The organism is Clostridioides sp. GD02367 (assembly GCF_045900275.1).
GTDB lineage: Bacteria > Bacillota > Clostridia > Peptostreptococcales > Peptostreptococcaceae > Clostridioides > Clostridioides difficile_A.
Genome location: NZ_JBJODK010000005.1, coordinates 288,357 through 336,165 on the forward strand (window position 1 = coordinate 288,357; position 47,809 = coordinate 336,165).

A 47,809-nucleotide genomic window follows, 5' to 3' on the forward strand; every position below is an offset into this window, starting at 1 on the left:
TAAACTGTAATAGCTTTTGATATTAGATTTTTAAACTATGATTAAAAATTTCTCAATTAGAATAAAAAATATTAAAAAGTAAGGTGTCTTTATAAAAGAAAATAAATTATTTTCTTTATGAGACATCTTTTTTATTTTTTGATAAAACTTTAAACTGTCAAAATAAATAATAGGTTTATTTTTTTAAAATTAACAAATAATACTTTAGAGAGGTGTTTAGTATGGATAAAAATTATAAAAAATATGTAGACCAAATAAGCCCAAAACCTACATATTTAAAAAACTATACACTTGCATTTATTGTAGGTGGAATTATTTGTATGATAGGGCAAGCAATAAATGATTTATACATGAAAGTTGGAGGTCTTGATAAATTAGGTGCTAGTTCTGCAACATCAATAACACTAATATTTATAGGGGCATTTTTAACTGGACTAGGAGTTTACGACTTAATCGGAAAAAGAGCTGGAGCTGGTTCTATAATTCCAATAACAGGTTTTGCAAACTCAATAGTATCTCCAGCTATGGAGTATAAAAGAGAAGGTTATGTATTAGGTGTAGGTGCAAACTTATTTAAAATTGCAGGACCCGTTTTAGTTTATGGAATAGGTTCTTCTATTTTATGTGGGATTATTTATTATATTTTTAAGATGTTTTAGATGGTTTTTATTTAATTTAAACTCTATTAATTGCAAAATAGCTATGAAAGTTGAAAATTAACTATGAAGCTTGTTAGTTAGAAAATAGTTATGAAGATTTCAATTGATATTAAAAAATTAAATATTAAAATGTAAAATTAAAAAGGTGTGAAAATATGAAAAATAAAAGAATTGGAAAAAGAACAGTAAAGTTAGAAAATAAACCAACAATAATATCAACTGGAACTATAGTAGGCTCTAAAGAAGGTGAAGGGCCATTAAAGGACTATTTTGATATGATTATGACTGATGATTTATATGGTGAAAAAACTTGGGAATTAGCTGAAAGTAAGATGGTAGAGACTGCATCTCAAAAAGCTATACAAAAAGCAGGAAAAAAACTAACAGATGTAAATTACATGTTAGGTGGAGATTTAATAAATCAAATAGTACCAGCATCATTTGCAGCAAGGGAATTGGCAATTCCATTTTTAGGTATATATGGAGCCTGTTCTACAATGGCAGAAGGTCTTTGTATAGGCTCTATGCTTATAGATGGTGGTTTTGCAGATTTAGTATTATCAGGTACATCAAGTCATTATTGTACAGCAGAAAGACAGTTTAGATTTCCTCTAGAACTTGGAAATCAAAAACCAATGACAGCACAATGGACGGTTACAGGAGCAGGAAGTGTATTATTAGCTCCTAATGGAGATGGTCCTAAGATAAAATATGTTACAGTTGGTAAAGTAATAGATGAAGGTATTGATGATGGTAATAATATGGGACCAGCTATGGCTCCAGCAGCAATAGATACAATATATTCTTATTTTGAAGATACTAATGATGACCCAAATAGCTTTGATATAATTGCTACTGGAGATTTGGGTACTCTTGGAAAACAGATAACAGAGGACTTTTTGAAAGAAAAAGGTCTAGACATATCAAAATGTTATACTGACTGTGGTATAGAGATGTTTAATCTTAAAGAGCAAGATGTCCACTGTGGTGGAAGTGGATGTGGATGCTCAGCTACAGTGTTTGCAGGATATATATATGATAAGTTGAGAAAAAAAGAATTTAATAAAGTAATGCTTGTATCAACTGGAGCATTACTGTCACCAACAAGTACACTACAAAAGCAGACAATACCATGTGTTGCACATGCAGTAGTAATAGTAAATGAGTAGGAAGTGATATATATGTTAATGGACTATGTAAGAGTGTTTATTGTAGGTGGAATTATATGTTTAATAGCCCAAGTAATGATGGATTACTTTAAAATGCAAACTCCATATGTTATGGTAACATATGTAACAACTGGTGTAGTTTTAACTTTTCTAGGTCTTTACGAACCATTAGTTAAGTTTGCAGCAGCAGGTGCAACAGTTCCTATAATAGGATTTGGATATTCACTTGCTACAGGAGTAATAAAGTCAATTCAAAGTGATGGCTTTTTAGGTATTTTCTTAGGTGGTACAACTGCTACAGCTGGTGGGATAGCAGCGGCTATATTCTTTGGATATATTATGTCAGTAGTATTTACACCGAAAGCAAAGCCATAAATATTACTTAAAAGAATAATAAAATTTAAAATAGTAGCTTTTTATAAAATAGGTAGATATCTTTCAGATTCTGCCTATTTTTCATATAAAGAAACGTTTACATAATTGAAGTTGACAATTATTTACAACATAGTGTAGTATTATATTATCAAAATAAAATGAAGTGAAGTAGGGGATAAAGATGGTAACTATTAAAGATATTGCAAGGAATCTAGGTATCAGTTATTCAACCGTTTCTAGGTGCTTAAATAATAATCCTAATGTATCTGAAAAAACAAAAAAGAAGGTAGTAGAAGAAGCTAATAGACTAGGGTTCCATTTTAATGTAAATGCAAGAAATCTGGCAAAAAAAGAAACAAACAGAATTGGGGTAATCTTTTCAAATAATTTTAATCACCAAGATACTAGAAAGTTTTTTAGTGATATAATGGACAGTTCTATAAATTCTATTGAGACTAATAAATACGATTTTATAATACAACCTAATAATAACATTAGTGGTGACAGTAATGTATATAAAATGGTTAATGGACAAATGGTAGACGGATTAGTAATTGTATCTCAATCAATAAAAAAAGAAGAGTATGAATTTTTAAAAGATAATAATTTTCCACATGTATTTATATATTTTAAACCATCTTTTGTAGGAGAAGTAGACAATTTCTTTTGGGATGATAATGTATATGGTGGTTATATAGCCACTAAGCATTTAATTGACCATGGTCATAAGGATATAATAACAGTAACTTCAGATGATAAAAGCTCAAAAATGCATGAAGATAGAACAAAGGGATATTTGAATGCTATGGAAGAGGCAAATTTAAAGACTGAGGTTATTGAATCTAAAATGGACTTTGAATCTCAAGTTGAGCTATTAGAAAAGCATATTGATAAAATAAAAAAAGCATCAGCTATATTTGTACAACAAGATGTACCAGCAATTTCTATAATACAAGAATTAAAAAATACTTATGGTATAAATGTACCAGAAGATATTTCCATAATAGGATATAATAATATTGAATTAATATCATATTTTAGGTCTCATTTATCAACGATAGATGACCCAAGAGAACAAGTTATAAAAAATGGAGTAGATAGTTTAGTAAATATAATAAATAAAAAAGGAACAGAACATATTCCAAGAAAACTATATCCAAGGTTAATAATACGAAACAGTGTTAAAAGAATAAAATAGTAAATTTTTAAATATCATAAATGTACTAGAAGTATTATAGTTTGTATAAATTAATCTAAAAAATAATATGAATTGAAATTAAAAGGAGTAAGTGTATATCAGTACATTGTACTCCTTTATTTATTTAGAACGTTTTCATAAAATCAGTAAATAATTTTATTAGATTAGTTAATAATTTACTATTTAGATAATATAGTTCAATAAATTATTTGTGTTTTATATCATGAATCTTCAATGTCTTATTTTGATTCATAACTAAAAGTATATAAAAATGATGAATAATATATATTATACATTATCAATGATAGGTTATATAATAAAATCACTAACAATTATATTATAAGAAAATTATAAAAATTACAAGGAGGTATAGAAATGAAAGAAAAAGCAGGGATTAGAAATGCCATAATAGCAGCCTTTATAATCACAATATTGGCGGAATTAATCGGTCCTATTTCATTTAAAGTTATGGGTATTAATATAACTTTACTTAGTATACTATGGGCTATCTTTATAGGGATGGCTGTTTCGCCTCATTTATTAGGACGAGTTATACCAGCTCTAAAAAAATTTATAGGTGATAATGAAATAAATGTATCTCCATATTTGTTGTCTTTAACACTATATCCATTAGGAATAATGTTTGGAATCAATGCAGGTCCTAAAGTAGGTATATTACTTCAAGCAGGACCAGCACTTTTATTACAAGAATTTGGTCATATGGGTACAATGTTGATTGCATTACCTGTTGGAGTTGCATTAGGTCTTGGGAGAAGTGCATTAGGAGGTACTTTTTCATTATGTCGTGACACAGCACTAGGAATTATTGGAGATAAGTATGGGTTAAATTCACCAGAAGGTATAGGAACATTAGGAACTTACATAAGTGGTAGTATATTTGGGACATTATTATTCTCATTTTTGGCACCAGTAGGTGTACTTTTAGGATTTCATCCATATGCTTTAGCAATGGCATCAGGAATGGGAAGTGGTTCGATGATGGGAGCTGCAACAGCATCATTAATGAATACGGTTCCACAGATGTCAGAACAGATTTTAGCATATTCAGCAACTAGTGGTTTGATTACAGCTGTTACTGGAATATATATAGAGTTATTTTTATCTTTACCAGTAGCCAATTATTATTATAGTAAAGTAGCTCCAATTATTGAAAGATTCAGAGGAAGAAAAACAAAAACAAGTAATGACTTATAAAGGAGGGTGTATGTATGGAAAAGACTTTTAAGACTATTATAGAACAGGTAAAAATAGTACTGTTTATATATATTATTATTTGCTTTGGACAAATGATAGCACTTAAGACTCAGGCTAAGGATTTATTAATTGGAAGTGTATTTGGTTTTTTGTTAGTTATAGTTGCTATTATAATTAAGAACTTCGTTAAAAAACCTAATTTACCAGGTTTTGCATGGGCTACTTTAGTTGCATTCGTTTTATCACTTCCAATATCACCAGTGGGAGATATTATAGCAACTAATGTAGGTAAAATCAATTTTATGTCTACAGTAACACCATTGTTAGCCTTTGCAGGAATTTCTGTAGGTAACCAATTGGATATATTAAAGACTTTGAGCTGGAAGTTAGTAGTTATATCATTTATAGTTATGACATCTACTTACTTTGGTTCTGCCTTTATATCTCAAACAGTTTTAAGATTAAATGGAATGCTTTAAGGAGGTAGGTAAACATGAATGAATTAAAATTAAAAATCAAAGAAGAAATAAAAGTGTTATCTGAAGAAAAGAAGACATCATTTGAAAATGTATCTGATTATTTATTTGCAAATCCAGAATTGGCATTTGAAGAACATAAGTCACAAAAAGCATTATGTGATTTATTAGAAGAGAATGGATTTGATGTAACTAAAGGTGTAGGAGGATTAGAGACCTCTTTTGAGGCTGTTTATTCAAATGGTAATGGAAAAACAGTAGCTTTTTTAGCTGAGTATGATGCACTTCCAGGGATGGGACATGCATGTGGGCATAATATTATAGGTACAAGTTCTGTTGGTGCTGGCATCATATTAAAAGAAATAATGAAAAAACACAATATAGAAGGAACTGTAAAAGTGTTTGGAACACCTGCAGAAGAAAGAGTGGGTGGAAAAATAACTATGATTAAAGAAGGTGTATTCAAAGACGTAGATGCTGCATTAATTTTACACCCAAGTGATGCTTCAATGCCTGATGATATATCATTTGCTCAAGTTAATTTAAAATTTGATTTTAGTGGAAAGGCATCTCATGCTGCTGCTTATCCTTGGGAAGGAAAAAGTGCTTTAAGTGGAGTAATCGCATTGTTTAACAGTGTAAATAGCATGAGATTACATCTTAAAGATTATGCAAGAGTACATGGTATTATAACTGATGGAGGTAGCATACATAATATAATTCCTGAAAAATCTACAGCTATATTTAATGTAAGAGCTTTAAGTATAGAGTACTTAAATGAGATTTGTGATATGCTTAAAAATTGTGCCAAAGGAGCAGCAATTTCTACAGGAACTAATGTAGATATAGTTCAATTAGATGAAGTATACAAAGAAATTAAAAATGATTCAGAATTAGTGAATATAGTTAGAAGTAATTTCGAAGTGTTAGGTGAGGATTATGTTGAAAGAGATTTAAGTCAAGGTATTGGTTCAACTGATACTGGAAATTTAACTCATGAGATACCTGCAATACAAGCATATATTAAATTAAAGGAAGATACTGCAACTCATACAGATGAATTTGCTGTTGCAGCTGGTGGTGAGGAAGGCAGAGTAGCGCTTATAAAAGCAATTAAGGTGTTAGCAATGTGTGGAGTAGATGTTTTATATAAGTAAATAATATATAATTTTAAAATATATATAAGAAAGGAAATTAGATTAGACATGATATTAAAACAAGTGATAGAGGTTTATGACATTTTAGATAAAGCAACCGCTAATGGAGAAGAAGTTAAGTCTTATCTACAATCTTATGGTGAAGTAGATGTAACAGTCAAAGAATTGTCTTCAAGTAAAGGTTCAACAGATTTAGTCAAACTTACAATACCTGGTAAGAATGGCAAATCAAATGGTGGAGATGCACCTACTCTTGGAATTTTAGGTAGATTAGGTGGGATTGGAGCAAGGCCAGAGGTAACAGGCTTTGTATCAGATGGTGATGGAGCATTAGTAGCGATTGCAGTTGCTGCAAGACTTTTGGATATGCAACGAAAGGGAGATATGTTAGATGGAGATGTTATAATCTCAACTCATATTTGCCCAGATGCACCAACTAGAGAACATCATCCTACACCTTTTATGGATTCACCAATAGATATGATGACTATGAATGAAAATGAAGTTGATAATAGTTGCGATGCAATACTTTCAATAGATACTACTAAAGGAAATAGAATAATCAATAATAGAGGATTTGCAATATCACCAACTGTTAAAGAAGGTTACATATTGAAAACTAGTGACAATCTTTTGGATATCATGCAGACTGTGACTGGGAAAGCTCCATTTGTGTTTCCACTATCAATTCAAGATATAACACCATATGGAAACAATCTATATCATTTAAATAGTATTTTACAACCAGCTGTAGCTATAGACGCACCCGTAGTAGGAGTAGCGATTACTACAGAGGTGCCTGTTGCTGGATGTGCTACAGGTGCAACTAATTTTAGTGATTTAGATTCAGCAGGCAGATTTGCAATAGAAGTTGCTAAGCTATTTGGTAGAAATAAGTGTGATTTCTATGATAAAGAAGAATGGGAAATGCTTATTAAAAGATACGGTAAATTAAATAGATTTCAGACATTTGGTATACAGTAATTAAAATCAGGTCTATAAATTTGTGATAAACTGTATGGAATATTTTAACAAATAGGAATAAATTATATGATGTAATCATAAAAAAGGAGTGTCTTATAGATAATTTAAAAAATTATCTATAAGACACTCCTTATATTTTTATTTAAATCTTAGTTTTTGTTAACTTAAGTTGCAGGGGTACCACCACTATCAGGTGTATTGGTAGAGCCACCACCATTATTATTCCCGCCATTATCAGGAGGGGTAGAGCCACCACCATTATTATTTCCACCATTATCAGGAGTAGTAGAGCCACCACCATTATTATTTCCACCATTATCAGGAGTAGTAGAGCCACCACCATTATTGTTTCCGCCATTATCAGGAGGAGTAGAGCCACCACCATTATTACCTGAATTATTGTTGTTGTTATTATCTTCTTCTTGTTGATTGTTATCTGGTTTCTTTGTATCTTCAGATGATGGTTGAGAACTTACTCTAGTAGGAGCAGTACCTTCAATAAATGCTGCTTTAGAGCCAGAAGACTGCTTTCCTCCATCATCTAAATTAATTTTTGTAAAATATACATTTTTAGGAACTTCAAATTCAGTTACTGTTAAGTTAGCATGTATCTTTGACATAATTTTTTCCCATAATTTCGCAGTACTAGTACTTCCACGAGGAACTTCTCTACGTTTTATGGTGTTACCAGAATCATCTTTTCTTCCAGCATCATCTCCGATATAAGTTGCTCCAACATAATAAGGTGTATAACCAACAAACCAAGCATCATATGCACTATTTGTAGTACCTGTTTTACCTGCTACAGGCATTCCATTTGGAAGTGCTGCTATACCACCAGTACCTTCAGTAATTACGCTTTCTAACATATCTGTAACAACATAAGCTACTTCGGGTTCTACAACTTTATGTTCTTCAGGAGCATTTTTAACTAATAATTGACCATCAAAAGTAGTTATAGTAGTGAAAATTGATGGTTCTACATAAACTCCTTGATTTGCTAATGTACCATAAGCAGCAGCCATCTGAAGTGGAGTAATACCATTTGCCATACCACCTAGTGTTAATGATGGGAATTGCCTATCAGTTGCTCCTGATTGACTATTCTTCACAGTTGTTATACCAAAGTTCTTTAAGTAGTCCATCATTATATCTATACATTCATCATAAGAATCTCCAAGCATCTCAGCAGTTTTTACAGCTATTGTATTTGAAGATTTAGCAAGAGCTCTACGTAAACTCATAGAACCATGACCAGCAGTAGTAGTTCTTGGGTTCCATTTAGTATTCTCTTCAAACTTATATCCTCCTCTAGCATCACTTAGAGAGGTTGCTTGTGTAATTTTTAAAGTATCAATAGCTGGTGTATAAATTGCCAGAGGTTTTATAGCAGAACCTGGTTGATGAGGGTTAGTAGCACGGTTTAAAGTTTTTCTACCACTTATATTTCTTCCTCCAGCTAGTGCTCTTATTTCACCATTTTTATAATCTAAGATTACCATTGCAGATTGCGGTTGACTAACTCCATCAGGACCGACCATATGTCCTGGGAAATTGCTATTTTTATCATATTCTTCTTCTAAAGCATCTTGCATTTTAGGGTCTATAGTTGTATTTACAATTAGACCTCCATTGTAGAATAGGTTTTGAGCTTCATCATTTGTATGTCCTTGTTCCATTAGAGCATTTATAACTTCACTTTCAATAAGGTCTTCTACAGATGAAGAAACTTTGTCAGATGATTTAGGTAATTTTATTTCTATTTTAGCTTTGATTGCTTCATCATATTCGCTTTGCTTTATATATCCTAATTCTAACATTTTCTTTAGAACAACTTCTTGTCTTTTCTTAGCTTCTGGATTACTTACAGCTTTTCTTACAACTAATGTACCTGCTTTTAATTGTCTATAAGTATCATTAGATATAAGTTCCCAAGAATTTATTTTCTCAATCATATCAAAGTCTACTTTTGTAGGGTCATCTAAATCATCATCAGTTGTATTAACAAAAAATAATAATTTATTTTCTAAATCACCCTTAGTTTCACTTCCATCTAATTTAGAAGTTTTATAAGCTGAAAATTTTGATGGATTTTTAGTTGAACCAGCAAGAAGTGCTGACTCAGCTATAGTAAGGTCAGATGCAGACTTATCAAAATAACCACGTGCACCAGCCTCAGCACCTGCTAGACCTCTACCAACGAAAAAGTTATTTAAATAAGTTTCTAGTATTTTATCTTTACTTACTGTTTTACTCATCTCATATGCATAGTAGATATCCTTTATTTTACGAGGTAGAGTTTGTTGTTCAGTTGTTAACAACATTTTGGATACCTGCATAGGAATAGTACTACCACCTTGTTTAGTACCTGTAAGAGTCTTTAATACTGACCTAAATAAACCTTTAATGTCGACACCTTTATGTTCATAAAAACGTTCATCTTCTATTGCAATTACAGCATGTTGAAGATGCTTTGAAATCTTATCTAATGGAACAGGTGTCTTTTTATTTACACTTGGAGCTGTAGATAATGTTTTTCCATTAGCGTATTTAATTGTAGTTGTTTGGTTTGTCTGTTTATCCAAGACAGCCTCTGTAACTGGAGAGACATCTCTCAGTGATGCAAATACTAAACCAGCAGTACCAGCAGTACCAACAACTAGTAAAACTAAAAATACTATACCAAATACTCTCAGTTTTCTAAATTTATCGCTTTTTTTAGATTTTTTCTTGTTTTTTGTTGAACGAGTTTTGTTAGCTGAACTTCTATTAATTGGTTTGTTTGTATTACTAGAGGAGCTAACTTTTTTTCTTCTAATTTTATTTCCATTTTTATCATTATCGTTATTCATAAGATTTTAACCTCCTTACTTAATGCAATATTATAACACAAATAGGAGTAGTTTTGTAATTAATAGAAAAAATGAATTTGCTATAATATTCTGTACATTGTAAATATGTATAAACATAATGTATTAAAAAGTCTATATTTTTATTTTATTTATTTTTGACAAATATTATAAAAATTATGCTAAAGCTACATATAAATAAATAGGAGGGGATAATTTTGAATAGAATAGTAGATAGAAAAAAGAAAAATGAATTTAGAAAAATTGTAGCTATTTTTTTGTTAATTCTTTTCTTGTCTGTATTTATAGGCAGTTTTATATATATAGATAAAACTTTAAGACCAACAATAACAGTGTTGGCAGAAACTAAAGCTCTTGAATTAGCAAATAGGTCCATAAATAAAGCTGTTGCTGAAATGGTAGAAGGAAAAATAAACTATGAAGATTTAATGGATATACAGCTTGATAACAATGGCAAAATAACTATGATACAAGCAAATACTATAATGATGAATGAGATTGCCTCTGCAATAGCTTTAGAAATACAGGATGAATTAAAAAAAGCTAAGACAGCAAGTTCTTACATACCTATAGGAACAGCATTAGGAAGTCCTATATTAGCCAAATACGGTCCTAGGCTTGAAGTTTCCATTGAACCTATAGGAACGGTATCAGTAAACTTTAAAACGGAATTTGAATCGTCAGGTATCAATCAAACAAGACATAGAATATATTTAGAAGCCCAGACACAAGTTAAAGTAGTAATACCACTTATAACTTCAACAAAACAAATCAAAGCACAAATACCTATTTGTGAAACTATAATAGTAGGTGATGTTCCAGAAAGTTATGTAAATATACCAGAAAAAAATCTAGGTAATGTTTTACCTAACACTGGAAAGAATGCTAATAAGTAATATAAATTTCCATATTTTTAAATAAATTTGAAAAAGTAGTTTATAAATAAAAATTTTGTAAATAATATTAATATAATTTCAATAAAAAATTATATTTTATACTATGTAAAATATTTAATATATTTGGTCTATGGTGTAAATAGATTACATTTAGACCAAATATATTATTAATCATATATTTAATATTTAAATTACTCTTTATCTATATTATTTACAACATCCACTTAATAAATACACCGTAACCTACAGCTGGGTCATTTTCAATTGCATGAGAGACTGCTCCGATTATTTTATCACCCTGAATTATTGGAGTACCACTCATCCCTTGTACAATACCACCAGTCTGAGATAAAAGTTTTTTATCTGTGATTTTAATTTTAAAACTTTTACTTTCTGGATGTTTTTGGTTTTCTATATCTATAATTTCAATATTATATTTTTTACATTCATTAAAATTATCTTGTAAAATTATTTGAGCTTTTCCTGTTTTAACTTCATCTAAAGAAGCTACTTTATATTTTGTTAAATTAGCAATATCAAAGTTGTTAATTTGACCTCTTATTCCAAAATCAGTATTTTCTGTAAAACTACCAATAATATTTTCTCTTTTTGCATTTATACATCCAACACTACCTTTATAAGATTTTTCTATATTAAGATGTTTAGTTGTAGAAATTGAACCAGATTTAATAGGTATCTTTCTTGCACTACCAACACTTATTGGATGACCTACAGCACCAAATTCTGATGTTTCTGGATTAATATATGTTAAAGTAGCAAACCCAGAAAGTAAATTATTAAAACTAATTTTTTCTAATATGTGCTTAGTCGTTTTCATCGTTATAAGTTGACCACCTCTATTTAATAAAATAGATACTGGTTTTTCTTCTGGTAAAGCATTTAGGGTATTTACAAAGTCACTATATCCATCAATCTCAGCATTATTTACTTTTACTATTGCATCACCTAATCTAAGTGGAGATGCTTCACCAGGATTTCTAACAATAATATTTTTTAGTTCTGCATCGATTTGAAGTACATTTCCAATTGGTATTAAATATTCAGGTTCACTTTTTTGTAAATTTTGTGCATAAATTAAATTATTTGAGAAAAAATATAATAAAAATAAAAAAGTTAAAACAATTGTAAATTTAGACTTAGCTAAGTTAGTTCTTTTATTTAAAGCTTTATCTTTAAAATAAAAATTTTTAAGTTGCATAAAACACCTCTTTCTTATTAAATTATTTTAATAATAGAATTGAAGTTTTCTTGCTGCTTCTGTATTATGTTGTGCAAGAATTAGTTTTTAATGCTTGGAAAACTGACTCAATAACACCTTAGTTTTCATAAAAATAAATAAAATAAAGAGTGTATATGATAAAATAGATACATATTCATATAAATTAAAATAAATAATAACTGTCTATCATTAGAAAGGAGCAAAACATGAAAAAATATAGATTGTTAGTTACTTGTATAATTGCCATGGGAATTATAATTATAGGAACATCAAATCCTGTTAGTAATTTTTACAAGACTACAAATTTAATTAGTTCAGGAACTACTACAAATGAAAAAGCAGATAAAGATAAAAACTCAAATGAAAATACAAAAGATAAAGACAAATCAAATTCAAAAAGCAATAAGGAAAAGTCATCAGAAAATAAATCATCAGATAATAAAAATGAAACTCAAAAAAATAAAAAGTTTTTAATTTGTATAGACCCAGGACATCAGGGAAAAGGCGATGGCAATTTAGAACCAGTAGCTCCAGGTTCTTCCTCTCAAAAAGCGAGAGTATCTTCAGGAACAGAGGGTATTGCTACAAAAAAACCAGAATATGTTTTAAACTTAGAAGCATCTCTTGTTTTAAAAAATATATTAGAATCTAAAGGTTATAATGTAATAATGACTAGAGAGACTCATGATATAAATATAAGTAATTCAGAAAGAGCGATACTTGCTAATGATAAAAAAGCAGATATGGTTGTAAGAATACATGCAGATAGTTTAAATAATTCTTCAAAAACTGGTGCATCCATATTAATTCCTGAAAAGGATGGAAAATATACAGCACCTATATATGAAGATAGTAATAAATGTGCTGAATTTATTAAACAAAATATGGAACAAGCTGGAATACAAATTAATGGAATCGTTCAAAGAGGAGATTTGACTGGATTCAACTGGTCAAAAGTTCCAGCTGTATTAGTAGAAATGGGATTTATGAGTAACTACAATGAAGACCAAATGATGTCAAATCCAGAATATCAAAGAAAAATGATGCAATGTGTTGCAGATGGATTAGATGAGTATTTTAAATAGAGTATAAATAGAGAAAAAGTTGGGTTGGTATTATTTTCCTAATTTTTATCTCTATTTTTTATTGTACATAATATAAAGATAAAGATTATTCTAGGTTAAATTGTTGTAAATATAACTAAAAATATTGGTAATACTTGATTTAAGTTTAAAAAGAATATATTATAGTATAGAATGTGTAAAATTTTTTTGAGAGGTGTTAGAATGCTAGTAGTAGAAAACGTGAGTCATGGATTTGGTGCTAGAACAATATTAGAAAATGTATCTTTTAGACTTAGAAAAGGTGAACATATTGCACTAGTTGGCGCTAATGGAGAAGGAAAATCAAGTTTTTTAAATATAATAACAAAAAAGCTTATGCCAGATGCTGGAAATATAAAATGGTCTTCAAGAGCCACAGTAGGTTACTTAGACCAACATACAGTTCTAAGTAAAGGTAAAACAATAAGAGAAGTGCTTAGAGAAGCTTTTAAGCATATGTTTGATTTAGAGCAAGAAATGATTGCTATGTATGACAAAATGGGAGAAGCTAATGATGATGAGATGAGTAAGCTTCTTGAAGAAACGGCAGAAATACAAACTATACTTGAAAATAGTGGTTTTTATATGATAGATGCTAAGATACAAGAGGTTGCAAATGGTCTTGGTCTTGGAGAGATTGGTCTTGACAAAGATGTAACTGACCTAAGTGGAGGACAGAGAACGAAAGTACTTCTTACTAAACTTCTACTTGAAAATCCTACTATTCTTATATTAGATGAGCCTACAAACTATTTAGATGAAGAACATATAACATGGCTTACTAGATATCTTCAAGAGTATGAAAATAGTTTTGTCCTAGTTTCTCATGATATTGAATTTATAAATAATACTTGTAACGTAATATACCATATGGAAAATGGAGAACTAAATAGATATAAAGGAAACTATGATGAATTTGTAAGACTTAATGACATAAAGAAACGTCAAGAAGAACAAGCTTACGATAAACAAGTTGAAGAAAGAAAAAGATTAGAGGACTTTGTAGCTAGAAATAAGGCTAGAGTAGCAACTAGAGGAATGGCTAACAGTAGACAAAAGCAACTTGATAAGATGGAAATATTGGAAAGACCAAAAGAAAAGATAAAGCCTACTTTTTCTTTCAAAGATGCTAGAGCAGCAAGTAAGATAATTTTTGAAACAGAAAGTTTAATTTTAGGATATGATGAAGCATTGACAAAGCCACTTAATTTCCATTTAGAAAGAGGAAAGAAGATAGCTTTAAAAGGAATGAATGGTATTGGAAAATCTACTTTATTAAAGACTTTACTTGGAATAATAAAACCATTTGAAGGAAGTGTTAAGTTAGGTGATTATCTAGAAGTTGGATATTTTGAACAAGAGAGTTCAAAAGAAAATAGTAATACACCTATGGATGAAATTTGGAGTGAATTCCCAGGACTTACAAACTTTGAAGTTAGACAAGCTCTTGCAAAATGTGGACTTACAAATGAGCATATAACTAGTCAAATGAGAGTACTAAGTGGAGGAGAAGCTGCAAAGGTTAGACTTTGTAAAGTAATGCTAAAAAATATAAATTTCTTAGTACTAGATGAGCCTACAAATCACTTAGATGTTGAAGCGAAAGATGAATTGAAGAAAGCCATAAAAGAATTTAAGGGAACAGTTCTTTTGGTATGTCATGAACCAGAATTTTATTCAGACATTGTTGATGATGTATGGAATATAGAAGATTTTACAACTAAAATAGTGTAGTGCTTTAATTTATTACTGGGGGGATTTCATGAAAAAATTTCTAAATATACTTTTTTCAATATGTATAAGTATAGTTATAATAGTAGGAGTTATTAATTTTACTGTTGGGTTTAAACAACTATATTATTTTGATGTTGATTATCTAAATATATCAGAGTTATCTGGTCTATCTAAGGATGATATAAAATTAAACTACGATTATCTGATTGATTATAATCTAAATAAGAATGTGTCTGAGTTTAAGTTACCCACATTAAAATCTTCTCCACAGGGAAAGATACATTTTGAAGAAGTGAGAAATATATTTCAAAACATCAATAAACTAGCTAAAGTACTAATGATAGTATCTTTAATAGGAATTATATTTAATGCAAAAAATAAAAATATAAAAATTTTAAAAACTACATCAATAACGCTTATAATTATGCCATTATTATTGGCAGTTCCAGTTTTATTGAATTTTGAAAAATCATTTATTATTTTTCATAAATTATTATTTAGAAATGATTACTGGATATTTAGTCCAGATTTAGACCCAGTTATAAATATATTGCCAGAAGAATTCTTTTTTCATGCTGGTGTGATGATTTTAATGTTGATTTTATTAGTAAGTATATTACTTTTTGTAATATATAAGTTATGCAAATCAACTAAATTAAAAATGAGATAGACTAAAGTTATACAATAAAAATAGCTATGTAATAATATTTAGACTAAGAGTAGTTAATAAATATTTGTGCATAGCTATTTCTAATGAGAAATTATTTTTTACTAGTAATTTTAACTAAATCTTGAAATTTCCCCATAATATAATTATAATTATCTTTTTTATGAGGGAGCATGCAACTACTGCAATCTTTGATACCTTTATCTGTATACTTGAAGTTTCCACCACAATTTTCTCCTAAAGCATACAAAGGACAATAGCAAAATAAACAATTAAATTCTTCTGGTTTATTAGTTTTATGACAAGGGAAAAATTCACAATCTTTGTGATTAAAAAACTTATAATTTTCGCCCATATTTTCCTCCTAAATTAAATAAAATTTAAATCTTTTATAACTATATAAGATTTTGGTGATAATATAATTATACTAAATATTTTTATTAATAGTTGATAATATAGTACTATTAATCATAGTATTAATGGTATAATTAGTCAACAGAAAAATAATGTAAATATATTTTGCAATTATAATATGTTTTATAACAAAAAATGAGGTGATTAAGTGAAAGAAATTCAAGAGAGAGCACTTCTTGTAGGTCTTAATTTGACGACAATAGTGAAAAAAAGTGATGATATAGACACTAGTGAATCCATGGAAGAATTAAAGGAATTAACAAAAGCTGCTGGTGCAGAAGTTGTAGGTAGCTTAATTCAAAACAAGCACTCCATAGATGCAGCTTATTATATAGGAAAAGGTAAGGTAGAAGAAATAAGAGCATATAGTGATTCACTAGATGCTACTTTAGTAATTTTCAATGATGAATTATCTGGTGCTCAAATCAGAAATATAGAGAATGTTGTTGGAAGAAAAGTAATAGATAGAACTACCTTGATTCTGGATATATTTGCTCAAAGGGCGCTTAGTAAAGAGGGTAAATTGCAGGTTGAATTAGCTCAACTAAAATACAGATTACCACGACTTTATGGAATGGGTGGTGAGATGAGTAGGACAGGTGCAGGGATTGGAACTAGAGGTCCTGGAGAACAAAAACTAGAAATAGATAAAAGACATATACTTAATAAAGCAGCAGATATAAGACGTGAACTTAGAGAAGTAAAGAAGAATAGAGAGACACAGAGAGTTAAACGTTTAAAATCAAATATACCAATTGTAGCACTTGTTGGGTATACAAATGCAGGAAAATCTACCCTATTAAACGAATTAATAAAGACACACAAGGATTATGAACAAGAAAAAGAAGTTTTTGTAAAAGATATGCTTTTTGCAACTCTAGATGTAACTTTAAGAAAGGCACTTTTACCAAATAAGAAAGAATTTTTAGTAGTAGATACTGTTGGATTTGTGAGTAAGCTTCCCCATGATTTAGTAGAGGCATTTAAAGCAACACTGGAAGAAGTACAGTATGCAGATTTAATTCTGCATGTAATTGATGCAACAAATACTAGTTATGAATTGCAAAAAAGTACAACTGAAGGTGTATTAAAAGAACTTGGTGTAAATGATAAAAAACATATACTTGTATATAATAAGGTCGATAAGCTAGAATTGGATATATATCCTAAAAGTCAAGAAGATATTGTGTATATTTCTGCTAAACAAGGCATAAATATGGATAAGCTATTAAATCTGATAGAAAGTGCTTTAATGGAAAATACTTATTCAGTAAGCTTAATGTTACCTTATGAGAGAGGTGATATATTTAGTAGAATAAAAGATAAATATAATGTGGAGAATTTTGAGTATGGGGAAAATGGTATAGCATTAGATGTAAACTTGGATGAAGAAGATTTTAATATCTATAGAGAGTACATATTAGAAAAATAGGTTGAATATGGATATTAATTGGGAAAACATAGATAATCTCGAAGATTATTTTATAACCTATCTTCTTTATAAAGAATCTAAAACAGTATCTCAAATTAGTAAGATTAGAAATATTTCAAATACTGAAGCAAGCGAGCAACTTATACAAGCAAAATTGAAAATAAAAGAATTGCAAAAAGAGGATTTTGAGGCATCTAAAGATATTTTGGATAAATTTTTAGAATTAGATAAAATCAAGAGACTTGATTTTATGGATAGCTTAGATGACGAAAAAATGGTATACTTTAAGAGAAAGGTTTTCAAAAGAATCCTTGTGGAAAAAAATGCTGAAGATTTAATTGTTTTAATCTGGGCGACAGGTGAGCTAAAAGATGATAGATTCTTAAAATTACTTCATCAGCTCACAAACCACAGACACTCAGATATTAGAAGGATAACTTATTCAGCCATCAGAAAGATTGAATCACCAATTAGTAGAGAAGTATTACAAAAAGGTCTCTATGATAAAAATGCACAAACTAGGCAGTATTGTGCAAAAGCTCTTTCAAAATTAGGAGATGAAAACAGTCTAAAGATTTTACAGCAGTTGAAAGACAAGAATAAGAATTTTGAAAAAGAGTATGTGCTTAGAGCTTATGACGAAGCCATTAAAGCATTGGAAGATGCGAAAAATTTGAAAAAGTAATTTTTTATTAAAGCAATTTGTTTACTTAACGATGTATTTCTAGAGTTTAACAAGGTAATAAATAAATTAATGGGAGGGGTTTCAAATGATAGTAAGACGTTGTGCAGGTGGAGTAGTTTTTTATGCTAATAAAGTACTTATTGTAAAAAATGATAGAGGTGAATGGACACTTCCAAAAGGAAAAATACTTGGAGGAGGACTTCCATATGAGAGTGCTGTTCAAAGAGTTAAAGTAGAAACTGGCATAGATGCTAAAATGATAGATGTAGCTGGCGATACTATGTATGAATTTTTCTCAAGAAGTAGACAACAAGAAGTTTGTAATGCAATAATGTGGTATGTTATGGAAGCTTGTAACACTGATTGTGTACTTGCTCCTGAATTCCAAGAAGGTGGATTTTATAAAGTAAAAGATGCTTTAGAAATGTTGTCACATCACAAAGAGCAAGCTTTAGTAGAAGTATCTTATAAAAAGTTTAAAGAATTAAAAAAATTAGTTTCAGAGGGCGATGATGTTCCAGCAAATTAATAGTGAATTTAGAGAATTCTGAGGAAGGGTTAGCCCCTTCCTTTTTTAATTGAAAATATTTTAAACATAAATTAGATAGTTGGCTTAGATTATAATTTAGAAATCTAAATTTTTAGTAATTTATATCTAAAATTAGTGACCTATATTTGAAATAAAAATTAAAAAGTATACAATTTTATTATATAATTGTTTTATAACATTGATTAAAGAAGTGATAAAAATCTATCTATTTTTTAGTAGAATAATTTTATATATAAATACATATTTGATGTATATCTTAGAAAATGATTAAAATAGGAGGAATTATAATGAGCAATTACAGGACATTACATGAATTTGGAACTGATGAAATAACAATTGAAAAGTCTGTTTTTATTGGATATGCTAAGCCTATAAAGAGTGAAGATGAAGCACTAGAATTTATAAATGAAATAAAGAAAAAGCATAAAGATGCAACTCATAATGTATGGGCTTATACAGTTGGGCAAAATATGAATATACAAAGATACAGTGATGATGGAGAGCCACAAGGAACAGCAGGTATACCTACATTAGAAGTTATAAAAAAAGAAGATTTAAGAGATGTAGCAGTTGTTGTTACTAGGTATTTTGGTGGAACAAAATTAGGTGCAGGTGGTCTAGTTAGAGCTTATACAAAAGGTGCTAAGTTGGGGTTAGAAGCAGGAAAGATAATTTATAAGGTAATGTATCAAGAAGTTAAGATTAAAATAGATTATACTCAACTTGGAAAAGTACAAAATGAATTAATGAATTTGGGGTATTTTATAAAAGATACAATATATGAAGATAATGTTGAGATAATAGTATATTCGAAATTAGAAGATGTGGAAAATTTATCAGAAAAAATGGTTGATATAACAAATGGAACAGGAAAAATAGTTTTAGGAGAAGAATTTTATTTATCTGAACAAAATGGAGAAATATTATTGTAATCTAAAAATATTAAAAGAATTAATTATATTAAACATTCAATTTTTATCTTAAAATGAAATCTTAAAATGAAAAGCCATTAAATTGTTTTAATCTAAATCAATTTAATGGCTTTTTATTAGATTTTGCACAGAATCCTTTTTTTACTTCAAATAAGCCAACTAGAAGCAGAAATATACCAAATATTCTCTTTAGTATATCTGAAGATAGATAATTAGCTAATAGTGAACCAAATATAGCACCTAAGACCCCAAATACAGCTATGGGTATAACCAATTTAAAAACTACATTTTTATTTTTTATATGTATAGCCAATGCTATAAGTGTCATAGGGATAGATGAAAGTAAATTTACACTTTGAGCTATTTTAGTATCTATACCAGCAAGTAAAACTAGTGCAGGTATAAGTATGGTTCCTCCACCCATTCCCATTCCTCCGATAATCCCTGCAAAAAATCCAATTAAAGCAAATAACATTAGAACACCATCCTTAATGCTGCAATTATCATGATTATTCCAAAAGAAATCCTAAGAAACTTTCCAGTAACTTTATTTAGTAGTTTTGCTCCTATGATACCACCAAGAATACTTCCAACAGCAACCTTTATTGTCAAATTAACGTCGTAAGTACCCTTAGATACATATAAAACAGAACTTGCTGTCGTTAAGAAAATTATTATAGAAAGAGCAGTTGCATGAGATTTATGTTCTTCTACCTTAACGATGTCATTTAATATTGGAACTAAAAGAGTACCTCCTCCAGACCCAAAAACTCCATTTATAAACCCTGTAAAAACTCCAATTATCGTATTTTTCAAATTAAAATCAAGATATTTTTTCTTTAAATCATCAGTTTTTTTCATAAAAATCACCTTCTGAAATAGTTTTACCAAAATAGGCAAATTATATTTATATAAAAGTAAGATTAAATATAATATTTCATATTTACGTAATTTTGCATAAAAAAAAACATATTAAAACAACATATTAATATATGGTATAATATATTAAAACAAAGTAGCAAATTTGAGAGGAGATAACAATGTCAAATATAAAAATACAAATAGACAAAACTGTAGAATGGCTTATAAATAAGGTTAATGAGGCAAATGCAAAAGGATTAATTGTCGGTGTATCTGGGGGAATTGATTCAGCAGTAGTTGCTAATTTAATTAAAAAGGCATTTCCAGAAAACTCTATGGGAGTTATAATGAGCATAAAAAGTAATCCTCAAGATAGAGAAGATGCACTTAAGGTTATAGAAGGTTGTGATATAGAATACCTTGATTTAGACCTTATAGAACCACAAAGTGCTATATTAGACATGGTAGTAGGAAATTTAAAAGAGAAACATTTATATAGAGAAGAATATTTAAAAATGACAGATGCAAATCTAAGAGCAAGAGTAAGAATGAGTACTATTTATACAATTGCTAACAATCTAGGATATCTAGTTGTTGGTACAGATAATGCTGCAGAAATACACACAGGATATTTTACTAAATTTGGTGATGGTGGAGTTGATATTTTACCAATTGCAAATTTAACTAAAGGCGAAGTGTATGAATGGGCAAAAGAACTTGGTGTTCATGAAGATTTAATAAATAAAGCTCCTTCTGCAGGTCTTTGGGAAGGTCAAACAGATGAAAATGAAATGGGAACTACTTACAATATGATAGATGCTGTGTTGCAAGGTAGATTAGATGAAGTTCCTCAAAGAGACCAAGAGATAATTGAAAGACTTCATAGAATAAGTGAACATAAGAGAAAAACGCCTGCACAACCTCCTAAGTTCTAATTTACTATTTTAAAGATTTGTGATAAAATTTACAGGTGATAAAAATTAGAATAACTAATTGTACGTATTAAGGAGTGGAAATATGGGACGTATAGGTAATATAATTAATAGAAAAGGTAAACAAGATGCTCAAAGAGCAAAAATATTTACTAAACATGCTAGAGCAATAGCAGTTGCTGCTAAAGAAGGTGGAGCAGACCCAGAGTATAATGCAGCTTTAAAGACAGCTATAGAAAAAGCTAAGGCAGATAATATGCCAAATGATAATATAGATAGAGCTATCGCTAAAGGTGCCGGAGCAGGTGCTGGTGATGACTATGAAACTATAGTTTATGAAGGTTATGGTCCTGGTGGAGTTGCAGTTATAGTAGAAACTTTAACTGACAACAAAAACAGAACTGCTGGTAATGTTAGATATTACTTCGATAAAAATGGAGGAAACTTAGGAACTAGTGGATGTGTGTCTTTTATGTTTGATAAAAAAGGACAGATATTAGTTGGTTCAGGAGATGGAATTTCAGAAGAAGAATTGATGGATATTGCATTAGAAGCAGGAGCTGAGGATTTTATAACAGAAGAAGACGGTTATGAAATAATAACTACACCAGAAGATTTTTCTGTTGTACGCGATGAGTTAAAAGCTAAAGGGTATGAGTTTATATCTGCTGATGTAAAGATGATACCTCAAACTACAACTGTATTAACTGAAGAAGCTCATTTAAAAATGATGAATAAATTAGTTGATATGCTTGAAGAAGATGATGATGTTCAAGATATATATCATAACTGGGAAATAGAAGAATAAATGTTCTAATATCTTAGAAATGTATACACCTCTAAACCATGTTTGCATAATAATATGTAAATATGGTTCAGAGGTGTTTTTATATTTATAAAAATTGTTCTATAAAGATATATTTTATAAAACAATAATATTATAACAACGTTAAGAAATCTATACTATTGAGACAAATACGTAGTAAAGTATCAAAAATGAGACTATATTCTCAAAAGTGAGACTGGATTTTTTTAGTATTTTCTCGAAAATGAGACAAAAATATGATTTTATGGATTTTATTGCAGAAAAATTCTTTAATAAATTATGATTTAATCAGTTTTAAAGCCAAAACCTATTAAAAATTTAGTGAAATTTATGTATATTTTGTTTATTTCATTAAAAAAAACAATTTTTTAACAAAAATAATGGAATTTAATAGAAGTTGGCGTAGAACTTGCTAATATATATCAACAAGAAATGTAGAAAAAATAACAATGTATAATGGGGGGAATATGATGGGATTTGAAATGGAAAATTTGAAAAATCTTAAGGTAGAACTTAAGGATAAAGTCTGTGTTATTACTATAAATAGACCTAAGGCTTTAAATGCTCTTAATAATGACACTCTTAGAGAGTTATCTCAAGTTATTGATGTAATATCAGAAAACGAGGAAATATTAGGAGTTATTATTACTGGAGAAGGTAAAGTTTTTGTAGCTGGAGCTGACATACGTCAGATGCAAAACTATAAAAGTGAAGAAGGCAGAAGATATGCAGGTTATGCACAAGGGATTTTTGACAAAATTGAAGCTCTTGAGAAAACGGTAATAGCAGCAGTTAATGGATATGCACTAGGTGGTGGATGTGAACTTGCTATGAGTTGTGACATTAGAATTGCATCAGAAAAGGCTATATTTGGACAGCCTGAAGTTAATTTAGGAGTAATTCCGTGTTTTGGTGGAACTCAAAGATTATCAAGACTTGTTGGAACTGGGATAGCCAAAGAATTAATTTTTACAGGAAGGCAAGTAAATGCAGAAGAAGCTAAATCTATTGGTCTTATTAATAAAGTAGTTCCAAGTGATGTGCTTTTAGAAGAGGCAATGAAGATGATGAATCAAATAGTTGAAAAAGCACCAATAGCAATAAGATATGCAAAAGTAGTTATTAATAAAGGAATAGATATGGATTTAAAAAATGCTCTTGAACTAGAGAAAGATATTGCAGGTTTAACTTTTGCTACAAGAGATAAACAAGAGGGTATGGATGCATTTATAGAGAAGAGAAAGCCAGTTTTTGAGAATAAGTAGCTATTATAACCAAATTGGAATAAATGTAGAAAATATTCAAAATCTAAATTTCGTGAAGAAACACACAGAGTTTAATTTTAAAAGGAGTTAATTTATGAATGCGGGAGTAATTATAAGTTTAGTAGGGATTATTATAGCCCTATCCCTTCTAGTTGTAATGGTTATGAAGGGAGTAAATATTTTTATAATAGCAATTGTATGTTCACTACTAGTTGCTATAACAGGAAATCTAAATGTATATAATGCACTCAAGGTGGATTATATGGCAGGTTTTGTTGGATTTCTCCAGGCGAATTTCTTTATTTTCCTAACAGGTACTTTAATGGGAAAAATAATGGAGATTACTGGTGGAGCGAAATCTATTGCTAAGATGATTGTAAGATGGATTGGTAAGGATAAAGCATTACTTTCTATTCCAATAGCTTGTGGAATATTAGCCTATGGAGGAGTAAGTGTTTTCGTTGTAAGTTTTGCAGTGTTTCCGATAGCTTTGGAAATCTTTAAAGAAGCTGATTTGCCACGTCGATTTATACCAGCAGCCTTGACTTTTGGATGTTCAACTTTTGCAATGGTTGCACCAGGAGCACCACAGATTCATAATATTGTCCCAGCTTCAACATTAGGGACAGACATTATGGCTGGTGCAGTAAATGGATTTATATCATGTGCAGTAATGTTTGTTGTTGGAAGCATCATTTTATATAGAATGGTTTCAAAAGAAAAAGCCAATGGTGGGCATTTTATAGCACATGAATCAGATATATTTGATGAAGTAGCAGCAACTAATTCGAAGAGAGGAAATGGTCCTAATGGTCTAATTGCGTTAATTCCATTAATAGTATCAATATTAATAATTAATGTAAAAATTAATGGACAAGCAATAGTACCAATTGAGGTAGGAGTGTTTATTGGAGCGTTATTAGTGTATTTATTGTTAAATAAATATCAAGATAATTCCAAAATAGTTGGACATGTTGGTGATGCATGTAAAACTACAGTAGTAGCAATATGTAATACTTGTGCTGTAGTTGCATTTGGCTCAGTTGTAAAATCAGCAGTTGGTTTTGACTTTATAGTTAATGCTATGACTAATATTCCTGGACCTCCTATTGCAGGAGCTGCTGTTGGAACTACAGTTATTGCAGGTATATGTGGGTCAGCTTCAGGTGGACTTGGAATCGCAGCTCCACTTCTTGGACCAGTATTTTTAGCTAAGGGTGTTTCTGCAGCGGCATTAACTAGAACTATGGCAATTTCATCAGCAGCATTGGATTCACTTCCTCATAACGGATATATCGTTACTGTAACAAATGGTCTATGTAAAGAATCACATAAAGATGCTTATATGCCAATATTCTGGGTGACTGTTTTGACCCCAATTATTGGAACCGTAGTAGCAGTTCTTATGTTTACGATGTTCCCAGGATTACCATAAAAGAAAAGATGAAAAATATACATTATATTTTGATATTGTAAAACTAATTTTCAAAATATGTACAATAAATTTTATGATTTAATACTATAAATAAAATATTTAAAATACCAAATCTACAGTATAAGGAGGAATTGAAAGTGTTAAATAAACCATTAGAAGGTGTTAAGGTAATTGACTTAACATATTTTGTAGCAGGTCCAGGAACTTCTAAAATATTAGCTGACTGGGGTGCTGATGTAATTAAAGTAGAGCCAAGCTTTGGAGACCCCGGAAGAAAGACAGGGGCAACAATGACAATGCCAATAGATGATTATAATAATCCTTTTTACAGTACATATAATTCAAATAAAAGAGGTTTGTCTATAAATCTTAAGAGTGAAGCTGGAATTGAAATTATGGATAAGCTTTTAAGTGAAGCAAACGTGTTTGTTTCAAGCTATAGAACAGGAGCATTAAAAAGGCTAGGTCTTGACTATGAATCATTAAGTAAAAAACACCCACATCTTATCTGGGGACAAATAAATGGTTTTGGTGATTTTGGACCTGCTAAGGACAATGCAGGATTTGATACAGTTGCCTTTTGGGCAAGAAGTGGAGCTATGCTTGATATAGCAGAGAAGGATACAAGTCCAATAAACCCACCTATAGCCTTTGGAGATGCAACAACTTCTTGTAGCTTATCTGGAGGTATATGTGCAGCTTTATACCAACAAGCTAAGACTGGAAAAGGTCAAAAGGTAATGGCATCTTTGTTTGGACAAGCAATATGGAATGCATCATCTTTATTGGCATCTACACAGTTTAGTGATGAGTATCCAAAAACTAGAAAGAATGCCATTTCTCCAGTAATAAATTCTTATCGTTGTAAGGATGGAAAGTGGATATTCTTAAGTATCCTAGAACATGAAAGATATTTTGAGGCACTTTGCAGATTATTTGGAAGAGAAGATTTGATAAAAGAAGAGAGATTTGCATCTTCAGTAGAAAGTAAGAAAAATGCTACAGAGCTTATTAATATTTTAGATGGTGAGTTTGCAAAATTTACTCAAAATGAGATGGTTGAAAAGCTTACTACTGCGGATATAGCCCATGAAAGAATTCAGCATGTTAATGATGTAGTAACTGATGAACAGGCTATTGCTAATAACTATATATATGAACATACAAGTAAAAATGGAAATAAGACAATGCTTGCATCCACTCCAGTTAAGTTTGGAAATATTGAAGTTAATATGACTTGTGATGCTCCACTTATAGGAGAACATTCAGATGAGATATTGAGAGAACTTGGATACAGTGATTCTGATATAGAAGCTCTAATTGAATCTGGAATTGTAGCAATGAATAAAGAAACATGTGAACTATGTTAATAAATAGGAGGAAATTTTATGGATTTTAGATTAACAGAAGCCCAAGTAATGCTTCAAAGAGTAGCAAGAGAATTTGCAGAGAATGAAATAGCACCAATAGCTGCAGAAACAGATAAAACTGGTATTTTCCCAAGAGAACTTTTTAGCAAAATGGCTAAGATAGGATTTAATGGTATTGGGACACCTGTTGAATATGGAGGCTCTGGTGGAGCAGATATAGAAAAGGTAATTGTTGTTAATGAGGTTGCCAAAAAATGTGCAGCATCTGCAGCAATACTATCAATACACACAATATATGCTCAAGCTATTTTGAAATTTGGTACTGAGGAACAAAAGAAGAAATATCTTCCAATGATGGCTGAAGGTGGGTGTGTAGGAGCTTTTGCTTTAACTGAGCCTAATGCTGGTTCAGATGCTGCAAGAGCTACAACAACTGCAATTATTGATGAAACAACTGATGAATATGTTTTAAATGGAACTAAGTGTTTTATTTCTGGTGGAGGTCAAGCAGAATCATTAATAATATTTGCATTGACAGAACCATCAAAGGGAATAAAGGGAATGTCTGCTATTATAGTTGACAAAGGTACTCCAGGTTTCTCAATAGGAAAAATTGAAGAAAAAATGGGTATACATGGTTCAGAAACTGCAGAATTAATATTTGATAACTGTAGAGTTCCAAAGTGTAACCTATTAGGAAAAGAAGGAAAAGGCTTCAACATAGCTATGACTTGTCTAGATGGTGCAAGAATTGGAGTTGGAGCTCAAGCTGTAGGAATTGCTGAAGGGGCTTTAGAAGAAAGTATCAAATATTCTAAAGAAAGAGTTCAATTTGGCAAGCCAATTTCAGCTTTGCAAGGCATTCAATGGTATATTGCAGATATGGCTACTATGGTGGAATCAGCAAAATTGTTAGTATATTATGCTGCGGACTTGAAAGCTAGAGGCGAAAAACACACTAAAGAAGCTGCCATGGCAAAATACAATGCATCACGTACTGCAAGAGAAGTTACAAATCTAGCTCTCCAAATCCATGGAGGATATGGATATATGAAAGATTATCCATTAGAGAGAATGTACAGAGATGCTAAGATAACAGAAATTTATGAAGGTACTTCAGAAATACACAAGGTTGTTATTTCAAGAGCAGTACTAGGATAGGAGGAAGATTATGAATATAGTTGTTTGCTTAAAGCAAGTTCCAGACACTAACGAAGTTAAAATAAATAAAGAGACAGGTACCCTAATAAGAGATGGTGTACCAAGTATAATCAATCCAGATGATAGAAATGCTTTAGAAGAAGCTTTAAAAATAAAAGATGAACTGGGAGCAGTGATTAAGGTTATAAGCATGGGACCTCCTCAAGCTAAAAACGCTTTAAAAGAAGCTTTGGCGATGGGTGCTGATGAGGCATATTTAATTTCAGATAGAGCTTTTGGTGGCTCAGATACTTGGGCTACATCTACAATTATTGCTGCTGCTATAGAGAAGGTCGGAAAGTATGATGTAATATTCTGTGGAAGACAAGCTATAGATGGAGATACAGCTCAGGTTGGACCAGAGGTTGCAGAATTTTTGGGAGTTCCACAGGTTACCTATGCAAAAGAAGTAAAGGTTCAAGGTGATAAACTACTAGTAACTCGTTATACAGAAACTGGAGATTACTTAATAGAAGCAAAGATGCCAGTTTTATTAACTGCTATAAAAGAGTTAAATAATCCAAGATATCCAAGTGTTAAAGGAATCTTAGAAGCTTACAATAATGGAGATGCAAAAATTACTGTGTTAACACTTTCAGACTTAGATGTTGATACAACTCAAATTGGATTAAAGGGTTCACCTACAAATGTTTACAAGTCGTTTGTACCAGTTAAAGACAAACATAATGAAATAATCGAAGGTATAAATAAGAAAGAAAAAGCTGAAAAGTTAATAGAAATACTATTCGATTTGAAACTAGTATAGGAGTGTTAAGATGATGAGAGCAAAAGTTAATCAAAGTATAAATTTAAATGACTATAATGGAGTTTGGGTAATAGGAGAGCAAAGGGAAGGAAAAATTAATCCAGTTACTATAGAACTTATTGGTGAGGGAAGAAAGCTTGCTGACCAATTAGGAAAAGAGCTTTCAGTTGTAATAGCTGGATATGAAGTAGATAAAGAAGTGAAGGAATTACTTTACTATAGTGTCGATAAAGTATATTATATCAATGACCCTCTTCTTAAAGATTTCACAACTGATGGATATGCAATTTCAATTGCAGATTTAATTGAAGTGAAAAAGCCAGAGGTGGTATTAGTTGGAGCTACTTCTATAGGAAGAGATATTGCACCTAGAATTGCAGGTAAAATTGGAACAGGTCTAACTGCTGACTGTACAAAACTTGAAATAGATTTAACAGACAATAAATTATTACAAACGAGACCAGCCTTTGGTGGAAATTTAATGGCTACTATCGTTTGTCCTAAAAATAGACCACAGATGTCAACTGTTCGTCCAGGAGTTATGGCAAAAGCTATAAGAACTGAATCAGAGAATGGAGTTTTAGAGGTTGTTAATCCAGGACTTACTGAAAAAATGATTAGAACTAGATTAGTAGAAATGCTTCCACAAGAAAAGAAATCTATAAATCTAACTGATGCTAGAATAATAGTTTCTGCAGGAAGAGGATTAAAGAGGGCAGAAGGATTTGAATTAATAAAGGAATTGGCTGATAAATTAGGGGCAGAGATTGGTGCTTCAAGAGCCGCAGTAGATTCAGGGTGGATAGAGCATTCCCATCAAGTTGGACAAACAGGAACTACTGTTAGACCAGAGTTATATATTGCATGTGGTATATCTGGAGCAATACAGCATTTAGCAGGTATGAGTGATTCTAAGTATATAGTTGCTATAAATAAAGATTCAAAAGCACCTATTTTCAATATATGTGACTATGGAATTGTAGGGGATTTATATGAAATCCTACCTGAAATGATAGAGTCATTAAACAGGTAACTTTTAGAAAACATTGAATATATAGAATGGTAAGTCTTATAATATTGTATTGTAAGACTTATTATTTTTGCTGAAGGTTATAGTGGAGGGATGAAACAATGAAAGAGCACTGGTATAAGGATATATTTGCAAGAGTATTATCCATGACTGATGATGGTTTTATTGTTGTAGATAAAGATGGAGTAATCATAGATATTAATGATAAATATTGTGATTTCTTAGGGAAAGCAAAAGAAGATATAATAGGACATAATATACAAATTATTATACCAAATACAAAAATGTTAGATGTTATGAGAGATAAATATTGTGAAGAAGGAGCTATACACCATTACTCAGGTGGAGAAACAAAAGAAAAAAGTGTAATAGTAAGTAGATCTTATGTGGAAAATGACAGTGGAGAAGTGGTTGCAGGTGTAGCTCAAGTTAAGTTTAGATTACAATCATTTGATGTAGCTAAAAAGTTAATGTCAGAATATATGGAACTCCAATATTATAAAGAACAGTTTAAGGATAAATGTAGTTTTGATAAGCTCATAGGTGAAAATAAAGATTTCATAGAGCTTAAGAAAACAGGTATGAAAGCTTCTAAAACGAACTTCTCAGTACTTTTGACAGGGGAAACAGGTACAGGTAAAGAAGTATTTGCTAGAGCAATTCATAATAATAGCAGTAGAGCAGACAAACCTATGGTTAGTATAAACTGTGCTGCAATACCAGAAGAACTATTAGAATCGGAGCTATTTGGATATGACGAAGGAGCTTTTACAGGAGCAAAAAAGGGAGGCAAAAAAGGGAAGTTTTTAGTTGCAAACAATGGCACCATCTTCTTAGATGAAATAGGTGATATGCCTTTAACGATGCAAGCAAAACTTTTAAGAGTTCTTCAGGAAAATGAGATAGAACCAGTTGGAGGTCTTAAAACGATAAAGATAGATGTAAGAGTAATCTCCGCTACAAGAAAGAATTTAAGTAAAATGGTTGAAGAGGGATTATTTAGAGAAGATTTATACTATAGGTTAAATGTAATAAATATTCATATGCTGGAATTAAAGGACAGACAAGATGATATTTTGTTGTTAGCAAATTATATATTAAACAAATTAAATTCTGAATATAAGGAATTGAAGGTTTTAAGTGATAAGGTTAAAAATTGTTTTATTAACTATATTTGGCCAGGAAATATAAGAGAACTACAGAATGTAATAAAAAGTGCTTATGCTGTAAGTGATGATATGGTCATTATGATGTGTGACCTTCCATCTAAAATGGATAATATCAGTAGAGTGGCTCAATGTAATGTGGACAGTAATTGCTCAATTCATGAAATGGTGGAAAATTATGAGAAGAGTTTAATTATTGATGTGTTAACGAAGTATAATTGGAAATGTTCCAAGGCAGCAGAAGTTATGGGAATACATAAAAGTCTTTTATATAAGAAAATAAAAAAGTACGAAATTGAATTAAAGTAATTTCAGCATTTAAATATGATTTAATTGTTTTGGGCATAACAAAACCCTCCTAGTTTTAGACAGATTTACATATTTTAACTGTCTTCTAAGAGGGTTATAGTCCAAATTCAAAGTGAATTTTATCTAGTCTTTACAAAAGCTGTTTTGAATAGGTTGTTATTTAATCATAATTTTCTACTTCTTTATCAAGTTCTTTTCCACAAGAATCACATTTATATATAGCATTATATCCGTAATCATATTCATCAACTATTTTCTTTTGTCTAAATACACCGCCACACTCACATAAGAAACCGATTTTTATAAGTGTAACAATAAATTGTGACTTTATAAATTTTATATCATTACATTTGTCATTAGTATAAAATGTATAAATGTAAGAGTTATCACATTCATCTCTTAATTCAAATTTTTCAATATATGTGCTGTTTTTTAATTCCTCAAATTCTTCTTTAGTCAAGTATGATTTTTGTTGCAATTCCTGTAAGCGTTTAATTTGGTCCATCATTTATATCCTCCCAATAATTTTAGTGTTTTAAGCTTAGACAAGGATTCTAAGTTTTATTAAATTTATCTCAAGGAATTATTTAAATCATATTTAGTTTTATTAATGATAAGATATATAAATTAGATAAAATAAAACTAATTGTAAAAATAATATCCTATGAAAACCTAAATTACTAACCCCTTACTAACCCGAAAACTAAAAAAGAAAAAAGAAAAATATATCCAAACATAAGTGATATATAAATAAAAATATTCTATATAAATTTAACTTTAAATATTCTGACAATAATATATAAAAATATATTATAGTTAAAATATACCACATATTTTGGGTATTGTATACTGGAATTAAGGTAATTAATTTATTTTTTAACATACAAATGATTGTGTAAAAAAAAACAAGACTCAAAAATTTTTATATTCTTTGATAGAATAAAAATAAGAGTAAATTTATTGAATTTTATAAAATTTATAAGGGGTGAGTTTGGGATATGCAAGAAAATAAAAATGATATATTTGAATCAATAGATAATGATGATTTTGATAATAAGACAGAAGATGAATATTTAGAAATAGTAAGAAAAAATGGATTGAATTTAATATACATAAAAAATCAAACAGAAGAGATATGTTTAGAGGCTGTTAGACAAAATTGTAATGCAATAAAATGTGTTCAGAATCAAACAGAAAAAATATGTTTAGAAGCAGTTAAACAAGATTGGAGAATGTTAGAATTTGTGGAAGAACCAACAGAAGAAATTTGTATGTTAGCCATCAATCAAGATGGAACAGCATTAAAATACATAGAAAACCAAACAGAGGAATTGTGCTTAAGGGCTGTTGAAAAAAATGGTGCTGCATTGGAATATGTAAAAGAACAAACAGAAGAAATATGTATAGAAGCAGTAAGAAATAGTGAATTTGGGTTAGCTAGGGTAAAAAAACAAACAGAAAAAATATGTATGGAAGCAGTTAAGCATTGCAGTTACAATCTAAAATGGGTAGAAAATCAAACAGAAGAAATATGTATGGAAGCAGTGAGACAGAATGGGCTTGATTTGAAATTTGTAAAAGAGCAAACAGAAACAATCTGTTTAAGAGCAGTAAGACAAAATGGAATGGCGCTAGAATTTGTAAAGGAACAAACTATTGGTATATGTTTAAAGGCAGTGAGACAATACGGAATGGCATTAAAATTTGTAAAAGAGCAAACGGAAGAAATTTGTACAGAAGCTATAAAACAAGATAAAAGAGCACTTAGTTTTGTAAAAGAAAATAAAGAAAAATATAAAGTTTTATGTGATAATAATGAGCCATTTGCAAAACGCTATGTTAGAAATGTAATAGAAAAAGAAAACAGAGCATTGATTAAAAAGGGAGAAGAAAATGCAAAAATCAAAATTGCAGGAAAACTTTACGATAGAGGAATGTCATTTCAAGATATATCAGACATAGTAGAGATTGAAATAAGCAAGTTAAAAGTGAGTTTAGGTATCTTTTAAAGCAATAAATTTAGGTATTTTTTTAATTGAATAGTTAATAAAAAAATAATCAACTAGTTCTTTGTAGTATAGTAAAATTAGTGCTATAATTTGACATATAATAAATTATTTTTATTGAATAAGGGGGAATTAAAGTTGAAGATTACCATATTATATCAAACAAGAAGTGGAAACACAGAAAAGGTAGCTAAGATGATAGAAGATGGAGCTAAAAAAGTAGATGGTGTAGAAGTTAAACTCATGAGATTTGACAATATTGACTCAGATTATTTAAGTGAAAGTAAGGCAGTGATATTTGGAACACCAACTTATTTAGCAAATACAACTTGGGAAGTAAAAAAATGGTTTGATGAAGATTCAAGAAAAGTCAACTTAGCTGGAAAATTGGGGGCAGTTTTTGCTACATGTGACTATGTATGTGGAGGTCCAGATGTTGCGATACTTACTATAGTAGGTCACTTGATGGTAAAAGGTATGCTTGTGTACTCTGGAGGAGGCTCTTTAGGGAAACCATTCATACATTTGGGACATGTACATTCAGTTGAAGGACCAGAAGTACAAAATGAGAAGGCCATAATATTTGGCGAAAGAATTGCTACTAAAGCAAAAGAACTATTTGCTTAATTTCTATATGCATAGTAAGAATTATAATAAATTTAAATTTTTAGTGGGGATTTGGTGTAAAAGTTATAAAATAAAAATTTTTCCATAAAATTACTCAAGATAAATTATGATATAATTATAAATCAATTATATTATTAAAATAATTAAAATTAAACATTAATAGTGAGGGAAGTTTATGGTATGGCATATAGAATATGAAATTTTTTCTGCAATTATAGTTATTTTTTTAATGATATATTTTTTTAGAAGTAAATTTATACCTACGTTACAAAACAAAATATATTGTGCACTTTTAGTATTCTCATTTTTATTTATAATTTCAAATATTTTAGGCTCATTTTGCCTAAATAATGTAGATGAAATTCCAATTTTTATTACTGTTTTATTGAATCAAGTATATTTATTATTATTGCCAATACCAGCAGCGCTTGTATCGTTTTATGTTATGGCTATTATTTATCAAGATATAAGGTATATGAAAAAAAGATTATTATTTTTATCTATACCACTCATAATTTGTATAATCTTATCTATCACAAATCCTTTTACACATATTCTATTTGGATTGTCAAAAGAAACAGGTTATATACGAGGTTATGGATATGTTGCAACTTTTGCATCGTTTTTCTTTTATGCAATATATTCAGCATTTTTGTCTTTTAAATATAGAAAAGCGATGCATGAATCAAAAATATGGGCTATTAGAGGTTTTCTTATAGTTTCAGTTGTAGCAATTATATTACAGGCAATATTTTTACAGTATCTTCTTACAGGAGCTGCATGTGCATGTAGTTTACTTTTGACATATCTTTCTATGCAGAATCGAGGTCTTATTATTGATGACCTTACTGGTGTACTCAATAGACAATCTTTTATTCAAGAGTTAGATTTAAATATCAATACTGAACAATCAGGATTTATTATTACAATTGCACTTGATGACTTTAAATTTATGAATGAAACTTTTGGGACTAAAAATGGAGATATTGCATTAAAAGAAGTCGGAAAATATTTGATTCACATACATGATGTAAATCATGTATACCGAATAGGTGGAGATATATTTTCTATTGTTGTAAATAGTCAACTAGGTATACAGCCAGAGGAGATTATTAAAAAAATAGAAGAAAGATTCAAAAAACCTTGGTTAGTAGAAGAGATAAATTTTAATTTGGCAACTAGTATTGCTGTTGTTTATTATCCCGAAAATGCTGAAACAACAGAAGATGTCATAGTTGCTATAGATTTTTCTATACATGAGGCAAAGCGTTCTGAGTCAAAGCATGTTATTTATGCAGATGCATCTATAAGTGAGAAGATAAAGAAGAAACATGTGATTAAAAATTGTTTAAAAGAGGCATTAGAAAATGATGGATTTGAAGTGTACTATCAACCAATATTCTCTAATAGTAAAGGTAGGTTTACTTCAGCTGAAGCATTACTTAGGATGGAGCATAAAGACTTGGGATTTATACCTCCAGATGAATTTATAACAATTGCAGAACAAACAGGGTTGATTAACTCAATTGGGTTAGTGGTTTTTGAGAAAGTATGTAAATTTATAGCTAGTGATGATTTTAAAGATTTGAAATTAGATAATATAGCTGTTAATCTTTCTGTAGTGCAGTGCATGCAAAAAAACTTGGCTGATGATTTACTTTATCTTATGGATAAATACAATGTATCACCAACTAAGTTTAAACTTGAAATTACAGAAACTGTGGCATTAGGTTCTTTTAATATAATTAAAGAAACGATGGAAAGATTGATTGATTTAGGAGCTAAGTTTTCACTTGATGACTTTGGAATTGCTTATTCTGGAGTTACTAATATGCTTTCTTTGCCATTCTCAATAATTAAGTTAGATAAGAGTTTGATTTGGTCTATGAATGAAGATGACAGGCACAAACTTACAGTTGAAACTATTATAGCTCTTATAAATAAATTGAACATGAAAGCTGTAGCAGAGGGTGTTGAGACTGCTGAATGTGCTGAAGACTTGGCAACTATGGAGTGTGAATATTTACAAGGTTATTATTTTTCTAAGCCAGTTCCAGAAGATATTTTGAAAAATCTATTGAGAGGAAACGCACTTGTAGACTAATATCCTTTATTTTTTTAATTACAATTTTGTTCATTGACACTGTCAGTTATATATTATAAAATTAACACAATAACAAATATTAAAATTATTATACATATTATTAATATTAATTCCTAAAGTAAAGATTTATTATATATTTTTATAACTTAGAATATATATTTTACTTAATTATTCTAAAGTAAGAAAGGAAGATGTGACATGAATAAAAAGAAAATATTAGTACCAATTGATGGGACAGAGAGAAGTATGCATTCTTTGGAATTTATACAAGGAATATTCAAAAAAGATGAAGTCGAAGTAGAAATAATGAATGTAAAAGAACTAGTATTTATTGATGGCATATCCCTGGCTGAAGAAATAAAGAATTCTGAGAACTTAGGAAGAAGAATCCTGGATAAAGCAGCAGAGATAATGGGTGAGTATGATGTTAAAGTACACTTTACTTTTGGATATCCAGGAGATGAAATAATTAGAAAAGCAAAAGAAGATAATGTAGATTTTATAGTTATGACAAAATCTACTAAAAAAGGTCTTACAAGAATTATAGGTTCAGTAACAGCGAGTGTAGTTAAACAAGCAAAGTGCATAGTAATGATTGTACCGGAGTAGAATTAGTGAGGTATTTGAAATATGAATAAAAAGATAGTAGCAGTTTGTGAAAGTGAAAGAAGTTTAAATTCTCTTAAGGAAGCTGCAAATGATTTAGGATTTGATTTAGTTTATGAAATTCAAGAGAATGATAATATAAAAAATGAACTTTCAATTTATGATATAGAAGATGCATCTATTGTATTATTTGTTACAAGCGATTCTATAGAAAGTATAGATAAGATTGACAGATTCATAGATAGAGAATTTTATGAAGTTGATCCAAAATATATAATAGAAGATGCAAAATCTATAGTAAGTGAAATTTTAATAGACTTAAATTAATCGTGGGTGTCGCACTAAAAATAGGGCGACGCCTTTTTATGTATTTTATAAGAAAATCCCAATTTACTTAAAATTGAGATTTTCTATAAAATAGATTTAAAATAAAGTATAAGCTTAATCATGTTGAAATAACTGAATAACATCTTCCAAATGATTGTACATTGATGTGTAACCTAAGTCAGAATCTTTATTGTCGAAGGCTATTATTATATTATTATGATGGCTAATCATATCCTGTAAAGAGTTTCTATATTTAAACCCAAAGTATTGGTTAGAAGACACTGTTTTAGGTATTAACTCATAATATTTTATAAAAATTGGATTATGAGAGGCCAATATTATTTCCTTATGAAATTGTAAGTCAGCATCATAACATTCTTCTATAAAACCTTGAGAAACTTTATCTAGTTCTTCTACTGACTTCAAATAGGCATGTCTTATTTTTTGAAGTTCTTTAGTAGTAGCATTTAAAATTGCCAATCTTGTAGCTTCACTTTCTATAAGTTGTCTTGACCTTAAAGATTCAACATAAAATTCTTGTATGTTGTGATTTTTATATACTTCATTATCATCAAACAGGTCAATTTTTTTGAATCCTTCAACTATAGGGCTTGAGTAAGGTATAGCCCTAAGTATTCCTTCTTTACAGAGTATGTCTATGGCGTTTCTTACAGGGATTCTACTTATATTAAACAAGTCAGCAATCTTTCTCTCACTTGGTAATTTACTATTAATTTTAAAAGTTCCATTTAAAATATTTAATTTAATATAATCAATAATTTTTTCAGTGGCATTTAAGTTTTTCATAAGAACTCCTAAACATATAATTTTTTTATGATTGTATTATATCATAGTTAAGAGTTAAATCTAGTTTTTTATAATATGTATAAGATAAGATAGAAGCCATTATAGCTATAATAGCTAAGGTAAAATAACCATATTGCATTGAAATATAATCTGATATTTTACCAACTAACATTGGAAATATAGACATTCCTATAGCATAAATTGCTTGAAAGAATCCCATTGCAGTAGATTTCTGATGTTTTGGTACATTTTTCATAGATTCACTAGTAAGGTAAGAAAGGAGTATACCTGTAGACATACCTGGGAGTAATTGTAATATAAAAATTATAGTAATATTTTTTACTGTTGGAACTAGAAAACAATAAACTGAAATAAAAAGAAATACTAGAGGAATCCAAAACTTAGGCCCATACTTGGTACAAAATTTAGTAGATGCAAATCCAGAAAAGGCAACAGCACACAACATATAAAATATAGAGGATAGACCTATAAGGGTAGAGCTAGAACCTAAGTCTTTAAGAATTTGAGTAGTAAATGACATCGTTGTAGACATTTGAATACCTTGTTGAATCAATGCCATAAAAGAAAAAAATATAAGTCTTTTATCCATACATATATATAGAGAGTCTTTAATAGATATTTTTTTTAGTATATTATTTGAGTTGTGTTCTTTTATATTTAAAGCTAGGATTGTTCCAATAGCTGAAGATGATACACTCATAATACATAGAGTTGTCATTCCAAATTTTTCATAAAATAAAGTACTCATAACAAATCCAATTAACATCCCTAGATTGTTTACTAATATTATTATGCTTGTAGATTTTTGTTGATGTTTTACAGAAAAAAAGTTGGTGTAGTGGACCATGTAAGAAATCCAAGTTGATGATGATATTCCAGATAGAATATTAGCTATAAGAAAACCACTACCTCCAGGAGAAAAGATTCTTATAAGAGAGGCTAAACCAGCAAAGAAAATTCCTGACAGTATAAATATTTTATGTTTATTTATTGAGTCAGCAAAGACTCCAACAGGAAGTCTTAGTAAACATTGTGAGATTCCATAGGCACCTATTATTATACCTATCATGTTTGTAGACACATTACAGGCATTCAAATATGGATTTTGAAATGGTATGTATACATATTGCGAAAACCAGAAAAATGCAACAATAATAAGTAAAAGTAGTTTTTGATTAGATATTTTTTTCATATTATCCTCCAAATGGTATTTTTATAATGCAAATAATATACCATTTAGAATTTTTAATCAAGTATTTTATGATTAAAAAATAAATTAAATATATAATTATTATTTACTAAAAAATTATATTTTATAGTTGAATTAAGAAAACGCTTGTGTTAATATTAAGTTAACAAATTTGAATATTATAACAGTAGACGTGTTACTGGTAATGCAGGCAAGATCGAATCAATTTTTATAGATTATCTATAGGGTACTATGGGTATAATCTATTTATTTGGTTCGATTTTTTTGTTTAAATGGCCATAAAACAAAAAGCCTATAATTTAAAATGGAGGATTTTTTATGGATTATAAAAATATAGCTCAAGAAATTCTACTAAATGTAGGAGGAAAAGAGAATATAAATGAAGTGACTCACTGTATGACAAGGCTTCGATTTAAGGTCAGGAATTCTTCTAAAGTGGATAAAGAGAAGTTATCCAAGACAGAAGGAGTAATAACTGTTGTTGAGAGTATGGGTCAAATACAAGTTGTAATTGGTAATAAAGTAAAAAAAGTATACGACGAGGTCATAAAAATGGTGCCTCAAACAAATGAAGTAAGTAAAAGAAATGAAAATCAGGAAAAACAAGGTATAATGAATTCGATATTATCTGCAGTAGCTGGTATATTCACACCAACAATACCTGCTATAGCAGGAGTTGGTATGATTAAAGGTATTTTATCAGTCCTTGCAATGTATTATATGAATAAAAATGGAGTGGATATAAAAGAAACTCAAAGTTATATCATTTTAAATGCTATGGCTGATTCCATATTTTACTTTATGCCAATTATACTAGGATATACTGCGGCTAAGGTATTTAATGCAAATAAAATAATATCAATGGTACTAGGGGCTACACTTTGTTATCCTGCTTTTACAACTTTGATGGCAGGTGAAGAGACAGTTAGATTTTTAGGGCTGGTAGTAACTAAAGCTACATATACATCATCTGTTATTCCAATAATTATTGCTATATGGGCTCTTTCATATGTTGAAAAAGTATTAGAAAGGTATATCCCTGAAGTAATCAAAATAATAATGGTTCCCACACTATCATTAGTTATAATGCTACCTGCAACATTATTTCTATTTGGACCAATTGGGATATATATAGGAAATGTAATAAACTTTTCTTATAAGTATATTTATGAACTAAGCCCTGCATTGTGTGGAGCTTTTGTAGGTGGTTTATGGTGTGTGTTGGTTATATTTGGTGCACATAGAGCGCTGTTGCCAATAGGTATAAGTGATGTTGCTCAGACAGGAAGACAAAATTTATTGGCATTTGCAGGAGCTGCTAACTTTTCACAAGCAGGAGCTGCTCTAGGAGTATTCTTCAAAACCAAAAATCAAGGTCTAAAAACAATTTCTATGTCTGCAACTATAACAGCTCTATTTGGTATAACTGAACCTGCAATATACGGTGCTAATCTTAGGCTGAAAAAACCTATGGTATGTGCTGTAATATGTGGTGCAATTGGAGGTGCCATAATGGGAATGGGTGGAGCTTATGGTAACGCATTTGCAAACCAAGGTGTTTTAACTATACCTGTATATGCTGAAGCAGGTACATTAGGATTTTTAAGTTATTTAGGAGGTTGTGCTATAGCATTTTTTGGGTCAGCTATTTCAACTTATATAGTTGGATTTGAAGATTTAGAAGAAGTTTCAAAAGAAGAGAGTTCAGTTATAAAAATAGAAACACAAGATGGTGTTATTGATATAACTTCTCCTGTTGAGGGCGAATGTATAGAGTTATCAGAAGTAAAGGATGATGTATTTGCATCAAAAGCTATGGGAGAAGGTATAGCTGTATTACCTACAAAAGGAGTAATAACAGCACCTACTGACTGTGAAGTAGCTTCCTTATTTCCAACATTACATGCAATAGGATTAAAGCTAGATAATGGAGCAGAAATGTTAATACATGTTGGAATTAATACAGTAGAGTTAAATGGTAAATACTTTACAAAACATGTCAATCAAGGAGATTTAGTGAAGAGAGGCGATAAACTTATATCCTTTGATATAGATAAAATAAAAAAGGCTGGTTATGATGTAACTACACCAGTTATAGTAAATAATACATTTGATTTTGGACAAGTAGTTTCTTGTAAGCCTAGTTATGTATCTACTAATGATAATATTATTTCATTAGTACTAGCTAATAACTAAGTTAATTTAACTAGAAATAAGTAAAAAATGAATAATCAAGTATATTAAAAAAATGAGCTTACTGCAATGAATTAATAAAGAAAATAATTAATGTAAAAGGAGAAATATTTATGAGTACAGGATTTCCAAAAAATTTTTTATGGGGAGCATCATCTTCTGCATTTCAAGTAGAAGGAGCTTGGGATGAAGATAATAAAGGCAAAACCGTAGCTGACTACAATTCTTTTAAAAAATCTCATTTACAAGCAGATACTAAGATAGCATCAGATTTTTATCATAACTATGAAGAAGATATTGAATTAATGAAAGATTTAGGGATGAAGACCTATCGTTTTTCAATTTCATGGGCTAGAATAATTCCAGATGGTGAAGGAGAGATAAATCAAAAGGGTATAGATTTTTATAACAAGATAATAGATAAACTAATAGAGTGTGATATTGAACCATTTGTAACTTTATACCATTTTGACCTTCCATTTGCACTAGTAGAGAAATACAATGGATGGGAAAGTAGAAAAACTGTTTATGCTTTTGAAAAGTTTGCTAAAATATGTTTTAAGTATTTTGGAGATAGAGTAAAGCATTGGCAACCTCATAATGAACAGAATCTAATTGTTAGAGTAGAGGAGCGAATTAATATATATGATGAAACAGACCCATGGAAGATAGATAAGATGCGTGCTCAGATGGATTACAACCTTTGTCTAGCACATGCATTAGCAGTTAATGCATGCCATGAAATGATAGAAGGAAGTAAAATTGGAGCAGCTGTATCATCATCTGTAACATATCCTCTTACATCCAAGCCAGAAGATGTGTATGCTGCTAGAATGAATGATAACTTTAAAGTGTACTATATGCTTGATATGCATCATTATGGAGAATATCCAGGATATTATATGAATTACCTTGAAAAAAGAAATATAATTCCTCATATGGAAGAAGGGGACAAAGAAATACTTAGAAAATCTAAAATGGATTTTATAGCTGTAAATTACTATAGAACAAATTGTGCAGAAGCCTTACCTGAGGATTCGCAACATCCATTTGGCTTAAGAGAAGGAACTGTTGATTTTAGTATGTATGGATTATTTAAAATGTCGATGAATCCTAATCTGAAAGCTTCAGAATATGGAGCATCAATAGACCCATCAGGTCTTAGGGTAGCTTTAAATGAATATTGGCAAAAATACCACTTACCTGTTATAATAACTGAAAATGGACTTGGAGCTAAAGATGTATTAGAAAAAGGAAAAATTCACGATGACTATCGTATAGATTATTTAAGAAGTCACATAAATGCATGTAAATTAGCTATTGAAGATGGTGTAGAGATGATTGGATATTGTCCATGGTCATTTACAGACCTTTTAAGTTCTTCACAAGGTTTTAATAAGCGTTATGGACTTGTTTATATAAATAGAACAGACCATGAAGTTTTAGACTTACAAAGAATAAAGAAAGATAGTTTTTACTGGTATAAAGAAGTTATAGAGAACAATGGAATAACAAAATAAACATAAATATATATTGAGGGTTTTAGTATGTATATTACAAAGGTATTAAACAATTCATTGCTACTTGCAAAGGATGATAATGGCGAAGAAATAATATTGATGGGGAAAGGTATTGGTCACAATTATAAGGTTGGGTCTGAGTTGAATAAAGAAGATATAGAAAAGACCTTTGTTCTTCATGATGAAAATACAAAAAAGAGTATTATACAACTTGCATCAGAAATAGATGCAGAATACTTTGGTATAGCTCAAATGATAATCGCATATGGAATAGAAAAATATAACTTAAAACTTATGAACCATATATATTTGGCTTTAACTGACCACATTGCCTTTGCAGTGAGACGCTTTAAAGAAGGTATAATGATTGAAAATAACTATTTGTTTGAAATAAAAGAGTTTAACCCAAAAGAATATGATATAGGAAGATATGCAATTACTGTTTTTAAAGAGGTTCTTGGCTTAGAGTTACCAGAAGAGGAAATTGGTAATATAGCAGGTCATTTTATAAATGCACAACAGGATAATCCCTATAGTGATAGAAGTAAGAGAAGTGCTAAGATTGTAAATGCTATTTTGCAGATAGTTCATTATCACTTTTCTATTGTATATAATAAAGAGTCATTTTATTATAGGAGATTTGTAATGCATCTAAAGGCATTTTCAAAAAGATTTCTAGCCAATGAACCATCAAAAGAAAAGATAGATTTTATTTATGAGCAAGTTCAAAAAAATTGTAAGGAAGAGTATGAATGTGTAAAAAAGATAGGAGCTTATATATACAAGGAGTATTCTAGAGAATTGCCTAAACAAGAGGAATTATATTTAATGATTCATGTTCATAAGATTTTAGGAGAATTAGATGAAAATTGTTAGAATATCTTAGTATATTAGTAATCTGATAACAAAAACAAGAATTAATTAAATTTTAATAAGGAAATTACTTAAAGAGATAGTGAATATTCACTATCTCTTTGTTTTTATATAAAAGTAGGCAAGGTGAGTAGTTCGTCAAATATATATAACATAATTTTCAAAAGTATTTACATCAGAAAAGAAATAAAAATTGTAGCTAAAAAATATTTCATGGACTGAGAATAAATCTAAAATATATTTTTTTAATAATATGTTAGAAAATGAGAATATTTAAATAAAAAAAAGAATATTATATATAGTTGACAAAATGTGGAAATTAATATATTATATAAATATAGAAATAGTAATCATTACTATTATTGAAAAGGGAGGAATTAATTATGAATTTAAAAGGAACTAAAACAGAAAAAAATTTAATGGCAGGATTTGCAGGAGAATCAGAAGCAAGAAACAAATATACATACTATGCTTCAAAAGCTAAAAAAGAAGGTTATAATCAAATAGCTGCTATATTTGAAGAAACTGCTAACAATGAAAAAGAACATGCTAAGTTATGGTTTAAGCTTTTACATGATGGCATGCCTTCAACAGAAGAAAATTTAAAAGATGCAGCAGCAGGTGAAAACTATGAGTGGACTGATATGTATGCAAAATTTGCTAAAGAAGCTAAAGAAGAAGGATTTGACAAAATAGCTTATTTATTTGAGGCTGTTGGAAAAATAGAGAAAGAGCATGAAGAAAGATACTTAAAGCTTTTAGAAAACTTAAATGAAGGAAAAATATTTAAAAGAGATGAAGAGGTTGTTTGGCAATGTCAAAACTGTGGTCATGTTTATGTAGGTACTGAAGCACCAGAAAAATGCCCAGTATGTGACCATCCAAAGGCTTACTTCAATATAAAAGCTGAAAACTATTAAAAATTATTATAATTAAAAAGGAATGTTAACTATGAAATTTTCTAAACAAAGAGAACTGATTTTAAATGAAATATTAAATAATCCGGTTCACCCTACTGCGGATTACCTATATGAAAATTTAAAAAAAGATAATCCAAATTTAAGCTTAGGAACTGTGTATAGAAATTTAGCCCAGCTGACAGAACATGGCTTTATAAGAAAGGTTAGTATTCCAGGAAATCCAGATAGATTTGATGGTAGAATAGATAATCACTATCATATCATATGTGAAGTATGTGGAGAGGTGTACGATTTAGAATCTGATGTTCTTAATAATTTAAAAGAATCAATAGCAGAGGAAACAGACATAAAAATAACATCTTATAACATAAGTTTTAAAGGGATTTGTAATAATTGTGAAAAGTGTAGCCAAGTAGGTTAACTTTCAAATTCTAAAAAATAATTAATGAGGTGAGTTTATGTGTAGTGAACAAAAATTTTTTATATGTGAGACTTGTGGAAATATTGTAGGAATGATACAAAATAGTGGCGTACCTGTTTTCTGTTGTGGAAAGCCTATGAAAGAGCTTGTTCCTAATACAACAGATGCAGCAGTTGAAAAACATGTACCTGTGATTGAAGTAGAAGGAAATAATGTTACTGTAAAAATAAGTAGTGTTGCTCATCCAATGACTAAAGAACATCATATAGCATGGGTATATCTTATGACTGAGCAAGGTGGTCAACGTAAATGTCTAACAGTAGATGGAGAACCTATAGTTAAATTTGCTTTGAATGATGATGATAAAGTGATTTCTGCATATGCTTACTGTAATTTACATGGATTATGGAAGGCTGAACTGTAATATTTAAATAAATTGAATTTAAAGGGGAGGCTATAAATGTATTTTATACAAATGGCCTCCTATAAATTTATATAAATTCAATTTTTAGTTTTATTTAATGTCAATATAACATAAGGAGAAAATAATATGTCAATTTATAAATGTAGTGTTTGTGGATATATTTATGATGAATCTAAGAATGATAAAACTTGGGATGAATTGAGTGAAGACTGGGAATGCCCTGTATGTACAAAAGGTCGTAGTTATTTTGGTAAGATAAGTACTGTTTACTATGAAGAAGATGAAAAGGGAGCAGAAGATATTGCTGAAAATGAGACTGAGGTAACTAGTGAAAAAACAGGTGATTTAAACTACATAAATACATATTTAAGAAGAGATGATGAAGTTGAGAAACATATGGACATAATCCATGAAATGGCTGTTACAGGGAAGTCTATAATAGAACCTATGAGAACTAAACTACCAGTAATTTCTTGGGATGATATTTTAATTATGGGTGCTCAATTAAATCCATTACCTTTAAATGAGCATGATGAAGTAAATACAACAACAATAATAGGAAAAAAAGCAAAAAAACCTATGATTATAGAAAATCCAGTTTATATTTCCCATATGTCATTTGGAGCTTTGTCTAAAGAACTAAAAATAGCTTTAGCAAAGGGAGCAGCTAAAAGTAAGACAGCTATGTGTAGTGGAGAAGGTGGTATATTGCCAGAAGAAAAAGAAGCTTCATACAAGTATATCTTTGAATATGTACCAAATAAGTACAGTGTCACTGAAGAAAATCTTAAAAATTCTGATGCTATAGAGATAAAAATTGGTCAAGGAACAAAACCTGGTATGGGAGGTCATCTTCCTGGCGAAAAGGTTACTGAAGAAATAGCAAAGGTGAGAAATAAGCCTGTAGGTCAAGATGTAATAAGTCCATCTTGTTTTGAGGAAATACAGTCTAAAGAAGACTTAAAGAAACTTGTAGATGAGCTTAGAGAAGTTTCAGAAGGGCGTCCAATTGGTGTTAAAATTTCAGCAGGACATATTGAAAAGGACATGGAATTTATAGCTTATGCGAAACCTGACTTTGTAACTATTGATGGTCGTGGTGGAGCTACTGGCGCAAGTCCAAAATTGCTTAAAGATGCAACTTCAATTCCAACAATATTTGCTCTTCATCGTGCTAGAAAATATATAGATACACATGAATTAGATATAGATTTAGTTATAACAGGTGGACTTCGTGTATCTACTGATTTTGTTAAGGCATTAGCTATGGGTGCTGATGCAATTGCTATTGCAAGTTCTGCTCTTATGGCAGCTGCATGTCAACAGTATCGTATATGTGGTTCTGGTAAGTGTCCTGTAGGAGTAGCTACTCAAGATGAAGAATTAAGAAAAAGATTACATATAGAAAATAGTGCTAATAGAGTGGCAAACTTCTTAAATGTAAGTTTAGAAGAACTTAAGACTTTTGCTAGGGTTTCTGGGCATAAGGATATACATGATTTAAGTGTTGATGATTTGTATACAGTTAACTCTGAAATATCAAATTATACAAATATACAACATGTATAGGTTTTAAGTTTAGAACTATTAATAGATATATATATTTATAAAAATAAGAGTGAATATAGTTTATGTAAGGAGAATTTTACTTTGTAAAGTTCTCTTTATTATTGTGAAAATTAAAAATATTAAATTGTAAAATATTCTGTGATATCGTACTATTAAACTAAATAATATTTTAAGGAGTGATTATCATGGAAAGGTTAAAGATACAAGTTCTTGTTGATAATAATACATACATTGATAGATATTTTGTTGGAGAACCAGCAGTAAGCTATTATATTGAAATTGATGGTAATAAAGTTTTATTTGATTCAGGATATTCAGATGTATTTATATCAAATGCTGAAAAGCTAGATATAGATTTAGGCGACTTAACTCATGTTGTTTTTTCTCATGGGCATAATGACCATACAAGAGGTATTAAGTTTCTGAAAGATAAGTATGATTTATCTAAAGTTGAGCTTGTCGCACATCCCAATTGTTTTATACCTAAAAAAGAAGGCAATGAGAATATAGGTGCTCCATTTTCTGTTGATGAAATTAAACAAATTTTTATATATAATCCTCAAGAAAAACCTTTTAATATAAGTGAGAATTGCATATTTTTAGGTGAAATACCTACTGTACATAATTTTGAAAAAAGAGCTAAAATGGGCAAATATAAAGTAGGAGATTTGTGGGAAGATGATTGTGTTTTAGATGATTCTGCTATAGTCTGTAAAACTGATAAAGGTCTTTTTATTATTACAGGATGTTCTCATAGTGGAATTTGTAATATAGTAGAGTATGCTAAAAAGGTATGCAGAGATGACAGAATCATTGGTATATTAGGAGGTTTTCATCTTTTTGAATTGGATGATAGGTTAGATAGTACAATTCAATATTTAGAAAAAGAAGGAATAAAAATGTTGTACCCTTGTCATTGTGTTTCTTTTAAAGTAAAAGCTAAGATGAATGAAACTTTAAGTGTGAATGAAGTGGGAGTAGGGTTGACTTTAAACATATAAAATTTAAGTTGCTATTTAAAAGGAGTTGAACTTAAAATTTGATTAGAAAAAATCATTTTTAAGATAGCTCCTTTTATTATATTTATTTTTAAAAAAATTAATATAGTATTATATGAAATATTGTAAAAAAATTATTTTTAATGAGATTATATTTTCATTAATAAACAATTTTATCATGTATTAATAATGAGAAAATAAGTAGTAAATAAAGTGAATTTATTTACATCTATGAATTATTTTAGAAATTATATTGATTATTCTTAT

The 47,809-nt window shown here is 29.7% G+C and carries 46 protein-coding genes; 38 read left to right on the forward strand and 8 right to left on the reverse strand.

Going from position 1 to position 47,809, the window contains the following annotated elements:
* The first annotated feature begins 221 nt into the window (after nucleotides 1–221).
* From spoVAC to Q3223_RS09490, 8 genes are all read left to right on the forward strand, one after another.
* Nucleotides 222–659 (forward strand): stage V sporulation protein AC, encoded by a 438-nt coding sequence (spoVAC, locus tag Q3223_RS09455; protein WP_003418420.1) that lies wholly within the window; start codon nucleotides 222–224, stop codon nucleotides 657–659.
* A gap of 155 nt (nucleotides 660–814) precedes the next feature.
* Nucleotides 815–1,828 carry a stage V sporulation protein AD gene (spoVAD, locus tag Q3223_RS09460; protein WP_054269415.1) on the forward strand — a complete coding sequence of 338 codons (1,014 nt, stop codon included), beginning with the start codon at nucleotides 815–817 and terminating at the stop codon, nucleotides 1,826–1,828.
* A gap of 12 nt (nucleotides 1,829–1,840) precedes the next feature.
* Nucleotides 1,841–2,203 carry a stage V sporulation protein AE gene (gene spoVAE, locus Q3223_RS09465; protein WP_003418423.1) on the forward strand — a complete coding sequence of 121 codons (363 nt, stop codon included), beginning with the start codon at nucleotides 1,841–1,843 and terminating at the stop codon, nucleotides 2,201–2,203.
* Nucleotides 2,204–2,384: 181 nt separating this feature from the next.
* Nucleotides 2,385–3,401: a LacI family DNA-binding transcriptional regulator gene (locus tag Q3223_RS09470; protein ID WP_054269416.1), complete on the forward strand. Its 1,017-nt coding sequence runs from the start codon at nucleotides 2,385–2,387 to the stop codon at nucleotides 3,399–3,401.
* A gap of 375 nt (nucleotides 3,402–3,776) precedes the next feature.
* The gene (locus Q3223_RS09475; protein ID WP_021383560.1) at nucleotides 3,777–4,616 is read left to right on the forward strand and encodes a DUF3100 domain-containing protein; all 840 of its coding nucleotides are present in this window, start codon (nucleotides 3,777–3,779) and stop codon (nucleotides 4,614–4,616) included.
* Between the two features lie 14 nt (nucleotides 4,617–4,630).
* Nucleotides 4,631–5,095, forward strand: coding sequence for a hypothetical protein (locus Q3223_RS09480; RefSeq protein WP_054269418.1), 465 nt, complete (start codon nucleotides 4,631–4,633; stop codon nucleotides 5,093–5,095).
* A gap of 14 nt (nucleotides 5,096–5,109) precedes the next feature.
* Nucleotides 5,110–6,249, forward strand: a complete 1,140-nt coding sequence (locus Q3223_RS09485) for a M20 family metallopeptidase (protein ID WP_054269419.1) — start codon at nucleotides 5,110–5,112, stop codon at nucleotides 6,247–6,249.
* A 48-nt stretch (nucleotides 6,250–6,297) separates the two neighbouring features.
* Entirely contained in the window at nucleotides 6,298–7,233 is a 936-nt protein-coding gene (locus Q3223_RS09490) for a DUF1177 domain-containing protein (protein ID WP_054269420.1), read from the forward strand.
* Between the two features lie 164 nt (nucleotides 7,234–7,397).
* Here the strand turns inward: Q3223_RS09490 and Q3223_RS09495 are convergent, their stop codons facing one another.
* A complete protein-coding gene (locus Q3223_RS09495; RefSeq protein WP_231301011.1) occupies nucleotides 7,398–10,085 on the reverse strand; it encodes a transglycosylase domain-containing protein in 2,688 nt (895 codons plus the stop codon).
* Nucleotides 10,086–10,300: 215 nt separating this feature from the next.
* On the opposite strand from Q3223_RS09495, the gene yunB reads away from it, so the two are divergent.
* On the forward strand, nucleotides 10,301–10,999 hold the full coding sequence (gene yunB, locus Q3223_RS09500) for a sporulation protein YunB (RefSeq protein ID WP_054269422.1): 699 nt from the start codon (nucleotides 10,301–10,303) through the stop codon (nucleotides 10,997–10,999).
* Nucleotides 11,000–11,210: 211 nt separating this feature from the next.
* Here yunB and Q3223_RS09505 read toward each other — a convergent pair whose 3' ends face one another.
* Nucleotides 11,211–12,218, reverse strand: a complete 1,008-nt coding sequence (locus tag Q3223_RS09505) for a SpoIVB peptidase S55 domain-containing protein (protein ID WP_054276077.1) — start codon at nucleotides 12,216–12,218, stop codon at nucleotides 11,211–11,213.
* Nucleotides 12,219–12,445: 227 nt separating this feature from the next.
* On the opposite strand from Q3223_RS09505, the gene Q3223_RS09510 reads away from it, so the two are divergent.
* The 3 genes from Q3223_RS09510 (at nucleotide 12,446) to Q3223_RS09520 (ending at nucleotide 15,746) form a co-directional block, all read left to right on the forward strand.
* Nucleotides 12,446–13,324, forward strand: a complete 879-nt coding sequence (locus Q3223_RS09510) for an N-acetylmuramoyl-L-alanine amidase (protein ID WP_054269424.1) — start codon at nucleotides 12,446–12,448, stop codon at nucleotides 13,322–13,324.
* A gap of 201 nt (nucleotides 13,325–13,525) precedes the next feature.
* Complete coding sequence (locus Q3223_RS09515; RefSeq protein WP_054269425.1) at nucleotides 13,526–15,076, forward strand: ABC-F family ATP-binding cassette domain-containing protein; 1,551 nt, start codon at nucleotides 13,526–13,528, stop codon at nucleotides 15,074–15,076.
* 28 nt (nucleotides 15,077–15,104) lie between these two features.
* A complete protein-coding gene (locus tag Q3223_RS09520) occupies nucleotides 15,105–15,746 on the forward strand; it encodes a TIGR01906 family membrane protein (protein WP_054269426.1) in 642 nt (213 codons plus the stop codon).
* Nucleotides 15,747–15,837: 91 nt separating this feature from the next.
* Here Q3223_RS09520 and Q3223_RS09525 read toward each other — a convergent pair whose 3' ends face one another.
* A complete protein-coding gene (locus Q3223_RS09525; protein WP_003418451.1) occupies nucleotides 15,838–16,098 on the reverse strand; it encodes a cysteine-rich small domain-containing protein in 261 nt (86 codons plus the stop codon).
* Between the two features lie 207 nt (nucleotides 16,099–16,305).
* Here Q3223_RS09525 and hflX point away from each other — a divergent pair, with 207 nt between their 5' ends.
* The 4 genes from hflX (at nucleotide 16,306) to Q3223_RS09545 (ending at nucleotide 19,756) form a co-directional block, all read left to right on the forward strand.
* Nucleotides 16,306–17,589 carry a GTPase HflX gene (gene hflX, locus Q3223_RS09530; protein ID WP_054276078.1) on the forward strand — a complete coding sequence of 428 codons (1,284 nt, stop codon included), beginning with the start codon at nucleotides 16,306–16,308 and terminating at the stop codon, nucleotides 17,587–17,589.
* 7 nt (nucleotides 17,590–17,596) lie between these two features.
* Complete coding sequence (locus Q3223_RS09535) at nucleotides 17,597–18,274, forward strand: HEAT repeat domain-containing protein (protein WP_054276079.1); 678 nt, start codon at nucleotides 17,597–17,599, stop codon at nucleotides 18,272–18,274.
* 85 nt (nucleotides 18,275–18,359) lie between these two features.
* Nucleotides 18,360–18,803 carry an NUDIX domain-containing protein gene (locus Q3223_RS09540; RefSeq protein WP_003437525.1) on the forward strand — a complete coding sequence of 148 codons (444 nt, stop codon included), beginning with the start codon at nucleotides 18,360–18,362 and terminating at the stop codon, nucleotides 18,801–18,803.
* A 308-nt stretch (nucleotides 18,804–19,111) separates the two neighbouring features.
* Nucleotides 19,112–19,756 (forward strand): YigZ family protein, encoded by a 645-nt coding sequence (locus Q3223_RS09545; protein ID WP_074179197.1) that lies wholly within the window; start codon nucleotides 19,112–19,114, stop codon nucleotides 19,754–19,756.
* 97 nt (nucleotides 19,757–19,853) lie between these two features.
* Here the strand turns inward: Q3223_RS09545 and Q3223_RS09550 are convergent, their stop codons facing one another.
* Both Q3223_RS09550 and Q3223_RS09555 read right to left on the reverse strand, forming a co-directional pair.
* Nucleotides 19,854–20,231, reverse strand: a complete 378-nt coding sequence (locus tag Q3223_RS09550) for a sulfite exporter TauE/SafE family protein (RefSeq protein WP_054269430.1) — start codon at nucleotides 20,229–20,231, stop codon at nucleotides 19,854–19,856.
* Entirely contained in the window at nucleotides 20,231–20,626 is a 396-nt protein-coding gene (locus Q3223_RS09555; RefSeq protein WP_407811897.1) for a sulfite exporter TauE/SafE family protein, read from the reverse strand. The genes Q3223_RS09550 and Q3223_RS09555 overlap by 1 nt, the downstream gene beginning before the upstream one ends.
* A gap of 170 nt (nucleotides 20,627–20,796) precedes the next feature.
* On the opposite strand from Q3223_RS09555, the gene nadE reads away from it, so the two are divergent.
* From nadE to Q3223_RS09600, 9 genes are all read left to right on the forward strand, one after another.
* Entirely contained in the window at nucleotides 20,797–21,552 is a 756-nt protein-coding gene (nadE, locus tag Q3223_RS09560) for an NAD(+) synthase (protein ID WP_054269432.1), read from the forward strand.
* Between the two features lie 82 nt (nucleotides 21,553–21,634).
* The gene (locus Q3223_RS09565) at nucleotides 21,635–22,357 is read left to right on the forward strand and encodes a YebC/PmpR family DNA-binding transcriptional regulator (protein ID WP_054269433.1); all 723 of its coding nucleotides are present in this window, start codon (nucleotides 21,635–21,637) and stop codon (nucleotides 22,355–22,357) included.
* 485 nt (nucleotides 22,358–22,842) lie between these two features.
* Nucleotides 22,843–23,640, forward strand: a complete 798-nt coding sequence (locus Q3223_RS09570) for an enoyl-CoA hydratase-related protein (protein ID WP_407811898.1) — start codon at nucleotides 22,843–22,845, stop codon at nucleotides 23,638–23,640.
* A gap of 94 nt (nucleotides 23,641–23,734) precedes the next feature.
* Nucleotides 23,735–25,075, forward strand: a complete 1,341-nt coding sequence (locus Q3223_RS09575; RefSeq protein ID WP_054269435.1) for a GntP family permease — start codon at nucleotides 23,735–23,737, stop codon at nucleotides 25,073–25,075.
* A 137-nt stretch (nucleotides 25,076–25,212) separates the two neighbouring features.
* Nucleotides 25,213–26,445 carry a CaiB/BaiF CoA-transferase family protein gene (locus Q3223_RS09580; protein ID WP_054269436.1) on the forward strand — a complete coding sequence of 411 codons (1,233 nt, stop codon included), beginning with the start codon at nucleotides 25,213–25,215 and terminating at the stop codon, nucleotides 26,443–26,445.
* An 18-nt stretch (nucleotides 26,446–26,463) separates the two neighbouring features.
* Complete coding sequence (gene acrC, locus Q3223_RS09585; protein WP_167640436.1) at nucleotides 26,464–27,606, forward strand: acryloyl-CoA reductase; 1,143 nt, start codon at nucleotides 26,464–26,466, stop codon at nucleotides 27,604–27,606.
* Nucleotides 27,607–27,616: 10 nt separating this feature from the next.
* Nucleotides 27,617–28,411: an electron transfer flavoprotein subunit beta/FixA family protein gene (locus Q3223_RS09590; protein ID WP_054269438.1), complete on the forward strand. Its 795-nt coding sequence runs from the start codon at nucleotides 27,617–27,619 to the stop codon at nucleotides 28,409–28,411.
* 13 nt (nucleotides 28,412–28,424) lie between these two features.
* The gene (locus Q3223_RS09595; RefSeq protein ID WP_407811901.1) at nucleotides 28,425–29,444 is read left to right on the forward strand and encodes an electron transfer flavoprotein subunit alpha/FixB family protein; all 1,020 of its coding nucleotides are present in this window, start codon (nucleotides 28,425–28,427) and stop codon (nucleotides 29,442–29,444) included.
* 98 nt (nucleotides 29,445–29,542) lie between these two features.
* Nucleotides 29,543–30,916 carry a sigma-54-dependent Fis family transcriptional regulator gene (locus Q3223_RS09600; RefSeq protein WP_054269440.1) on the forward strand — a complete coding sequence of 458 codons (1,374 nt, stop codon included), beginning with the start codon at nucleotides 29,543–29,545 and terminating at the stop codon, nucleotides 30,914–30,916.
* Nucleotides 30,917–31,076: 160 nt separating this feature from the next.
* Here Q3223_RS09600 and Q3223_RS09605 read toward each other — a convergent pair whose 3' ends face one another.
* Nucleotides 31,077–31,424: a hypothetical protein gene (locus Q3223_RS09605; protein ID WP_223153301.1), complete on the reverse strand. Its 348-nt coding sequence runs from the start codon at nucleotides 31,422–31,424 to the stop codon at nucleotides 31,077–31,079.
* 490 nt (nucleotides 31,425–31,914) lie between these two features.
* On the opposite strand from Q3223_RS09605, the gene Q3223_RS09610 reads away from it, so the two are divergent.
* From Q3223_RS09610 to Q3223_RS09630, 5 genes are all read left to right on the forward strand, one after another.
* The gene (locus Q3223_RS09610; RefSeq protein WP_054269441.1) at nucleotides 31,915–32,925 is read left to right on the forward strand and encodes a DUF4116 domain-containing protein; all 1,011 of its coding nucleotides are present in this window, start codon (nucleotides 31,915–31,917) and stop codon (nucleotides 32,923–32,925) included.
* A 135-nt stretch (nucleotides 32,926–33,060) separates the two neighbouring features.
* On the forward strand, nucleotides 33,061–33,549 hold the full coding sequence (locus Q3223_RS09615; RefSeq protein ID WP_054276085.1) for a flavodoxin family protein: 489 nt from the start codon (nucleotides 33,061–33,063) through the stop codon (nucleotides 33,547–33,549).
* A 175-nt stretch (nucleotides 33,550–33,724) separates the two neighbouring features.
* A complete protein-coding gene (locus Q3223_RS09620) occupies nucleotides 33,725–35,653 on the forward strand; it encodes an EAL domain-containing protein (RefSeq protein WP_284181710.1) in 1,929 nt (642 codons plus the stop codon).
* A 198-nt stretch (nucleotides 35,654–35,851) separates the two neighbouring features.
* On the forward strand, nucleotides 35,852–36,262 hold the full coding sequence (locus Q3223_RS09625) for a universal stress protein (protein WP_054269444.1): 411 nt from the start codon (nucleotides 35,852–35,854) through the stop codon (nucleotides 36,260–36,262).
* Nucleotides 36,263–36,283: 21 nt separating this feature from the next.
* Entirely contained in the window at nucleotides 36,284–36,586 is a 303-nt protein-coding gene (locus Q3223_RS09630) for a PTS Lactose/Cellobiose specific IIB subunit (protein WP_021383628.1), read from the forward strand.
* 114 nt (nucleotides 36,587–36,700) lie between these two features.
* On the opposite strand, the gene Q3223_RS09635 is transcribed toward Q3223_RS09630, so the two are convergent.
* On the reverse strand, nucleotides 36,701–37,393 hold the full coding sequence (locus Q3223_RS09635; RefSeq protein ID WP_054269445.1) for a FadR/GntR family transcriptional regulator: 693 nt from the start codon (nucleotides 37,391–37,393) through the stop codon (nucleotides 36,701–36,703).
* 25 nt (nucleotides 37,394–37,418) lie between these two features.
* A complete protein-coding gene (locus tag Q3223_RS09640; RefSeq protein ID WP_074179204.1) occupies nucleotides 37,419–38,606 on the reverse strand; it encodes an MFS transporter in 1,188 nt (395 codons plus the stop codon).
* A 336-nt stretch (nucleotides 38,607–38,942) separates the two neighbouring features.
* On the opposite strand from Q3223_RS09640, the gene Q3223_RS09645 reads away from it, so the two are divergent.
* The 8 genes from Q3223_RS09645 to Q3223_RS09680 all read left to right on the forward strand — a co-directional run bounded on the left by Q3223_RS09645 (nucleotide 38,943) and on the right by Q3223_RS09680 (nucleotide 47,545).
* Nucleotides 38,943–40,820, forward strand: a complete 1,878-nt coding sequence (locus Q3223_RS09645; protein ID WP_219674112.1) for a beta-glucoside-specific PTS transporter subunit IIABC — start codon at nucleotides 38,943–38,945, stop codon at nucleotides 40,818–40,820.
* A gap of 110 nt (nucleotides 40,821–40,930) precedes the next feature.
* Nucleotides 40,931–42,337 carry a glycoside hydrolase family 1 protein gene (locus Q3223_RS09650; RefSeq protein ID WP_284181711.1) on the forward strand — a complete coding sequence of 469 codons (1,407 nt, stop codon included), beginning with the start codon at nucleotides 40,931–40,933 and terminating at the stop codon, nucleotides 42,335–42,337.
* 27 nt (nucleotides 42,338–42,364) lie between these two features.
* Nucleotides 42,365–43,213 carry a PRD domain-containing protein gene (locus tag Q3223_RS09655; RefSeq protein ID WP_284181712.1) on the forward strand — a complete coding sequence of 283 codons (849 nt, stop codon included), beginning with the start codon at nucleotides 42,365–42,367 and terminating at the stop codon, nucleotides 43,211–43,213.
* Nucleotides 43,214–43,593: 380 nt separating this feature from the next.
* Entirely contained in the window at nucleotides 43,594–44,130 is a 537-nt protein-coding gene (rbr, locus tag Q3223_RS09660) for a rubrerythrin (RefSeq protein WP_074179207.1), read from the forward strand.
* Nucleotides 44,131–44,161: 31 nt separating this feature from the next.
* Nucleotides 44,162–44,551 carry a Fur family transcriptional regulator gene (locus tag Q3223_RS09665; protein ID WP_054269446.1) on the forward strand — a complete coding sequence of 130 codons (390 nt, stop codon included), beginning with the start codon at nucleotides 44,162–44,164 and terminating at the stop codon, nucleotides 44,549–44,551.
* 37 nt (nucleotides 44,552–44,588) lie between these two features.
* A complete protein-coding gene (locus tag Q3223_RS09670; RefSeq protein WP_054269447.1) occupies nucleotides 44,589–44,975 on the forward strand; it encodes a desulfoferrodoxin family protein in 387 nt (128 codons plus the stop codon).
* Between the two features lie 126 nt (nucleotides 44,976–45,101).
* The gene (locus tag Q3223_RS09675) at nucleotides 45,102–46,544 is read left to right on the forward strand and encodes a glutamate synthase-related protein (RefSeq protein WP_054269448.1); all 1,443 of its coding nucleotides are present in this window, start codon (nucleotides 45,102–45,104) and stop codon (nucleotides 46,542–46,544) included.
* A gap of 185 nt (nucleotides 46,545–46,729) precedes the next feature.
* The gene (locus Q3223_RS09680; RefSeq protein ID WP_054269449.1) at nucleotides 46,730–47,545 is read left to right on the forward strand and encodes an MBL fold metallo-hydrolase; all 816 of its coding nucleotides are present in this window, start codon (nucleotides 46,730–46,732) and stop codon (nucleotides 47,543–47,545) included.
* Nucleotides 47,546–47,809 lie beyond the last annotated feature (264 nt).

What these genes read in the sequence shown, in the direction of transcription:
- spoVAC (WP_003418420.1), top strand. Translation starts at nt 222, where the DNA reads ATGGATAAAAATTATAAAAAATATGTAGACCAAATAAGCCCAAAACCT.
- spoVAD (WP_054269415.1), top strand. Translation starts at nt 815, where the DNA reads ATGAAAAATAAAAGAATTGGAAAAAGAACAGTAAAGTTAGAAAATAAA.
- spoVAE (WP_003418423.1), top strand. Translation starts at nt 1,841, where the DNA reads ATGTTAATGGACTATGTAAGAGTGTTTATTGTAGGTGGAATTATATGT.
- Q3223_RS09470 (WP_054269416.1), top strand. Translation starts at nt 2,385, where the DNA reads ATGGTAACTATTAAAGATATTGCAAGGAATCTAGGTATCAGTTATTCA.
- Q3223_RS09475 (WP_021383560.1), top strand. Translation starts at nt 3,777, where the DNA reads ATGAAAGAAAAAGCAGGGATTAGAAATGCCATAATAGCAGCCTTTATA.
- Q3223_RS09480 (WP_054269418.1), top strand. Translation starts at nt 4,631, where the DNA reads ATGGAAAAGACTTTTAAGACTATTATAGAACAGGTAAAAATAGTACTG.
- Q3223_RS09485 (WP_054269419.1), top strand. Translation starts at nt 5,110, where the DNA reads ATGAATGAATTAAAATTAAAAATCAAAGAAGAAATAAAAGTGTTATCT.
- Q3223_RS09490 (WP_054269420.1), top strand. Translation starts at nt 6,298, where the DNA reads ATGATATTAAAACAAGTGATAGAGGTTTATGACATTTTAGATAAAGCA.
- Q3223_RS09495 (WP_231301011.1), bottom strand. Translation starts at nt 10,085, where the DNA reads ATGAATAACGATAATGATAAAAATGGAAATAAAATTAGAAGAAAAAAA.
- Q3223_RS09505 (WP_054276077.1), bottom strand. Translation starts at nt 12,218, where the DNA reads ATGCAACTTAAAAATTTTTATTTTAAAGATAAAGCTTTAAATAAAAGA.
- Q3223_RS09510 (WP_054269424.1), top strand. Translation starts at nt 12,446, where the DNA reads ATGAAAAAATATAGATTGTTAGTTACTTGTATAATTGCCATGGGAATT.
- Q3223_RS09515 (WP_054269425.1), top strand. Translation starts at nt 13,526, where the DNA reads ATGCTAGTAGTAGAAAACGTGAGTCATGGATTTGGTGCTAGAACAATA.
- Q3223_RS09520 (WP_054269426.1), top strand. Translation starts at nt 15,105, where the DNA reads ATGAAAAAATTTCTAAATATACTTTTTTCAATATGTATAAGTATAGTT.
- Q3223_RS09525 (WP_003418451.1), bottom strand. Translation starts at nt 16,098, where the DNA reads ATGGGCGAAAATTATAAGTTTTTTAATCACAAAGATTGTGAATTTTTC.
- Q3223_RS09535 (WP_054276079.1), top strand. Translation starts at nt 17,597, where the DNA reads ATGGATATTAATTGGGAAAACATAGATAATCTCGAAGATTATTTTATA.
- Q3223_RS09540 (WP_003437525.1), top strand. Translation starts at nt 18,360, where the DNA reads ATGATAGTAAGACGTTGTGCAGGTGGAGTAGTTTTTTATGCTAATAAA.
- Q3223_RS09545 (WP_074179197.1), top strand. Translation starts at nt 19,112, where the DNA reads ATGAGCAATTACAGGACATTACATGAATTTGGAACTGATGAAATAACA.
- Q3223_RS09550 (WP_054269430.1), bottom strand. Translation starts at nt 20,231, where the DNA reads ATGTTATTTGCTTTAATTGGATTTTTTGCAGGGATTATCGGAGGAATG.
- nadE (WP_054269432.1), top strand. Translation starts at nt 20,797, where the DNA reads ATGTCAAATATAAAAATACAAATAGACAAAACTGTAGAATGGCTTATA.
- Q3223_RS09565 (WP_054269433.1), top strand. Translation starts at nt 21,635, where the DNA reads ATGGGACGTATAGGTAATATAATTAATAGAAAAGGTAAACAAGATGCT.
- Q3223_RS09570 (WP_407811898.1), top strand. Translation starts at nt 22,843, where the DNA reads ATGATGGGATTTGAAATGGAAAATTTGAAAAATCTTAAGGTAGAACTT.
- Q3223_RS09575 (WP_054269435.1), top strand. Translation starts at nt 23,735, where the DNA reads ATGAATGCGGGAGTAATTATAAGTTTAGTAGGGATTATTATAGCCCTA.
- acrC (WP_167640436.1), top strand. Translation starts at nt 26,464, where the DNA reads ATGGATTTTAGATTAACAGAAGCCCAAGTAATGCTTCAAAGAGTAGCA.
- Q3223_RS09590 (WP_054269438.1), top strand. Translation starts at nt 27,617, where the DNA reads ATGAATATAGTTGTTTGCTTAAAGCAAGTTCCAGACACTAACGAAGTT.
- Q3223_RS09595 (WP_407811901.1), top strand. Translation starts at nt 28,425, where the DNA reads ATGAGAGCAAAAGTTAATCAAAGTATAAATTTAAATGACTATAATGGA.
- Q3223_RS09600 (WP_054269440.1), top strand. Translation starts at nt 29,543, where the DNA reads ATGAAAGAGCACTGGTATAAGGATATATTTGCAAGAGTATTATCCATG.
- Q3223_RS09605 (WP_223153301.1), bottom strand. Translation starts at nt 31,424, where the DNA reads ATGATGGACCAAATTAAACGCTTACAGGAATTGCAACAAAAATCATAC.
- Q3223_RS09610 (WP_054269441.1), top strand. Translation starts at nt 31,915, where the DNA reads ATGCAAGAAAATAAAAATGATATATTTGAATCAATAGATAATGATGAT.
- Q3223_RS09620 (WP_284181710.1), top strand. Translation starts at nt 33,725, where the DNA reads ATGGTATGGCATATAGAATATGAAATTTTTTCTGCAATTATAGTTATT.
- Q3223_RS09625 (WP_054269444.1), top strand. Translation starts at nt 35,852, where the DNA reads ATGAATAAAAAGAAAATATTAGTACCAATTGATGGGACAGAGAGAAGT.
- Q3223_RS09630 (WP_021383628.1), top strand. Translation starts at nt 36,284, where the DNA reads ATGAATAAAAAGATAGTAGCAGTTTGTGAAAGTGAAAGAAGTTTAAAT.
- Q3223_RS09635 (WP_054269445.1), bottom strand. Translation starts at nt 37,393, where the DNA reads ATGAAAAACTTAAATGCCACTGAAAAAATTATTGATTATATTAAATTA.
- Q3223_RS09640 (WP_074179204.1), bottom strand. Translation starts at nt 38,606, where the DNA reads ATGAAAAAAATATCTAATCAAAAACTACTTTTACTTATTATTGTTGCA.
- Q3223_RS09645 (WP_219674112.1), top strand. Translation starts at nt 38,943, where the DNA reads ATGGATTATAAAAATATAGCTCAAGAAATTCTACTAAATGTAGGAGGA.
- Q3223_RS09650 (WP_284181711.1), top strand. Translation starts at nt 40,931, where the DNA reads ATGAGTACAGGATTTCCAAAAAATTTTTTATGGGGAGCATCATCTTCT.
- Q3223_RS09655 (WP_284181712.1), top strand. Translation starts at nt 42,365, where the DNA reads ATGTATATTACAAAGGTATTAAACAATTCATTGCTACTTGCAAAGGAT.
- rbr (WP_074179207.1), top strand. Translation starts at nt 43,594, where the DNA reads ATGAATTTAAAAGGAACTAAAACAGAAAAAAATTTAATGGCAGGATTT.
- Q3223_RS09665 (WP_054269446.1), top strand. Translation starts at nt 44,162, where the DNA reads ATGAAATTTTCTAAACAAAGAGAACTGATTTTAAATGAAATATTAAAT.
- Q3223_RS09670 (WP_054269447.1), top strand. Translation starts at nt 44,589, where the DNA reads ATGTGTAGTGAACAAAAATTTTTTATATGTGAGACTTGTGGAAATATT.
- Q3223_RS09675 (WP_054269448.1), top strand. Translation starts at nt 45,102, where the DNA reads ATGTCAATTTATAAATGTAGTGTTTGTGGATATATTTATGATGAATCT.
- Q3223_RS09680 (WP_054269449.1), top strand. Translation starts at nt 46,730, where the DNA reads ATGGAAAGGTTAAAGATACAAGTTCTTGTTGATAATAATACATACATT.